This window comes from Caballeronia sp. GAWG1-1 (assembly GCF_023631465.1).
GTDB lineage: Bacteria > Pseudomonadota > Gammaproteobacteria > Burkholderiales > Burkholderiaceae > Caballeronia.
Map to the genome: position 1 here is coordinate 1 of NZ_JALQDB010000017.1, position 44871 is coordinate 44871.

The window sequence follows — 44871 nt, forward strand, 5'->3', positions numbered from 1 at the left end:
CCCCCCCCCCCCCCCCCCCCCCCCCCCCCCCCCCCCCCCCCCCCCCCCCCCCCCCCCCCCCCCCCCCCCCCCCCGCCAGTTGCCGCAGATGCACGTGTTGCCTTGCCAGACGCTCGGCGGGACTCACGAGGCGGCGCGCGAGCCAGTCGAGTTCCTGGGCGCGACGCTCCATCGTCCGGCCAAAACTTCGTGCGAGCGCCGCGTGACGCTGATCCAGTTCCTGCAGCAACACCACGCGCTGCGGACTGACGAGTTCGGCAGCGGCGGTCGGCGTCGGCGCGCGCATGTCGGCGGCGAAATCGGCGATCGTGAAGTCGGTCTCATGGCCGACGCCGCTCACCACCGGCACGCTGCTCGCCGCGATCGCGCGCGCGAGCACTTCCTCGTTGAACGCCCATAAATCTTCGATGGACCCGCCGCCCCGGCACACGATCAGCACATCGACTTCGCGCCGCGCGCTCGCCGCTTCGACCATCGTCGCGAGCTTCGCGCCGACGCCCGTTCCTTGCACCGGCGCGGGATAAACGACGACCGGCACATGTGGCGCGCGGCGCGCGAGTGTCGTCAACACGTCGCGCAACGCCGCCGCCTGCAGCGACGTCACGATGCCTATGCCACGCGGATGCGTCGGCAGCGCGCGCTTGCGTTCCGCCGCGAACAAGCCTTCGCTTTCGAGCTGCGCCTTCAGCCGCAGAAATGCCTCGAAAAGCCGCCCCTGCCCCGTGCGCCGCACCGCTTCCACGTTGAGTTGCAGTTCGCCGCGCGGCTCGTACATGGTGACGAGCGCGCGCACCTCGATCTTGTCGCCTTCGCGCGGCGTGAATTCGGCGTATTGCGCGCGGCCGCGAAACATCACGCAGCGCATCTGCGCGCCCGCATCCTTGATCGAGAAGTACCAGTGTCCGCTCGCGGCGCGCGTGAAGTTCGAGACTTCGCCCGATACCCACACGAGCGGAAACGACCGTTCGAGCATCGTGTTGATCGCACGATTGAGCACGGAAACGGGGATGACGGCATCGCTGCCTTGCGGCATCAAAGAATCGGGAGTCATGGGCGAGAAAGCGAGAGATCGGGCCGGAAGAACCATCTGACTGATGGACAAGATCCGCCGGATAAGGTACGCCAGTGTAGCAAGTGTCCACACAGAAAGACTTACCGCTTGCTGATCGCAAGCACCCCGGCGAGCCTTTGAATACGTTGCAACTCGTTGATTTAACTCGCTTATATTTGTCTTATGTCCGCATTATCCGAAGCAACTCTTTCCTGACGCGGAATCGCTGCTCTTCGGCCGCGAGTTTTTCACAGAGTTATCCACAGGCGCGCGCCCTCGGCCGTTTGGCTAACCGGCTGGCGTCGAGGCCGTCCGCGCGATAGAGTCCGGGGTTCGAGCACCGGCCTGACCCTGCGTAGAAACATCGCCGGCCATGCATTCCGTTCAACGCTGACCGTATAGAAGGAGTTGCCGTTGCGCGCCAAGCTTCACCCGTTGACCGGCTCAAACGCCATCGTCGCGAAGGCGGACCATGTCTGACTTCAAACCGCCCATCGAAAACTTTTTCGCACGCGAATGGCGCAAGCGCGGTCCCGTTGCGTGGGCGCTCACGCCCTTCGCCTGCATCTTCGGCGCGATTGCCGCGACGCGCCGAGCGTTCTTTGAACTCGGCTGGATCAAGCGCGTCGATGTCGGCGTGCCGGTGGTCGTCGTCGGCAACGTGACGGTCGGTGGCACGGGCAAGACGCCGACGGTCATCGCGCTCGTCGAGGCTCTGCGCGCGGCAGGGCATCAGCCGGGCGTCGTTTCGCGCGGATACGGCGCGAAGATCGCGAAGCCGACGAGCGTCGCGCCGACCTCGGCCGCCGCGCAAGTCGGCGACGAGCCGCTGTTGATCGCGCGCCGCACTCACGCGCCGGTCTTCGTGTGCCCGGATCGCGTGGCGGCGGCGCGTGCGCTGGTCGAGGCGCATCCCGAAGTCGATGTCATCGTGTCCGACGACGGCCTGCAGCACTATCGGCTCGCGCGCGTGTTCGAGCTCGTCGTATTCGACGACCGCCTCGGCGGCAACGGCTTCCTGCTGCCCGCCGGCCCGTTGCGCGAACCGATGTCGCGCCATCGCGACGCGACGCTCATCAACAGTCCCTACGACCGCACCTTGCCGCCGTGGCCCAACACCTTTGCGCTCGAACTCGAATCGGGCGATGCCTGGCTGCTCGACGATCCATCGGTGCGCCGTCCGCTCGCGCAGTTCGCAGGCGAGAAAGTGGTCGCCGCCGCGGGCATCGGTTCGCCCGAGCGCTTCTTCGCGACCTTGCGCGCCGCCGGCATCACGCCTGGCACGCGCGCGTTCCCCGATCACTATTCGTATCGCGAGAATCCTTTCGAGGACGTGAAAGCCGACGCCATCCTAATCACCGAGAAGGATGCAGTAAAATTTGGGGCCTGGCGTGATGCGCGCATCTGGGTCGTTCCCGTGCAAGCCGTGCTCAGGCCTCGCCTCATCGCTCTAGTTGTGGAGAAACTCCGTGGACGCACGTCTGCTTGAAATCCTCGTCTGCCCGATCTGCAAGGGTCCGCTCACCTATGACCGCGCGGCGCAGGAACTCGTCTGCAGCGCGGACAAACTTGCTTATCCCATTCGCGACGGCATTCCCGTGATGCTCGTCGACGAAGCGCGTCAAACGGTGGAAGGCACGCCGGTCGAGCCGTTGAAGCCGGTTGGCGGCGCGTAAGGTCCGATCATGTCCGTGCCGTTCATCGCCGTCGTTCCGGCGCGTCTTGCTTCCACGCGGCTGCCGAACAAACCGCTCGCCGATATCGGCGGCAAGCCGATGGTCGTGCGCGTCGCCGAACGCGCGCGCGAGTCCGGCGCGAGCCAGGTGATCGTCGCAACCGACTCCGACCGCGTGGTCGAGGCTTCGCGCGATCACGGCATCGAAGTGATGCTCACGCGCTCGGATCACCCCACCGGCACCGACCGTCTCGCCGAAGTAGCGACGCGTCTGAACTGGCCCGACGACGCCATCGTCGTGAACGTTCAGGGCGACGAGCCGCTCATCGACCCGCAACTCGTGCGCGATGTCGCCGCGCATCTCGCGGCGCATCCCGAATGCGCAATCGCCACGGCCGCGCATCCCATTCACGATGCCGCCGACGTGTTCAATCCGAATGTCGTGAAAGTCGTGCTCGATGCGAAGAGCGTCGCGCTCTACTTCTCGCGCGCGCCCATTCCCTGGACGCGCGACGCGTGGCAATCGCACTGGCCGGACGTCGCCGCGCTTTCGGCGCTGCCTTCGGTGCCCGAAAACGTGCTGCGGCATATTGGCCTGTACGCGTATCGCGCGAAGTTTCTGCGCGAGTTTCCAAACCTCGCGCAAGCGCCCATCGAAGCCGCCGAGGCGCTCGAACAACTGCGCGCGTTGTGGCATGGCGAGCGCATCGCGGTGCGCGTCACGCATGAAACACCTGCACCGGGCGTCGATACACCCGCCGATCTCGCGCGCGTCCAGGCGCTCTTTTCCAGCGCCGGCTGAAAGCTCGCACAACCCGTGTATACCCCCGCCAAACGCTTGCGCGGCGGGAATCACAGCGATTTCTATCGCCGTTATTACGGCCGCGTTCGTAATGAGCCGTGGCATAATCAAGCGATTGCGCGAGCCTTCCGGTCAGCGCCACGCTCAACGTTGCGCCGCTGTCCGCGGGTGCCGCGCCGACTTTCGAATCGGCTGCGCGCTCTGTCGTCGACGCCGCGCGAGCCTGGCCACCGGATGCAGATTCAGACTCGCCGCGCGGTTTCTAGACGATTCGGAGATATCACCATGCGTTTGATCCTGTTGGGCGCACCCGGCGCGGGCAAGGGCACCCAGGCAAACTTCATCAAGGAAAAGTTCGGCATTCCGCAGATCTCGACCGGCGACATGTTGCGCGCGGCCGTGAAGGCGGGCTCGCCACTCGGCGTCGAGGCCAAGGGCTATATGGACGCGGGCGAGCTCGTGCCGGACACGCTCATCATCAATCTCGTGAAGGAGCGGCTGCTCGCGGACGACTGCAAGAACGGCTATCTGTTCGACGGTTTCCCGCGCACCATTCCGCAAGCGGAAGCCATGAAGAACGCGGCTGTCGTAATCGACTACGTGCTGGAAATCGACGTGCCGTTCGACGAGATCATCACGCGTATGAGCGGGCGTCGCGTCCACGCGGCGTCGGGCCGCACGTATCACGTCAAGTTCAATCCGCCGAAGAACGACATGACGGACGACGTCACCGGCGAGCCGCTGATCCAGCGCGACGACGACAAGGAAGAAACCGTGAAGAAGCGGCTCGACGTGTATGAAGCGCAGACCAAGCCGCTCATCGCGTACTACAACGACTGGGCGAAGCGCGGTGAAACGAACGGGCTGAAGGCGCCGGAATATCGCAAGATTTCCGGGCTCGGCGCGGTCGATGAAATCCGCACGCGCGTGTTCGATGCTTTGAAGTAACTTGCCCGCGTCACGGAAAACCCGCTCTTCGCCGAGCGGGTTTTTTTACGCCTTCAGACTTGCTCGCCAAGCTAAAATGGCGAGCCATAAAATCGAACGGCCTCACGAGGGCCGCGAATGCAGCACTTCCTCATATCAAGGAGAAGAGACATGGAGATACAAGGCAACGTTTTTCTGATCACCGGCGGCGCGTCCGGCCTGGGTGAGGCCACCGCGCGGCTCGTCGCCGGGCTAGGCGGAACGGTCGTCATCGCGGACATGAACGAAGCGGCGGGCGCCGCGCTGGCGAAGGAGTTGTCCGGCGAGTTCGTCAAATGCGATGTCAGTCAGGAGGGCGACGGCCACCGCGCCATCGAAGCCGCCACTCAACGCGGCACTCTGCGTGGACTAGTGAATTGCGCGGGCATCGCGCCGGCATCGAAGACGGTGGGCCGCGACGGGCCGCATCCGCTCGATCTGTTCAGCAAGGTCATCGCGGTTAATCTCATCGGCACGTTCAACATGATTCGGCTCGCGGCCGAGGTCATGTCGAAGAACGCGCCCAACGAAACGGGCGAACGCGGGGTGATCGTGAATACGGCGTCGGTCGCGGCGTTCGACGGGCAAATGGGCCAAGCGGCCTATGCGGCGTCCAAGAGCGGCGTGGCCGGCATGACGTTGCCCATCGCACGCGATTTGTCGAGAAACGGTATCCGCGTGATGACCATCGCGCCTGGTCTCTTCGAAACGCCGATGCTGCTCGGCATGCCGCAAGACGTACAGGACGCGCTCGGCGCCATGGTTCCGTTCCCGCCGCGTCTTGGCAAGCCGAACGAATACGCGCTGCTCGTCAAACAGATTTTCGATAACCCGATGCTCAACGGTGAAGTCATCCGTCTCGACGGCGCAATTCGCATGCAGCCGAAGTAAGCAAAAAAACGGCGGATCGCTCCGCCGTTCTTAGTCGCCGTCGTGCTGCGTGCGCTGCCTCAGTTCATGCAGCTCGGTTTCGACAACGGTTGCATCTTCCGCATCGGGACGATCTTCCAGATAACGCTGCAGATCTTCGAGCGCCGGACGCAGATAATCGAGCCGCGCGTAGGCAAAACCACGGTCGCGCACTTCCTCGATACTTCCCGGTAACACGATGACGAGCCGCTGCTGCACGGCGAGCAAGCGCTGCCAGCGCTCCGTCTGCAAGTAGATGCTTTTCAGATTGCGCAGCATGCGCGCGACGATCTCGCGGCGCGTCGCCGGCTGCAACAACACGCGCAACGCGCTGCCAATGGATTCGCCCACGCGCTGCACATACGGCTCCAGCATTTCGACCATCTGCGCTTCGGAAAGCGTCTGGCCGGTGGTCGGATCGAGCATGAGATCGTGATCGGGCGTCGAGACACGCAGCAGGAAATGCCCGGGAAACGACACGCCGCGCACGGGCAGACCGAGCTGATCGGCCATTTCCAGATAGATCACCGCAAGCGAAATCGGAATGCCGCGACGCCGGCGCAACACCACGTTCAGATGGCTGTTGTCCGGGTCGTAGTAATCGTTGAGGTTGCTCGAGAAACCCAGTTCGCGGAAGAAGTAACGATTGAGCGCCTCGACCTTTTGCTTCATGTCCGCGTCGTCGGGCATGCGGCGACGCGCCCGCACGACGAGTTCGTCGATCTCCGCGAGCACCGCTTGCATGTCGAGATCGGGATACGCGTCCTGCGCAAGCGACAAAGCCGCTTCCGTGAGCGGAAGACTCTCGTCGTCCGCCACGAGCGAAGTAAAGTAGTCGAGGATACGCGTTGTCGTCATCAAAGCGTTCGTCTCTTGAAATAGGCGTATTTGAAGCCCATCGCCGCCAGAATACCGAAATATAACGCGGCGAACACGACAAGGCTCGCACCCAGCAACGCGATCCGCGTGAACGGCGTTGCGCGCATGGCGATCCAGTCGAAGTTGCCAGCGACCCAGTGCATGGTTCCAGCCAGCACGAGGCATGCCCCGATCATCTGCACGAAGAATAGCAGCCAGCCCGGCGACGGCTTATAGATCTGCCGGCGCCGCAAGCCGATGAACAACAGCAGTGCGTTCGCGAGTGCGCCGAGGCCGATAGAGAGCGTAAGACCCGCGTGCGAGAAGATCGGCACGAAGATGTAGTTGCTCACCTGCGTCATGATGAGCACGCCAATGGCGATCTTCACCGGCGTCTTGATGTCCTGCTTCGCGTAGAAACCCGGCGCCAGGATCTTGATGAGGATCAGCCCGATCAGCCCAATGCCATATGCCGACAGCGCGCGGCCGACCATCACGACGGAATGGCTGTCGAACTTGCCGTAGTGAAAGAGCGTCGCGGTGAGCGGTTCGGCGAAGAAGAACAACGCGACCGCGCTCGGCGCCGCGAGCAGAAAGGTGATGCGCAAACCCCAGTCGAGCAGCGCGGAATACTCGTCGTTGTTGGCATCGACGTGGGCTTTCGAGAGACTCGGCAGCAAGATCGTGCCGAGCGCCGCGCCGAGGAGCGCGGTGGGAAACTCCATCAGCCGGTCGGCGTAGTTGATCCATGACACCGCGCCCTGCCCGATATTCGACGCGATATTCGTGTTGATGATGAGGCTCAGTTGTCCGACCGACACCGCGAACGTGGCGGGCACCATCTTCAGCAGCACGCGCTTCACGCCCGGATGCCGCAGCGCCTGCAAGAAGTTGAGCCCGATGCGCGGCGCCATGTCGATCTTCCGCAGACCCGGAAACTGCACGAGGAACTGCAACGCGCCACCCGCGATCACCGCGTAGGCCAGCGCGTACACCGGCACTTTCAGATGCGGCGCGACGAACACCGCCGCGAAAATGAACGACACGTTCAGGAGCACCGGCGCGAACGCGGGCAACGAGAACTGCTTGTACGTATTGAGCACGCCCGAGGCGAGCGTCGTCAGCGAGATAAAGATGATGTACGGGAACATGATCCGCGTCATCTCAACGGCAAGGACGTACGCCTGACCATCGTGCTTCAGGCCGGACGCGACCGCGAAGACGACCCAGCTCGCGCCGGCCATGCCGACGAGCGACAGCACGACGAGGCCCCATGTGAGCACGGTGGACATGGCATCGACGAGCGCCTTGGTCGGATCGTGACCTTGACTGTTCTTGAACTCGGCGAGGATAGGAACGAACGCCTGCGCGAACGCGCCTTCCGCGGACAGACGCCGCAGCAGGTTCGGTATGCGGAACGCGACATAGAACGCGTCGGTGTAGAGACTGGCGCCGAAGGCACGGGCGATCAGCGTTTCGCGGATCAGGCCGGTCACGCGCGACAAAAGCGTGAAGCCGCTGACCGTCAGGAGGGCTCGGAATAGATTCATGGGGCGCTTATTATACGGGGCGTGCGCGATGCGCTTCGGATCGCGGCGGCCGCATCGGCGTTCGCGCACGTCACTTTGACCCATTGCATCGAATTTGCGGCGCAATGGCGTCAGAGCGAGGCTTTTCTTGTCACATCTCGTATTTGCTTGCTATAATCGCGGGTTTCGAAGCTCGGCTTTCGCGCACTGCTACAATCCACGCAGTCGTGACGCACTTACAGTTCGCACAGTTCGACGCTTCATGTCATTTCTTGCCTAACAGGCAAGGGAGGCAAGGGAGACACGTGGAAATGGCATAGAGTCGACAGCAAGATTCACGCTGTCAGGCCAAGTTTCAAGGCTCCCGGGCAATCGTTCCCGGGAATTCCGATCATAGGCAGTGCGTTAAGAATCGCCCTCTCGTACTCATTTCGGGCGCTCCTGGCAAGACGCCGGAGTCATCGAGACAAGGGTAACGCGCTCCAGACAAGTAACAGCAGAAACAGGATAAGGAACCGTCATGGCAAATACCGCACAAGCTCGCAAGCGCGCCCGTCAGGGTGCCAAAGCCAACTCGCACAACTCGGCGCTGCGCTCGAAGTTCCGCACGGCCATCAAGGCAGTTCGCAAGGCGATCGACGCCGGCGACCAAGCCAAGGCAGCCGAATTGTTCAAGTCGTCGGTCAAGACGATCGACATCATCGCGGACAAGAAGATCGTCCACAAGAACAAGGCTGCTCGTCATAAGAGCCGCCTGGCCGCAGCCATCAAGGGCTTGCAGGCCCCCGCTGCCCAGTAATTCCGGCTTGCTTCCGGAAAACGCGCGCATGCAATGCATTGCCGCAGTTGACTGGAAGCAGCTTCCTGTTTCCGCTGCGCAGTAAAGAAAAAGCCCGCGAACGCGGGCTTTTTTTCGTCGGTCCACAAGCGCTGATTAACGCTTCTGCTGCGTCTGCGTGCCGTGATGCGGCGGCAGCTCGCATGCCTCGGTCACGACCAGATCGTTGTCCTTCGCGAAGTTCAGCACGAAGTCGAAAGCCATTGGCTCGATGTCGCGCAGGCGCGAGTCGAGAATGACGACTTTGATGTCCCCGATGATGGTCGGCCGCACATAGATGGAATATTGCAGGCGCGCGTTCGGCCCTTTCTTCCCCGGCCCAAAAGCCGACATCACTCCGCACAGGCGCTCGGACCAGTCGCTTGGCCGAAACGTGCGCCCGCTCTTGGTGATGCCTTGTATGAAGTACTCGGTAGGGGATGATTCAGCCATGTAGCATTACCTTTTGACAGCCGGTGATGCACACCGGCGAACGCGCCGACCGGACGCGGAAACCACGAGCCCTGCATTGGCAGGCACTAGCGGCTCTGAACGCGGCAGTCACAGAAAATTCCCGACTTGGCCACGCCCGCACCCTGAAGACGGACTCGACTGCACTGTTGAATCCAGACACGCAAGGGGTAACACGAGCGGCTCTTGCGAGCCTTCGTACACATACGCGTGAAACGGTGCTGAATGTTGCAGAGCGGTTGAAACGAGCGAGCGCAATTATACAGCAGCGACCCTTCTTCCGCAGCGCACCAATGCTTGCAAGCGCCCTGCAAGGCCGTCCAGAAGCCTTCTGGAGAAAGCGATCGGCTCCTCGGTAGCCTCGTCAAACATCGCAAAATCCTTTATGCTCGAACGCGATACCACTCCCGACGGCGGCGCCGTCCGGTCTTTTCGATGCCGCTTCGCGCATCGGCGGGCACCGGGTCGAAGCCGCCGCTTGCGTTTCATGACCGCCAAAAAAATTCGCCACTATCTTCAGTTCAAGGATTTTTCACTCGACGACTACGAGTACGTGCTCGAACGCGCGCGCATTCTGAAGCGCAAATTCAAGAACTACGAGACTTATCATCCGCTGCACGACCGCACGCTCGCGATGATCTTCGAGAAGAATTCGACGCGCACTCGCCTTTCCTTCGAGGCGGGCATCTTCCAGCTAGGCGGCCACGCGGTGTTCCTCAATACGCGCGACACGCAGCTCGGGCGCGGCGAACCGGTCGAGGACGCGGCGCAGGTCATCTCGCGCATGGTGGACATCATCATGATCCGCACGTTCGGGCAGGAGATCATCGAGCGCTTTGCAGAAAATTCGCGCGTGCCGGTCATCAACGGGCTGACCAACGAGTATCACCCGTGTCAGGTGCTCGCGGACATTTTCACGTACTACGAACAACGCGGGCCGATTCACGGCAAGACGGTCGCGTGGGTCGGCGACGCGAACAACATGCTCTACACGTGGATAGAAGCCGCGCAGATTCTGGGCTTCAAATTGCGCCTCTCGACGCCGCCCGGCTACACGCTCGATCACGCGCTGGTTTCTGAAGACAGCAAGCCGTTCTACGAAGCATTCGAAGACCCGAACGAAGCGTGCGCGGGCGCCGATCTCGTCACCACCGATGTCTGGACCAGCATGGGCTTCGAGGCGGAAAACGAAGCGCGCAAGGCGGCCTTCGCGGACTGGTGCGTCGATAGCGAGATGATGTCGCGCGCCAACCCGGATGCGCTCTTCATGCACTGCTTGCCGGCGCATCGCGGTGAGGAAGTGAGCGCCGAAGTGATCGACGGCCCGCAAAGCGTCGTGTGGGACGAAGCGGAAAACCGTCTGCATGTGCAGAAAGCGTTGATGGAGTTTTTGCTGCTGGGCAAGCTCAATCACTGAGTTGCTGTCGGGAAGGGCGGGGTTCGAATCGAAGTGCCGCCCTTCTTCGCGGCGTTGTCAGGGTCTGGTCACGCGCGCGTGGCTGATTTCATCGCGGTCAACGCGACCGCATGCCGCCAACGTCGGCCCTCGACGCACGAACCCGCGCTCATCGGTTTCACAAGCAAACCGGCTCCATCTCCAGTTCGACGTCGAAGCGCGCGAGCACGTCGCGCTTGATCGCTTCGGCGAGTTCGAGCACTTGCGCGCCGGTCGCATCGCCACGATTCACGAGCACGAGCGCCTGCCGGTCATGCACCGCCGCGCCACCGACGCCACGCCCCTTCCACCCGCACTGGTCGATCAGCCAACCCGCGGCCAGCTTCACCGCTCCGTCCGGCTGACGATACGACACGACGCCGGGTTCGCGCACGCGCAATGCATCGAACGCTTCCGCGCTCATCACCGGATTTTTGAAGAAGCTGCCCGCGTTGCCGAGCACCGTCCAGTCCGGCAATTTGGCGCGGCGCACGGCGACGACGGCATCAAAGATGGCTCGTGCATCGTGGCTGGATGCGCCTTCCAGCGCCCTCGCGACATCCGCGTAGTCTGCGCGCGGCTGCCACGCTTTCGGCAGCCGGAACACCACCGACGTGATCAGAAAGCGCCCGCGCCCTGCCCGCTTGAAGAAACTGTCGCGATAGCCGAACGCGCATTCATTCCGGTCGAAACGGGCGTGCGCGCCAGTCGCGAGTTCCACCGCGTGCAGCCGTTCGAAGCGCTCGCCCATTTCCAGGCCATACGCGCCGATGTTCTGGATAGGCGCCGCGCCGACCGTTCCAGGAATAAGCGCGAGGTTTTCGAGGCCCGGCATGCCTTGCGCAAGCGTCCACGCGACGAACTCGTGCCAGCTCTCGCCCGCGCCCGCTTCGACGAGCCAGGCGTCGTCGTCTTCGTGGATCACGCGCTTGCCACGAATGCCGACGATCAGCGCGACGCCATCGAATTCGCGCGTCAGCACGACATTGCTGCCGCCGCCGAGCACGAACTGCTGCATGTTGGCGATGCGCGCATCGGCGGCGAGCGAGATCGCGGCATCGACGCTATCGACGTGCATGGCGTGACGCGCTCGCACGTCGAAGCCGAACGTGTTGTGCGCTCGCAGCGAATAGTCGTCGAGCAACGGTGGCGGCGTGAAGGAAGCGTGGGACATGACAGGGAAAAACCGCGTGGCGAACCGGGAGAATCGGCGCAACCTTGGGGAACCGCAGGCGCGTCGGTAGAATGACGTCAGGTCTGTGATTATAGCGATTGCGCGAGCCGCGCCCGCTGCGCGCTCGCCTCATTGAAGGGGAAAACAAGATGCCATCGTTTGACGTCGTCAGCGAAGCAAACATGATCGAAGTGAAGAACGCGATCGAACAATCGAACAAGGAAATCTCGACGCGTTTCGACTTCAAGGGTTCGGATTCACGCGTCGAACAGAAGGAGCGCGACCTCACGCTCTACGCCGACGACGATTTCAAGCTCGGCCAGGTCAAGGACGTGCTGGTCGGCAAGCTGGCCAAGCGCGGCGTCGACGTGCGTTTTCTCGACTACGGCAAGCAGGAAAAGATCGGCGGCGACAAACTCAAGCAGGTCGTGACCATCAAGAAAGGCGTGTCGGGCGATCTGGCGAAGAAGGTCGTGAAAATCGTGAAGGACAGCAAGATCAAGGTGCAGGCGAGCATTCAGGGCGACGCGGTGCGCATACAAGGCACGAAGCGCGACGACCTGCAAAGCACCATCGCGCTGCTCAAGAAGGAAGTCACGGACACGCCGCTCGACTTCAACAACTTCCGCGACTGAGGTTTTCACCTTTAGCAAGCGGGCCAACAGCGCACTGCAGGACTTTCCCGCAGCGCCATGCAGCGCACGCAAAAACGCCGTTCCGCATGCCTGTGGAACGGCGTTTTGTTTGGTAGGCCGAGCGTTGCGCCGGTCCGCGCTCAGTCCGCCTCGCTCGCCGCCTGCGCCGCTTTCTTCTTGTCGCCGATACGGCTCTCCTGCCCCGCCAGCAACTTCGAAATATTGGCCCGATGCCGCCAGACGAGCAGCGCGCTCATCGCCAGCACGGCGAGCGAGATGCGGCTCGGCCCGAATAGGAACACCTGAAAAAACGGTGCGAAGACCGCCGCGACGAGCGCCGCGAGCGACGAATAGCGAAAGAAAAACGCGATGATCAGCCAGGTCAGCAAGGTAGCCGCCCCGAGCGCCGGATGAATGGCGAGCAGCACGCCGGCCGCCGTCGCGACGCCCTTGCCGCCCTGAAACTTGAAGAAGATCGGGTACAGATGCCCGAGAAAAACCGCGATGGCCGACAGCGCGATCGCGCTCGCGAGCCCGGCCGGATCGAGCCCCCAGCCCGCGCCGAAGTGCACGACGACCCACACGGGCAGCCAGCCTTTGAACGCATCGCCGATCAGCGTGAGGATGGCCGCTTTCTTGTTGCCGGTGCGCAGCACGTTGGTCGCGCCGGGATTGCCCGAGCCGTACGAACGGGGATCGGCGAGTCCCATCGACTTGCTGACGACGACGGCGAATGAAATCGAGCCGATCAGATAGGACACGACGGCGACGATCAGAGGAATCATGTTGGCTCTTTCTTTGACGTGGCGAATGCGGTCAGCATTCTAATCGACGCTCGCGCACTGCACGGGCTTCGCGTTGAGCAAGCCGGTGAGCACCGCCGGATCGAGACTGACGAGATAGCCGCGCCGGCCGCCGTTCAGATAGATGATGTCGAGTTCGAGAATGCTCGATTCGACAAACACGGGCATTGCCTTCTTCGTGCCGAACGGCGACGTGCCGCCCACGAGATAGCCCGAATGCCGGTTCGCCACTTCGGGCTTGCATGGCTCGATGCGCTTCGCGCCCGTCTGCCGCGCGAGGTTCTTGGTCGACACCGTGCGGTCGCCATGCATGAGCACGATGAGCGGCTTCGCGTTCTCGTCTTCCATCACGAGTGTCTTGACGACGCGATGCTCGTCCACGCCGAGTTGCCGCGCGGACTCCTCCGTGCCGCCGTGCTCGACATAATCGTAGGGATGCTCGCCGAACTCGACCTTGTTACGGCGCAGAAACTGCGTCGCCGGGGTTTCGGAGACATGTTTGGTTTTCGACATGGAGGCATTGTAGCGGCGCGGCTTCATGCTCACCATCGGCTGAACGGCCAATGCAGCGGCACGATCGTTCTGGCGAACAAGTCAACCGCGCGGATGATGCTCCCGATGCAGCTTTTGCAAGCGCTCGCGCGCGACGTGCGTATAGATCTGCGTGGTCGAGATATCGGAGTGACCTAGCAGAAGCTGCACGACGCGCAAATCCGCGCCGTGATTGAGCAGATGCGTCGCGAACGCGTGACGCAGCGTGTGCGGCGAAAGCGGCGCCTGCACGCCGCCGTTCAGCGCATGACGCTTGATGATGTTCCAGAACTGCTGCCGCGTCATGCCCTCGCCGCGCGAGGTGACGAAGAGCGCATCCGCGGCGCGCGCGCCTAGCAACGCGGGACGCGATTCACGCAGATAACGCATCAGCCACTCATGCGCTTGTTCGCCGAAGGGCACGAGGCGTTCCTTAGAGCCCTTGCCCATCACGCGCACCACGCCTTCGTTCAGGCCGACGGCCACCGTCTTCAAGGTGACGAGTTCGGTGACGCGCAGGCCGCTCGCATACATCAGTTCGAGCATGGTGCGGTCGCGCAGACCGAGCGGCGTTTCGATGTCCGGCGCGCCGAGCAGCGCTTCGACTTGCGCTTCGTTGAGCGTCGATGGAAAGCGCGGCGGCTGCTTCGCCGAGCGCAGCTTCAAGGTTGGATCGATCGTCGCGCGATGCTCGCGCAACGCCCAGCCGTAATATCGGCGGAACACGGACAGACGCCGGTTCGCGGAGGTCGCCTTGTCGCCACGGCGCGCAGCCATGTAGCCGTTCAGGTCGCTTTCACTCGCCGTGTCGATGGACCCGCCGCGCGTCTTCGCGAGCCATTCGGCGAAGAGCTTCAGGTCGCGGCGATACGCTTCGAGCGAATTCTTGGCGAGCCCGTGTTCGAGCCAGAGCGCGTCGCAAAAGAGATCGATCGAGTCCGAACTCGCGATCAGTTCCGGCGTCGGCAGTTCCTCGGCGATTGCGCTCATGCGATCGATACACCCTCATGCGCCAGCAACCAGCGCTTCACGTCACGAAAAAAGCCATCACCGGGCGTATGCGCGAAGCCGCCTATCCCGCTCGATGAAACCACCCGGTGGCACGGTATCACGATCGGCAGCGGATTGGAGCCGCACGCTTGCCCGACCGCGCGCGGCACGCTGCCGACTTCGCGCGCGAGTTGGCCGTAGGTCCACACTTGTCCCGCCGCGATGCCAGAAATGCCCTTCCACACGCGCTCTTGAAACGCCGTGCCGCCGGTGCCGATCGGCAGATCGAAACGCATGGCGGGTTGCTCGAAATATTGGCGAATCTGTGCGATGGCTTGTTGCACGAGCGGCTTGTCCGACTCGATGCTTTCGACCTCGCCCGGAAGATAGACGATCTCGCGCACGGCGCGCTCGTCGGCGCGAATGCCGACTTTGCCGAAGGGCGCGTCGATCACTGCATCGAAATGCTTCATGCCGGCCTCGCTATTTCGTCTGGCGCCGCGCGCTGCGCGAGCGCCCATTGCACATGCTCGCGAACCAGCGCGGAAGGATCGTGCATGCGCGCCTGCAACGCTTGCACGATACGCTCGCGCTCCACGCTTTCGAGCGACGCGCGCAGTGCATTGCCCATCGCCACCGCGATATTGCGTAGCCATCGCTCGTGTCCGATACGCCGGATCGCGCTGCCCTGCATGCGCGTGTCGAAGTCCTCGGCGCTCCACGCAAACAACTCGACGAGCGTGGAACGATCGAGCCCATGCCGCACATCGAAGTCCACGACCGGCGTGGCCTGCGCGAACTTGTTCCAAGGACACACGAGCTGACAATCGTCGCACCCGTACACGCGGTTGCCGATCAAAGGCCGCATCTCCTCGGGAATACTGCCTTGAAGTTCTATCGTCAGATACGAGATGCAGCGCCGCGCATCCACGCGATACGGCGCCACGATCGCGCCAGTCGGACATGCGCCGATACAGCGCGTGCACTGCCCGCAATGCGCGCCGTCCGTCTCGGGATGCGGGTCGACGGGCAATGCAATATCGACGTAAATCTCGCCGATGAAAAAGAGTGAACCGGCATCGCGATCGAGCAGCAACGTATGCTTGCCACGCCAGCCGACGCTTGCTTTTTGCGCCAGCGCGACTTCGAGAACCGGCGCGGAGTCCGTGAACGCGCGATGCCCGAACGGCCCGATGGCAGCTTCGATGCGCTCGGCCAGTTGCTGCAGCCGGTTGCGCATGACCTTGTGATAATCGCGGCCGCGTGCGTAGATCGAGACCATCGCCTGCGATGGATCGCTCAAGCGCGACCATTCGACGGCGCGCCAGTCGTTCTTCTGACCATCGGCTGTCGCGACACTTTCAGCGCCCTTGTGCTCAAGCGTCGCGCCAGGCAGATAAGCCATGCGCGCCGTGATGACCCGTCGCGTGCCGGCCACAAGCTCGGCGGGCCTTGCGCGTTTCATCCCATGTTTGGCCATATAATCCATCTCGCCGTGATAGCCTGCTTCAAGCCAACTGGCGAGGCCTTCCTCGGCATCCGTCAGGTCGGTATCGCCGATACCAACCGCACCGAATCCCAACTCGCGCCCCCACGTCTTGATGCGTAGCGCGAGTTCCGCCAGCGCGGCCTCATCGCCTAGTTCGACGTGATGCAAGGCGCGCGACTCATCGGCGGCGTCGCTGGACGCGGTCGTGATTTCAACGGAATGTTCCGGCAATCGGTTCATCACGACATTTTACGAGCAATGCCCGAAAGCCCTGTACGAACGACGCCTGATTTTCCTTCCGCGCTCCTCGAACGCCGCTTCGATCTGCGCGACGAAGCGGCAACGCTCGCCTTCGGGGAACGCTTCGCACGCGCCATCGACGAGACGCGCAAGCAAACCTCGGCCGAACGTTTTTCGGGCTTGCAGGTCCAGTTGATCGGTGACTTGGGCGCGGGCAAGACCACGCTCGTGCGCGCGACCTTGCGCGCGCTCGGTCATGCGGGCCGCGTGAAGAGTCCGACTTACACGCTCGTCGAGCCCTATTCGCTCGACACGCCAAGCGGGCCGCTCGATGTCTATCACTTCGATCTCTACCGCTTCGCCGATCCCGCCGAATGGGCCGATGCAGGCTTTCGCGAGTATTTCGATCGCGGCGCGGTGTGCCTCATCGAATGGCCGCAGCAAGCAGGCGGACTGCTCGGCGTGCCGGACCTCGTGTTCGAACTTGCCTTGCCCGACGAGAGCCGTGAAGTCGAAGAAGGCCGCGTGCTGAATGCGCGGGCGTTTAGCGAAACAGGAAAGACATGTCTCGAAAGATGCTGATCAAGCCGTTTCATTCGATCGAATCAGGTGCGAGCGCGCCGCACAACTGGCGGCGGCGTCAGGTGCTGCGCGCGGGCGCATCGACGCTTGCGCTTGCGCTCGTCGCACCGAAGCTCGCGCACGCGAGTTCCGTGCTCGGCGTGCGCGTTTGGCCCGCGCGCGATTACACGCGCGTGACCATCGAATCCGACCAGCCGCTCACGAACAGCAATCAGACGCTGCAAGGCCCGGACAGACTCGTCGTGGATCTGAACGGCATCGATCTGGATCAGTCGCTGCGCGATCTCGTCTCGAAGATCACGCCGAACGATCCGCAGATTCAATCGGTGCGCGTCGGTCAGTACCAGCCGCATGTCGTGCGCATGGTGTTCGACCTCAAGGGTTCGGTGAAGCCGCAGGTCTTCACGCTAGGGCCAATTGGCAGCTACAAGTATCGGCTCGTGTTCGATCTTTATCCGGCCGTCGCGCCCGATCCGCTAATGGAACTGCTCGCGCAGTCCGAGCACAAGCAGGAGGCCTTCGACCGCGCCAATCCGAATCCTTCCGCGCCGCCGCCCGCCACGCTTTCGGGGCCGGCCACGCCGCAGAAATCGCTCTCGCAGGATGCGACCGACGAGTTTTTCCAGAAGTACGCTCAGGGCGATGCCCCGGACAACGCCGCGTCGGTGGCGCCGAAGCCCGCGCCTGTGCCTGCGCCATCCGTGCCGAAGCCGTCGCGCGTCGTGCCGCCCGTGATCGCGAAGAAGGATGACGACGACAGCGACCAATACACGTTCTCGCAGCCCAAGCAGGATCGCTCGGGGACGACGCGCCTTCTGACTGTGGCCATCGATCCGGGTCACGGTGGCGAAGATCCCGGCGCCATCGGCGGCGCGGGGACGTATGAGAAGCACATTGCGCTCGATATCGCGAAGAAGCTGCGCGCGAAGATCGACGCGCAACCCAACATGCGCGCCATGATGACGCGTGATGCCGATTTCTTCGTGCCACTCAATGTGCGTGTGCAGAAGGCGCAGCGTGTCGGCGCCGATCTATTCGTGTCGATTCATGCGGACGCGTTTACCGAGTCTTCGGCGCGTGGTTCTTCCGTTTTCGCGTTGTCGGAACATGGTGCGTCGAGCGCGGCGGCGCGGTGGATGGCCGCCAAGGAAAATTCGTCGGATCAGGTCGGTGGCATCAACGTGAAATCGCAAGACGCTAGCGTGAATCGCGCGCTTTTCGACATGTCCACTACGGCGCAGATTCGCGATTCCATGCGGTATGGGAGTTTCGTGCTGAATGAAATCGGGGGCATTAACAAACTGCACAAGGGGTCGGTCGAGCAGGCAGGGTTTGCCGTGCTCAAGGCACCGGATATTCCTTCGATTCTCGTCGAAACCGCGTTTATCAGTAACCCGGATGAGGAGACTCGCCTCAACGATGATGCCTATCGGGACAAGATGGCTAGCGCCATTATGAAAGGCATCAGGCGGTATTTTGCTGCTAATCCGCCTTTGGCTAAGAGTCGCATGACTTGAAGACGTTGGTTTGCGGGTCTTTTGCGGTTCTTTTGCGGTTCTCGGGCAGTCTCGTTCAGTAGCCGCCTCCCCGGCAGTGGGGTCCCTTTCTTTGCTGCTGCAAAGAAAGGAACCAAAGAAAGCAGCTTTGGAACCGGCTTCTGAAGCACAACTGGTTCCCCGTTGTTTCTCACAAACCCTTTGGGCACTTCCCATTGCTCGCGCTCGTGGTAATCAATTACTAGGCACGCGGCTTTTTTTAGCTGCGCTGGGACCTCTTTTGCGGTCTGATGTTTTTTCGCGCTTCTGATGAGTCGAGCCGTTGCCTTGCGTTTCTGTTCAGTAGCCGCCTCCCCGGCGGTGGGGTTCCTTTCTTTGCTGCTGCAAAGAAAGGAACCAAAGAAAGCAGCTTTGGAACCGGCTTCTGAAGCACAACTGGTTCCCCGCTGTTTCTCACAAACCCTTTGGGCACTTCCCATTTCTCGCGCTCGTGGTAATCAATTACTAGGCATGTGGATTTTTTTTTGACTGCGCTGGGACCTTTTTTGCGGTCTGATATTTTTTCGCGCTTCTGATGAGTTGAGCCGTTGCCTTGCGTTTCCGTTCAGTAGCCGCCTCCCCGGCGGTGGGGTCCCTTTCTTTGCTGCTGCAAAGAAAGGAACCAAAGAAAGCAGCTTTCGAACCGGCTTCTGAAGCACAACTGGTTCCCCGCTATTTACCACAAACCCTTTGTGCACTCCCCCTCCACTCACGCTCTCGGTAAAACTCACAAGACCAAGGCTTTTTTCGGAGTCGCTGTTCGAGTTTCTTCTCTGGCACTTCCAAGGAAGTCGGCCGTTGTATTGCTTTTTTCTTTAGCCGCCTTCACTTTAAGGGTTCATTTTTCGCGGTTTTTTTTATCGCGGGACGGGGAATAGTCTCTGTTTCAAGCGTGCGCCGAATACATTGACCGCCAATCCCGCCATTACCAGCGCCGCACCCGCTACTTCCGCCGGTGTCAGCGCCTCGCCCAGAAACACCGCCGCCGATGCAATACCTATCACCGGCACCAATAACGAGAACGGTGCGACCTGCGCCGCCGGATAGCGCGCAAGCAATTTGCCCCACAAGCTGTAGCCAATGATGGTCGCGATGAACGAGAGGTAAACGATCGCGAAAATCGATATCGACGGGATCGCCGCAAGGCTCGCTTCAATGCGCGCCGGGCCCTCGAAAATCAACGACAACGCAAGAAACGGCAGCGGCGGTATCAGGCTCGCCCACACTACCAGCGACAGCAAGTCGACTTTGCCCATGCGCTTCGTGACGACATTGCCAAGTGCCCACATCGACGCCGCGCCAAGCGTGAACAAGAACCCTGTGAGGGTCATCGCGTGGCCGCCCTGCATGCCGATCAGCGCTAGCCCGGCCGCCGCGATCAAGAGTCCAGCTATGTTCATCGCGCGTATGCGCTCGCCAAGCATGAAGGCGGCGAAGATCAAGGTGAAGAATGCCTGCGCCTGCAAGACGAGCGAAGCAAGTCCCGCCGGCATGCCGACCGACATGCCATAGAACAACAACGCAAACTGGCCGAACGAAATGGAAAGGCCATAAGCGAAAAGCCAGCGCAGCGGAATTCGCGGGCGCTTGACGAAGAAGACCGGCACCGCGGCCAGCGCGAATCGCAAGGCGCCCAGCAAGAACGGCGGCACGCCGTGCAAACCCAGTTTGATGACGACGAAATTCACGCCCCACGCGAGAATCACCACCGACGCAATCAACAAATCCCTTGGCGACATCGCCGCTCCTTCGTGCACTTCGATTGAAAGTCACACGAGTTTAGCGGGGCGCACTCTGCGGTGGCTTGTGAAAAACTGCGCTCACAACGCCCCGCCGTCTTGGCGCATGCAGACAAAAAAACGCCCGCGCCTCCCAAGGGAAGCGCGAGCGCTTCACAGCAATCCGGACCGCTTACTTGCTTTGGCCGGATTCCGCTGCCGCATTGTTGCCGGTTTCGACGTCAGGCGTCTTCTTGCCTGCCGACGGATGCGCGCTGTGCTTGCGCATCTTGTGCTTGGTCGTGCCCGACGACGACGTGCCATCGGTCGACGCGCCAGTATCGGTCTGGCCCATGGCCGCCGACGAGTTGCCCGACGAGGTCTGGGCCATTGCGCCGGTTGCAGCCGTGGCGCTCAAAAGACCCGCAGTGATGGCGATCAACAGTTTATTCTTGCTCATGGTTTCCTCTCCTATCAATTGACGTTTGCGCAAATTCTGCACGCATGCTGCAAAAAGCGCGGTCCCTTCGTAAAAAACACGTGAAGCACGCGTAACTCCGCACGAAGTCGATGAAGCGTTTTCCACATCCCCGATGAGAGCGCATCGCCGCAGCGGCCGGTAGAATCGGCGGTTCAAGGCGCGCAACCGGCGCGTCAGCTCCCGGAACCGCCAATGTCCACGTCGATCCGCGTCCTGCTCAAACCACATCAACACGATGTCGGCGGCCTCACGGTGAGGCGCGTGCTCCCCGCACTGGCGGCACGCACTGTCGGACCCTTCATCTTCTTCGACCACATCGGTCCCGCAACCCTCGTGCCCGGACAGGGACTGGATGTACGGCCGCATCCGCATATCGGGCTCGCAACCGTTACCTATCTCTTCGAAGGCGCGATCATGCATCGCGACAGCGTCGACTCCGTGCAGAAGATCGTGCCCGGCGACGTCAACTGGATGACCGCCGGGCGCGGCATCGTCCATTCGGAACGTACGCCCGACGAGGAACGCGAGCGAGGCCAGACGATGCATGGCATCCAGACCTGGGTCGCGCTGCCGGTGGCAAGCGAGGAAGTCGAGCCTTCGTTCGAGCATCATGCGGCGTCCGCCTTGCCGCAAATCGAGCGCGACGGCGTGACTTTGCGCGTAATCGCGGGCACCGCGTTCGGCGCCCAAGCGCCCACGCGCACGTTCTCGCCAACGCTTTACGTCGCCGCCGATTTCGCTCGCGGCAGCGCGCTCACGCTCGATATCGAACACGAGGAACGCGGCGTGTATCTCGTCGAAGGCGATCTGTCCATCGACGGCCAAGCGCTGCCCGAACAGCAAATGGCCGTGCTCGAACCGGGCGCGCCGGTGCGTTTCGAGAGCACGAACGGCGCGCGCGTGATGATTCTCGGTGGCGCGCCGCTCGACGGGGCACGCATCATCGAATGGAATTTCGTCGCCAGTTCGCGCGACAAGATCGAGGCCGCGAAACAGGCATGGAGCGAGCAGCGCATGGGGCACGTTCCCGGCGAGACGGAGTTCATTCCACTACCGCCCGCGCGTCGCGAGAATCGCGCGCCCGAGGCATGAGACGTGCATCGGCGTGAATCAACGCCGTGGCCGTTGAGAGTTATGCAAGCGTCCCCATCTAATTTCAAGACACATTGCAGGCATTAGGAGAGAACGCATGGAAACGACCCTCGCTACGTTTGAAAACGACGTCATCAACGCGTCGATGCTCGCGCCCGTTCTCGTCGATTTCTGGGCTCCGTGGTGCGGACCGTGCAAGACCCTCGGTCCGATGTTGGAACGGCTCGAAGCCGAAGCCGCCGGCAACTGGAAGCTCGTCAAGGTGAATGTCGACGAGAATCAAGAACTCGCGCAGCACTTCCAGGTGCGCAGCATTCCGCACGTGATCGCGTTCGCGGAAGGCCGGCCAGTGGACCAGTTCATCGGCGTGTTGCCGGAGGGCCAATTGCGCGAGTTTCTCGACCGGCTGGTGCCTGCTGGCGCCGAGGCCGAGCGCCGCGCCGCGCACGACGCGTGGGCGAGCGGTAACCGCAAGGACGCGATCGATCGCATCAAGGCCACGATCGCGCTCGATCCGAGTTACGAAGATGCGCGCCTCGATTTGATCGAATGGCTGATCGCGGAACGGCGGATCGACGAAGCGAAGGAAGAAGACAAGCTGCTTTCGCCTAAGACGACGCAGGGCATCGACGCGCGCTATAACGCGCTCAAGACCGAACTCGACGCCGCCGATGCAGCCGCCGGACTGCCGCCCGCCGACGATCTCATCGCGGCGGTGCACGCGAAACCGGACGATCTCGAAGCGCGCTTTGCGCTTGCGAACCGTTTGATTGCCGGCCGCGATTATGGTGGTGCGCTGGAACATCTGCTCGAAATCGTCGTGCGCGATCGCGCGTTCATGGACGACGTCGGCCGCAAGACGATGCTATCGGTGTTCGAACTCGCGGCGAATCAGCCGGATGTCGTGGCGTACTGGCGGCGCAGGCTGAGTGCCGCGATGAATTGAGCATGCATGATCGGCTCGTGGATGCAGAAACGGCCAGCTCGTGGAAGCTGGCCGTTTTTTTGTTGGCTGCGGTTGGCCGCGTGACGTCAAACAGCGCATGTTCGCCGTGCGGCCACGTCGACTCGCGTGCATGCAAGCAACTGGCGGATTTGCCGCTACGCCCGCTCGTCATATTCGTGCGAAAACCGATCTGCCATCGACGCAAGCCACCACCATTCATGCTTCTGTGACTCTATGGCACGCCGTTGTTACGTCCTCGTAAGAACCTGCCGCCCTAAGCCGCCTTCTTCGCCAACGCCCGAAGCACGAACGCCGCCGCCGCGAACCCAAAGCTCGCCGTCACACACACGCTGGACCCGAAACCCGCGCAATTCAGCCCGACCGGGCCCGCGTATCCCGCGCCGGTTTCCAGATGCTCCGCGCCCTCGCTGATATCGCAAGCGGCCGCTTCCGGGTAAATGAGCGGCTCGTCCGAATATACCGCGCTGACCTTAAAACGCGCCTTCGGTCCGCGCGGAAAGCCGTGCATTTTGCGCAATTGGCCGCGCACTTTCGAAAGCAGCGGGTCCTGAATGGTCAGCGCCAGGTCGTCGATGCGAATACGCGTCGGATCGAGCTGCCCGCCCGCGCCGCCCACCGTGATCAGCGGCTGCTTGTTCGCGACACACCACGCAATGAGCGCGGTTTTCGTGCGCACGCTGTCGATGGCATCGACGATGAAGTCGAAACCGCCGCCGAGCATCGCATCGAAATTACCCGGCTCCGCGAAGTCCTCGATCTGCCGCACGTCGCAGGCGGGATCGATCAAACGGATGCGCTCGGCCATCGCCGTGACCTTGGCCTTGCCGTAGTTGCCGTCGAGCGCGTGGATCTGCCGGTTGGTGTTGCTTTCGGCGACGTTGTCGAGATCGATCAACGTGAGCTTGCCGATTGCGCTGCGCGCCAGCGCTTCAGCCACCCACGATCCCACGCCGCCTATGCCGATCACCGCGACATGCGCGCCTTCGAACGCCGCGAGCGCAGGCGCGCCATACAGACGCGCGATGCCGCCGAAGCGTCGGTCGCGGTCGGCGATCTCGTCGGCGGAAGGTGACTCGTTGGGAGCGATGGTGGCAGTCATAGGTGGAAGCAGAAACCGAAAAAGCGCGGGAGGGCTTCGCGGAGCATGGGCAAAAACAAGCCAAACGCCGCTGCGGCCCGTCAGGCATAGCTTACAAGCGCCTGTCTAATTGACAAAGTTGGTAGACCATTCATGCAGAAAGCGCGCGAATTGCGTATTCTGCCTTATCGAAACCCAAGGGGTGATAGCCGGACCGGATTCACCACGGCAAGGGCAAGAAAGAACCACCTTGGCTATACTGACGCCGACTGTAGCGTTTGCATAAAAATGACCACCCTCGCAGACCTTCGCAAAAATTATTCTCGCGGCTCACTCGACGCCGCCGACGTCGCGCCGGACCCGGTGCGCCAGTTCGACACCTGGTTCGCCCAGGCGCTCGACGCGAAACTGCCCGAACCCAACGCCATGACCTTGGCCACCGTCGACGAGAACGGCCGGCCCTCCGCGCGCATCGTGCTGATCAAGGGGTTCGACGAACGTGGCTTCGTTTTTTTTACCAATTACGATAGCCGCAAAGGCCGCGAAATCGCCGCCAATCCCGCGGCAAGTCTGCTGTTCCACTGGATCGAGCTCGAACGTCAGGTGCGTGTCGAAGGCGTGATCGTCAAGACGAGCGCCGAGGAAAGCGATGCCTATTTTCAGTCCCGGCCGCTCGGATCGCGCATTGGCGCGTGGGCGTCGGAACAGAGTCAGCCGCTCGAAAGCCGCGAGGCGCTCGAAGCGCGCGAGCGCGAAATGACCGAAAAATTCGGCGACGCACCGCCGCGCCCGCCACATTGGGGCGGCTACCGGCTCGTGCCGGACACGATCGAATTCTGGCAAGGACGTCCGTCGCGGCTGCATGACCGCATCGTCTACGAGCGCGAGCGCGCGGACGGCCCGTGGGATATCAAGAGGCTCGCACCCTAAGACGGGTCCGGTAGCAGGCAGTACGTCGTCATAAAACGCAGCACCACGGCAACGAACATGAAGGCGCGTCGATGCACGGGCATCCAGAACCGGCACGGCGGGCCTTCCCCTTGATTTTCTTTAGCGCGGAGAAGCAAGCATGTTCTGGGAGAAGAAGCTGACGCAATGGGTCGAGGAAGTGCGGGCCAGGGCCAACCTGCCTGCGCGCCTCGTGCTTTGGGATGGACAGCAGCACGACTTCGGGCAGTTCGCCGCGCCGCAAGTCACGTTGCATGTAAAGAGCGCGACGGCGCTGCCTTATCTGCTGGAACCGAGTCTCGACAATCTCGGTGAAGCGTACGTTAAAGGCAAGATCGATATCGAGGGCAAGCTCTCGGACATCATCAACGTCGGTTATTCGCTCGCGAAGAACACCGTCACGAGCGCGGGCAAGCTGGCTCGCGTGCGGCGCTACTTCAATCATTCGAAGGCGTCGGACAAGAAGGCCATTCAGTACCACTACGATGTGTCGAACGAGTTCTATCAGCTCTGGCTCGACAAGAACATGGTGTACTCGTGCGCGTACTTCGAAAACGGCGACGAAGATTTGGCCACCGCGCAGATCAAGAAGATTGATCACATCCTGACCAAGATTCAGGTTCAGCCGGGCCATCGTTTGCTCGACATTGGCTGCGGCTGGGGCGCGCTCGTGATCCGCGCCGCGCAGAAGTTCGGCGCGAAGTGCGTGGGCGTGACGCTCTCGGAAAACCAGTTCAAGCTCGCGACGCAACGCGTGAAAGATGCGGGCCTCGAAGATCAGATCGAAATCCGTCTGCAAGATTATCGCGACGTGCCGGGGCAATTCGACCGCATCACGAGCGTGGGCATGTTCGAGCACGTCGGACGCAAGAATCTGCCGGGCTACTTTGCAAAGATTCGCGATCTGCTGGTCGATGACGGCGTCGCGATGAATCACGGCATCACGTCATCCGACGCCGACAGCGGCGAGACCGCGCTCGGCGGCGGCGAGTTTATCGACCGCTACGTGTTTCCGGATGGCGAGTTGCCGCATATCGGTCTCGCGCTCGAAAGCATGCAGCGCGGCGGGCTGGAAGCGATCGACATCGAAAGCTTGCGCCGGCATTACGCACGCACGCTCGACATCTGGGCAGAGAGCTTCGAGGCAAATGCCGAGCAAGCCAAGAAGCTCGTCGATGACGAGAAATTCCGCATCTGGCGCGTGTATCTCGCGGGTTGCGCGTACGCGTTCGAGAACGACGACGTGTCGATCTATCAAGTGGTGTGCCGCAAGGCGGGCCGCAGCGCGACGACCTTGCCGTGGTCGCGGAAATACATTTACGAGAAGGCGCTCTGAAGCAGGGATCGAAGTTTTCGGAAGAGGACGCTGCGCGTGACGGCGACGCGCAGGGCTCCCTGCTCGACGACACGGCGCCGAGTGAGATTGCGCCAGCCGGTGAGCCAGAGTGCCTGCCGGCGTCGGCGGAAAACGGGCAAGCCACAGAACCCGACCTGTTCGAAGAACCCGCGCCGCGCAAGCCCGCGAGCCAGCCGAAGGCACGCGGCGTCCTGCCCGCGCCATTGAACGCCGATCTCGACGCGCTCGCGAAACAACTGCCCGAAGCCATTCATCTCGGCACATCGACGTGGTCGTTTCCGGGCTGGCGCGGAATTGTCTACGGCGACGCGTATTCGAACACGAAGCTCTCGCGCGACGGCCTCACCGCCTACAGCGCGCATCCGTTGTTGCGCTGCGTGTCCATCGACCGCTCGTTCTACGCACCGCTTTCGCTCGCCGACTACGCGCGGTATGCGAGCCAGGTGCCGGAGCACTTTCGCTTCATCGTGAAGGCGCCTGCCGCCGTCACCGACGCCTTTATCCGCGGCCAGCGCGGCGCGCCCGATGCGGAGAACCCCGCGTTTCTGAACGCGCGGATTGCCATCGACGAATTCGTGACGCCGTGCATCGGCGGGCTTGGGACGAAAGCCGGCGCGCTCGTGTTCCAGTTCTCGCCGCTGCCGGATGCGATGATCGTCGAGCCATCGCGCTTCATCGACCGGTTGGCGGCGTTTCTCGGCGCGCTTCCGCCGCTCGAAGGCGAGACGCGTTACGCCGTCGAATTGCGCGACGCCGTCATGCTGACACCGCGCTTCATACGCGCGCTGCGGGACGCGAACGTGCGCTATTGCATCGGCGTGCATGCGCGCATGCCGGACGTGCGTCGCCAGGCGAAGGCGCTCGCGTTGCTGGACGAAGAAACGCTAGGGCCGCTAGTCGTACGCTGGAGTCTGCACAGCGGCTTTCGCTACGAACAGGCGAAGGCGAAGTACGAGCCGTTCGACCAGATAGTCGATGAAGACCGCGACACGCGCGAGGCGCTGGCCGAACTGGCCGCGCGATATGCGATCGCGGGCCAGCCGGTGGTCATCGCGGCGAACAACAAGGCAGAGGGCTCCGCGCCGCTTACGTGCTTCGAGCTTGCGCGTGGGATTGCGCGGGAATGCGAGCGCGTACAACGCGGCTAGCGGTAAAGCTATAACGTGCGACGGCTGAAATCGACCGGGCTCCCCGGCGTACTGGCTGAACGCTCTGTCCACCGCTATCGAGCCGCACTTCAGGCACCGCTCGCATGCCGTCACGTCTTTGCTTCAAGCGCGACTTGAGCGCCAGGATGCCTCGCCTTATGGCATGGACTGAACGCGGCGACTTCTCGGCTCCGACACGGTATGCAGACCGCCCTCAAGCGCGGCCTCCACATCGCCCCGCCCTTCACTTCTTCAACCGATGCGCAAACTTCTTGCGGAACTTCGCGACCTTCGGGCCGACGACCGCCGCGCAATACCCCTGGTTCGGATGCTGCTCGAAGTAGTTCTGGTGATACGCTTCGGCCGGATAGTAGTCGTTGTCGAGCGCGGTGACCTGCGTGACGATCTTGCCGCCGAAGACATCCTCGCGCTGCAGTTCATCGATCACTTCGAGCGCGACCTTTCGTTGCTCGTCCGAATGCGTGAACACCGCCGAGCGATACTGCGTGCCCACGTCATTACCCTGGCGATTGAGCTGCGTCGGATCGTGCGTCGCGAAGAAAATCTCAAGCACTTCGCGGTAGCTGATGATCGCCGGATCGAACACGACCTTCACCACTTCCGCGTGCCCGGTTTCGCCGTCGCAGACCTGTTCGTACGACGGATCGACCACCTTGCCGCCCGCATAGCCGGATTCGACCGACACCACGCCTTCGACCGCCAGAAACACCGCTTCCGTGCACCAGAAGCAACCGCCGCCGAGCGTCGCGGTTTCGGTTCTCGCCTGCTCATTCTGCTGGGTCATGCGCAACTCCTCGTCAAGTGCATGCGGCCATGCCGCGGATCATCCATATGGATGCGCCTCGCCGCTTCTTCAACATTCCACGGTTTCTTCGATGTTTCCGATGCGCGAAGGGCTTGCTCCGAGCTTACCGGCTTTTACAAAGCGGCGTTGGCCACACTGCCGGCGCTGGCTTATGGCGGTTCCGGACGGCTGATTCCGCTAGAATCGAGCCAATCTCCAGCTTTTAGACAACACGAGAACAGGTCCTTCCGATTCGAATGCAACACGTATCCGGTTCGGCAAGACGAGATTCCACCAACTGATGACAAGCCCTTTCGCCCCGAGGAAATGCGCGTCCGGATCGGCATAAAACAAGACACTTCTAACCGATGACAAGTCCTCTCGCTCCAAGCGAAACTCGTCAGGTCGGCGAAAAAACAAGACGACTTTGCCCGATGACAAGCGCTAAAACCCCGAACTTCGATCCGAAAGAATTCCGCGCCGCGCTCGGCCAGTTTGCGACGGGTGTGACCGTCATCACCACGCGCACCGAATCCGGGCAGTTGATCGGCATCACGGCCAGTTCGTTTAATTCGGTATCGCTCGACCCGCCGCTCGTGCTGTGGAGCCTCGCCACCAAGTCGGCTTCGATGCCGGTGTTTCGCGCCAATAGTCACTACGTGGTGAACGTGCTCGCGGCATCGCAACTGGAGCTTTGCCGGCGCTTCGCCACGGTCAAGGGCGACCGCTTCGCGGGCGTCTCGCACGCGGCGGGCGACACCGGCATGCCAGTGCTCGACGGCGCGATTGCCTGGTTCGAATGCCACAATCGCAGCCGCTACGACGAAGGCGACCACGTGATCTTTGTCGGCGAAGTGGAGCGCTGTGGCGTGCGCGCGAAAGACGACAGCGCGCCTCCGCTGGTGTTTCACGCCGGCGGATTCCACACGTTGGGATCGATCGAATAAGCGCCTCGACGCTTGAGTATCAACGCCTGAGGCTCAAGGCGGGCTGCTTGGCCGCGCCGGTTGTTCGATCAGCGCGACGGGCACGCCTGCATCGTCCTTCATGGTTTGCAAGACGATATTCGAGCGAATGTCGATAACGCCCGGCGCCTTGTACAGCTTGCTCAGAATGAAATCCGAGTAGTGCTTGAGGTTGTGCGCGAGCACTCGCAACACGTAATGCGTGTCGCCCGTGACGACGAACGCGCCTACCACTTCCGGCCATTCGCGCACGGCCGCCGCGAACTTCTCGTGCCAGTTTTCCTGGTCGTTGCGCATGGAGACGTGCACGAAGGCTTCGAGCTCGATGCCCAGCCGCTCACGGTCCAGACACGCGCGATAGCTCGCAATCACGCCCTCTTCTTCGAGCAGGCGCATGCGGCGCAAACACGCCGAAGGCGAGAGCGCGATGCGCTCCGCAAGGTCCAGGTTACTGATCCGTCCATCTTCCTGCAGTACCGCCAGAATTCGGCAATCTGTTGCATCGAGCGTGAATCCGGTCATTTTTTAGTCCCCTAGCCCGTTTCATCGAATTATGTTCTAGCCACAACGTTTTTGGGTAGTTTTTTTGCAATCACATTTCGAGATAGCACGGCTATGATTTGACGCATCCCAGCGCTTTCTGTTAGCCGACATGACGCTTCTCGATATTTCTCCGCCGATTTCCACCGACACGCCGGTCTGGCCGGGCGATACGCCCGTTGGTATCGAACGCGTCTGGCGCATGGAAGCGGGCTCGCCCGTGAACGTGGCGCGTCTCACGCTTTCGCCGCACACCGGCGCTCATGCCGATGCCCCGCTGCATTACGACGAACACGGCGCGGCTATTGGCGAGGTGCCGCTCGACACGTATCTCGGCGCTTGCCGGGTCGTGCATTGCATTGGCGCGGCGCCGCTCGTTTTGCCAGAACATATCGCCGATTTTCTCGACGATGACAACGCCCCGCCGCGCATCCTCCTGCGTGCCTACGCGAGTGCGCCGCTCGATACTTGGGACAGCGCATTTTGTGCCGTCGCGCCCGCGACCATCGATCTATTGGCGGCGCGTGGCGTGAAGCTCATCGGTATAGACACGCCATCGCTCGATCCGCAGGAATCGAAGACGATGGACGCGCATCGCCGGATTCGCGCGCACGGCATGGCGATTCTCGAAGGCCTCGTGCTCGATGCCGTCGCGCCCGGCGACTACGAACTCATCGCGCTGCCGCTCAAATTTTCGACGCTCGATGCGAGCCCGGTGCGCGCCGTCCTGCGCCCGCTTTCCTGATCGCCCGATCTTCCCTGAACAATTGGACTTTTCGATGAAAAACCGTGACGACGCCGCCGCACTCGACCGCGACGACCCGCTGAATGCCCTGCGCGATCGATTCGTGCTTGCGAACGATGTGATCTATCTGGATGGCAACTCGCTCGGCGTGCCGCCCAAAGCGGCTGCCGCGCGCGCGGCCGGCGTGATCGCCGAAGAATGGGGCAAAGGGCTGATCCGCAGTTGGAACACCGCCGGCTGGTATGCGCTGCCGCGACGGCTCGGCAACAAGCTGGCTCCGCTCATCGGCGCGGGCGAGGATGAAGTCGTCGTGAACGACACGATCTCGGCCAATCTCTTCAAGATCCTTTCCGCGGCACTCAAGCTCGCGAACGAGCGCGATCCGAAACGTCGCGTGATCGTCTCCGAACGTTCGAACTTTCCGAGCGACCTGTATATCGCGCAGGGTTTGATCGAGCAGCTCGATCGCGGCTATGAACTGCGTCTCGTCGATGACGCGTCCGAACTGCCTGCCGCCATCGACGAACACACCGCCATCGCGATGATCACGCACGTGAACTATCGCACCGGCTACATGCACGACATGGCCGCGCTCACCGAGACGATTCATCGCGCGGGCGCAATCGCGGTCTGGGACCTGGCGCATTCGGCAGGCGCGGTGCCGGTCGATCTGAACGGCGTCGGCGCGGACTATGCCGTCGGCTGCACGTATAAGTATCTGAACGGCGGACCGGGTTCGCCTGCGTTCGTGTGGGTGCCCAAGCGCCATCAGAACACATTCTCGCAGCCGCTCTCGGGCTGGTGGGGGCACAAGAAACCGTTCGCGATGGACCCGGTGTATCGCCCGGACGATGGTATCGGTCGATATCTGTGCGGCACGCAGCCTATCGTCTCGATGTCGCTCGTCGAGTGCGGGCTCGATGTATTCCTGCAAACGGATATGCAGACCTTGCGGCGCAAGTCGCTTGCGCTTGGCGATCTGTTCATCGAGCTGGTGGAAGCGCGTTGCGGCGAGTTTCCGCTGACGCTCGCGACGCCGCGCGAACATGCGCGACGCGGCTCGCAAGTGAGCTTCGAGCATCCGAACGGCTATGAGGTGATGCAGGCGCTGATCGCGCGTGGCGTGATCGGCGATTATCGCGAGCCGCGTATTTTGCGCTTCGGCTTCACGCCGCTTTACACGCGTTTCGTCGATGTCTGGGACGCGGTTGAAACCTTGCGCAATGTGCTCGCAACCGAAAGCTGGCGTGCGCCGGAGTTTGGCGAACGCGCTTCGGTGACTTGAGAGGTGACGGCCATGAATGAGGTTAAAGGCGGCGGATGTCCGTACGGCCACGGTGCAGCCGATGCCGAACGGGCGGTGCAACCGGCAGAATCAGGTTGGCACGAAGCCAAGCTCGATTTCTCCGATTCGATGAGCTACGGCGACTATCTCGGCCTCGATTCGATTCTGACCGCGCAGCATCCGCGCTCGCCGGATCACAACGAGATGCTGTTCATCGTGCAGCACCAGACGAGCGAACTCTGGATGAAGCTCGCGCTCTACGAACTGCACGCCGCCCTCCAAGCGGTTCATACCGACGCCCTGCCATCCGCCTTCAAGATGCTCGCGCGCGTGTCGCGCATCTTCGAGCAACTGGTGCAGGCGTGGAACGTCCTCGCGACCATGACGCCTTCCGAATACACCGCGATGCGGCCGTATCTCGGTGCGTCATCCGGGTTTCAGTCGCATCAGTATCGGCAGATCGAGTTCATGCTCGGCAACAAGAATGAGCAGATGCTGAAGCCGCATGCGCATCGGCCGGAGATTCTCGCGCAGGTGCGACAGACGCTCGAAGCGCCTTCGTTCTACGACGAAGTGATCCGACTGCTCGCGCGACGTGGCTTCCAGATCGCGCCCGAAAGGCTGCAGCGCGACTGGACCCAGCCTACGACGCACGACGCGTCGGTCGAAGCGGCGTGGCTCGCGGTGTATCGCGATCCGTCACGCTACTGGGAGCTCTATGAGATGGCGGAGGAACTCGTCGATTTGGAAGACGCCTTCCGGCAATGGCGCTTCCGGCATGTGACGACGGTGGAGCGCATCATCGGCTTCAAGCAGGGAACGGGCGGCACGGCGGGCGCTTCGTATTTGCGCAAGATGCTGGACGTGGTGCTGTTTCCGGAGCTTTGGCATGTGCGCACGATGCTTTGAGATTGCGTGCGGTCGATGAACTCAAGCTGCGGCGACTGCGCAATTGCGCGCGACCCTCGCCGCCCGGCGACGCTTTAAGCAAGCCTTCTTCACGATGCCGCGAGTAGCCCAATCGAGCGGTCCGTCAGGCGAGCCGTCCCGCCAACGCCCTTAGTTTCGGCGCAATCGACTCGCGGAAATAACCCTCATCCATCGACGACGCCGGCCCGCTGCTGCTCAACACCAGCCAGCGCCCATTGCGCACGTCGCGAAACGGCGCGGCAATCGCGTTGACGTCGTCGTGCCATTCACGGAATGAATAGCAGCAGCCGTCGCGCGCGAAATCTTCGATCGCGCGCTGCGCCGAAGCCACTCGTTCGGCGCCTTCCCGTTCCCGCAATTCTTCCAGCAAGGCCGCGCGCTCATCGGCGTCGAGCACGGCGAGATAGGCGCGTCCCATGGAACTCGTGAGCATCGACAGACGCGATCCGGGCGCGAGGCCGAGCGTGAGCGCGGTTTCGCTACGAATGGTTTCCAGATAGATCATGTCGAGGCCATCGCGACAGCCGAGCGATACCGCCGCGCCGATCTCACGCGCCAGCGCGCGCATATGTGGCCGGGCGAGTTCCAGTGTGTCCGCGCCCGCCAAAAGCGAGAAGCCGAGCGAGAGCACGCCCGTGTCGAGCGCGTACTTGCCGGCGGCATCGTCGAAACGCAGGTAACCGAGCGTGGTCAGCGTGTAGGCCAGACGATTGACCGTCGCCTTGGGCAATCCCGTGCGCGCGACGAAATCGCGATTGCCGAGAAGCGTCTCGCCAGGGCGAAATGCGCGCAACATATCGAGACCGCGTGCGAGGGCGACGACGAACTTGCGATCGTCGGACGTGTTGGGCGGCAGGTGGGAGCGGCGGTCGGACTCGAGGTTTGAAGCGCGGTCGGACGCGTGTCCGGGATTACGCTCATCCACACGCCCGAATTCGTGGATGGATTCACGGCCGGACTCGCGGCTCGATTCGCGGTCTGAAGCGCGGACAGATTCGCGGCTAGAAGCGCCTTTGGAGTCGCCGGCTAATGCGTCTTCGGTTCTGCCATAAGGTGCACGTTCGGCTTTCCGGCGAGATCCGCCGTCGGTTTCACGCCCAGAACCACGTTTGAAAGCAGCAGACATCGGGTGCTAAACTCGAAACTAATTTGCAAAACATTGTTCCGCTAAGCGGAACGCAAGTCAAGCGCCGAAGCGAGGCGCTTTTCAATCGACACTGCATGGGAGGAGACGCACATGGCCGACGCCGCTCGCTTTAACTGGGAAGACCCACTTTTGCTGGATCAGCAACTCAACGAAGAAGAACGCATGGTCCGCGACGCCGCGCGCGCCTACGCGCAAGACAAGCTGCTGCCGCGCGTGACGCAGGCGTTTCGCGAGGAAACGACCGATCCATCGATCTTCCGCGAAATGGGCGAGCTCGGTCTGCTCGGCCCGACCATCCCCGAACAATACGGCGGACCGGGCCTCAATTACGTGAGCTACGGCCTGATCGCGCGCGAAGTGGAACGCGTGGATTCCGGCTATCGCTCGATGATGTCGGTGCAATCGTCGCTCGTAATGGTGCCGATTTACGCTTTCGGCAGCGACGCGCAAAAGGAAAAGTATCTGCCGAAGCTCGCGCGCGGCGAGTGGATCGGCTGCTTCGGGCTCACCGAGCCGAACGCCGGTTCCGATCCCGCCAGCATGACGACGCGCGCGAAGAAAGTGCAGAACGGCTATTCGCTTTCGGGCTCGAAGATGTGGATCTCGAACTCGCCTATCGCGGATGTGTTCGTCGTCTGGGCGAAGCTGGAGGAAAACGGACGCGATGAGATTCGCGGCTTCATCCTCGAAAAGGGCTGGAAAGGACTGTCCGCGCCAGCCATTCACGGCAAGGTTGGATTGCGCGCGTCGATCACCGGCGAGATCGTGATGGACGAAGTGTTCGTGCCGGAAGAAAACCTGTTTCCGGAAGTTCGCGGTCTCAAAGGGCCGTTCACCTGTCTGAACTCGGCGCGCTACGGCATCTCGTGGGGCGCGCTCGGCGCCGCCGAAGCCTGCTGGCATATGGCGCGGCAATACACGCTGGATCGCAAGCAGTTCGGTCGTCCGCTTGCGGCAAACCAGTTGATCCAAAAGAAACTTGCCGATATGCAGACGGAAATCACGCTAGGTCTGCAAGGCGTGCTGCGACTCGGGCGCATGAAGGACGAAGGCACGGCAGCGGTCGAGATCACCTCGATCATGAAGCGCAATTCGTGCGGCAAGGCGCTCGACATCGCCCGGCTCGCGCGCGACATGCTGGGCGGCAACGGCATTTCGGACGAATTCGGCGTGGCGCGTCACCTCGTCAATCTCGAAGTGGTGAATACCTACGAAGGCACCCACGATATCCACGCGCTTATTCTCGGACGCGCGCAAACCGGGATTCAGGCTTTTTTCTGAAAGGCGTATGGTGCGACTCGGACTGATCGATCCTCTTTGTAACTTTCGATCAGTTTGCTGAAACTTTTACGGGTCAGATCGGCTCCCACCGTTAGTGATGTCGAGAGTTTGACAAGGCTGCGGCGATTTCCTTTGATTAGCATCGAGTGGAATGAAACCTGCAAGGAGTCTGTGTTGCAGGTTCCAGCCTGCTCGTCAGCAATCGCATCTCTGGCTGCGAATCAGGTAGCCTCACCGATTGGAGCCTTTAATGTCAGAAATCAATAAGGAGCGATTCATGTCGGACATCAAAACCGTTCTCGCTGACGCCGAAGATCTTCTCAAGCAAGCCGCCAGCGCCACGGGCGAACGCGCTTCCGAACTGCGCGAGAGCGCGCTCGCTCGACTGAAACAAGCGAAGGAGAAAGCCGCCGATGCACAAGTCGTCGTGATCGAACGAGGCAGAAAAGCCGCACGCGCCACGGACGATTACGTCCACGAACACCCGTGGGCATCCATTGGTATTGCGGCAGGCCTCGGCACGGTGATCGGGCTTCTCATCAACCGCAAATAAGCAGCACTTCCCCACGCTCCTCGACAATGGCCCGGTGATTGCTACGTTCGTAACAGTCACGGTCCATCATCAAGAAAGGACCGAGCCGCCAACGCCCGCTCGGGGCGCACGGATCGACTCTCGCGCCGGAACGCCGCTTCGTGCGGCGACCGGGACAATATCAAAGCGGCACCCAACGCGCTTCTCGCACCCAAGCCATGACGACCGAACGGCCACCGCAGCAATCGTCCCCCGGACCGTTGCGACGAATCATCAGTTCTGCCTTCGCCATCTTCGAGACGCGCCTTGAACTCATCGGTATCGAGCTTCAGGAAGAGAAGGAGCGGCTTATCGGCGTACTGTTTCTTGGTCTCGCCGCCATGATGCTGGCAATGATGGCGCTGATCTCCCTCACCGTGCTCATCGCCATATTCTTCTGGGACACGTATCGCTGGCAGGCGCTTGGCGGCATCACGCTCGTTTATGCGCTGATTGCAATCGCCTGCGGACTACGTGCGCGCAGTACGCTGCTCGACGCGCCGAACATGTTTGACGACACGCTCGCCGAATTCCGCAAGGACCGCGACACGTTCCACTGAACTCACACGGGCAGTCCGACCATGAGCAAAAAAGACGATACCTTCAAGCCGCCCAAGCGTGACAACGCCAAGGCGCTGCGCACGCCGCACATGCGAGCGCTGCGCAAGGAACTGCTGATTGCGCGCGCCGATGTCGAACGCATGGAGCTTCAACAGGCCACGCACGATCTGCGCACGTCGATCACGCACTTCAGTTTCCTGCGTTTTCTGATGCCTGGCGGCGGCACCCGGCGCACGCCGAAGCGCGGTGCATCGGGTGGCGGCATCGGCGGCATTCTGGCATCGGTCAGCTCGATGCTTGGCGGCAAGGGCAGCAATCTCGGCCTGCTCTTCAAGCAGTATCCGATCATCGGCTCGGTGGCGTCGCTCGTGCTGACCAAGCCTGTGCGGACCGCCGTGGTGCGTGGTGCCAAGCCCGCGCTGAAGTGGGGCGGTCTTGGTTTGGTCGCCTGGGAAGGCTGGCGCATCTGGCAACAGATGAAAGCCCCGCATGCCGAAGCCACTACCGAAGCCGTCGACCCGACGGTCTTCTGAACGCTTAATTTTTCCCTCCCCAGCAAGCGGTGGACTGCGCGGTATCCAGTGCAGTCGCCGCTGATCCCGTCGTGCGGTTCGACCGCACGCCCGTCGCGTCGACGATGAATACGCCGCAAGAATCGTCCTGCATCGGACCATATGCGACTGGCGTCGCCTCGATGCTGTATCCGCCATTCGTCGCCGATTCCGGCAGCACCGCAAGCCGATAAACCGGCGCACCGCTCGACGGCGCCTGATCCATGCCGGCGGAAAGCGTCACTGCATCCGTCGCCGACTGCGCGAGCCGCGTACATTCGATGTATTGCACGGCGCGCATCGACGCCGCCGCCGCATCCAGCCGATGCGCCTTCGCCACGTGCTGCCGATACGCAGGCACCGCGAACGTCGCGATAATCGCCACGATGCAGAGCGCGATGATCAATTCCAGCAGCGTAAAGCCCTTGTCCTTCATGGTTCGTCCTCAAAACGGCTTCGCTACGACGCGCCGCCAATGTCGGGTCGCGCCATCGATTCTTGATTGCAGCCACGCCTCGGTCTCAGGCGATGCGCCGAAGCCACGCGCCGTCACGAGATACGACGTCACCGCCACCGCCTGGTCCGTATGCGACCAAGTTTCGATCAGACATTGCGGCGCGCGGCGCGCATACGGCCAGTCGCCAAACAGCTCGATGGCGACGGCCGACGCTCCTTCGAACGACGCCTTGCTGCGCCAGCCCACGGGCTCCTGCGCGCCCGAACTCGTCACGCCGGGCGCATCGGCAATCATGCGAACGCAGCGGACCAACGCGCTGTCGGCCGCATGAAACGCCTGCATCCGCTCGCGCGCCGACACGGCCGTGCGGGTCGCGACGAGCGAGGCTTGCAGCCAGGCGCTGGCGGTCACGAGCATCATCGCGGCGAGCAAGAGGACGATAGGCAGCACCGTGCCGCGCGAACGCGCGCGCCGCCTCACGACGCGCCTCGCGCGTTGCGTATGCCAACCGTGCGCCAGAAGGCCATGCGCGTGCGTCCGTCATCGCTGACGGCTGGTGCGCCATCGCAATCGACATAGTTCGCCCGACGTTTCGCCTGAATCGCCGCGCCACGCACGAGCACGCAAACCTCGGCGGCGTAGACATCCGGCCAGCGTTCGCGCGCGATGGCCGACGCGTCGAGCGCGGCCGGCGCACCCGCGATCCAGTAGACGACACGCATCCGTTCGACACCCTCGACCAGCGGTTGCGCCTGACGACCCCCGCCCTCGCAATAAAGCTCCGGCTCGCCGCTCGACGTGCTGGGCTTCGCGTAATAGCGGTTGAAGACGAACGCATCCGAAACCGTCTGGCCGATGCAGTCGGTCGGCGTGCCGCTCGTCGATGGCCACGTCGAAACCGTGTCGGCCGCGTAGCGGACCTGCAGACCGTCCGAGTGACTCGCGAGCGACTCGCACGACGCCGACGTCTCCGCGCCAGTCACACGCCCCTGCGAACAGCCGAAGAGCGGCGCGTCGGTCACGCCCGCGGTCGAAAAGCCGGCCATCTGCACTTGTTGAGCGACGAGATCGAGCGCGCCGACGCCGGCATCGTGAATGTGCGCGGCATCGGCGGCACGTTCGAAGCCCGCACGCTGAGCGCGATAAACCGACAGCGACGCGGCCAGGATCAACAGCCCGAGCGCAAGCGCAATCGAAAGTTCGAGCAGCGTGTGGCCGCGTGAATGAATGAGCCGCGTGTTCATCGTGCAAAGGCCATCGCGATGCATGACGTGTGCGGTCGCGCCTGCGGTTCGGGACAAGGCTCCGCGCCTTCCGCGACATGCCAGCTGACGGTTGCGACCTGCACGCCGTTGCCGCGATCCGAGATGGCGATGTCTCCATCGGGCAGCAATACAGCCGCCCTCGCCCGCCACCTCGACAACATGGCCGAGCTATCCGCGCTGCCACGCGTTGCCTCGCCGATGGAGTCGGCAATCAGTGCCGCGCGTTCGCTCAATAGCGCCGTTCGTTCGGCTTTTGCCAGCCCGCTTTGCATGGCGACGAGTCCGAGCGCCGTGACCGCCGCGATCGACAGGGCGATCATCACCTCGATCAGCGAATCGCCGCGCGGGCGAACGGAACGAGTGCGCCCGCCGCGCCTGATGCTCGGCATGACCGATCGCGCGTTCATGCCGATGCTCCGCAAGCGCCTTGAGTCATGCGCGCACGCCCGCCCGCAGCCAATCGAATGCAGCGCCGCGACGACGCATTCGCGTTGGCATCCGCGCTGCGCGGGCCGAAATCGAAGCTACGGAAGCCGCCGATCACTTGGCCCATCGGCGGCGTGAACGAAAGATCCGTCGATGCGCCCGCAATGGCGACCGATGTCATCGCCGGCTGCAAGCGCAAGAGCGTCAGCGCGCCGTCTTTATCGACGAAGAGGCCCCAGCCGCACGACCAGTCCGCGATACCCGCGTCGCAAGCCTTGCCCGCCGCGAGGCAATGCCGGCTCGCATCGACGCGGCATAGCGTGACGCGCGCGCCGCGTTTGAGCGATTCGGCCCGCGCGAGCGAAAGCGTCGAGAAAAGCGAGCGCGCGCGGGCATCGATCTGATCGCGTGCCTGCCAGGAGAGAAACGAAGGCGTGGCGAAAGTCGCGAGGATCGCCATCACGGCAAGCACCACGCAAAGTTCGACGAGTGTGAAACCGGAATTCGAGAAGCGGCTCATCTGCATGCCTTATCGACGAGTTGAACGAATGCTCAATCTAGCGATAAGGAACGCGCGCCGCCATTAGCCGAATGGACGAGTGTTCACGCGCGTTCGCACGGGGCACACTGCCCGAGGGCAAAAGATCGACTGGGGGAAAGATGCTCGGTACAGACGCGCAATCAGCGCTTGCGGGAAGTGGTCTTCTTGGGCGCGGCGCGGCGGAATTCCTCGAGCACGTCCTCGAACTCGGACACGTCTTCGAAACGCTTGTAGACCGACGCGAACCGTACATAAGCGATGGTGTCGAGCTGCCGCAACTCGTTCATCACGAGTTCGCCGAGACGTTCGCTCTGCACTTCGCGCTCGCCGCTGCCAAGCAATTGATATTCGATGCGCGCGACGGCTGCCTCGATGGCGTCCGCCGCAACCGGCCGCTTGCGCAGCGCCAGCTTCATGCTCGCGACGATCTTGCGGCGATCGAACTCGGTGCGGCTGCCGTCTTTCTTCACGACCGACGGCAGCGCCAGTTCGACGCGCTCATACGTGGTGAAACGCTTGTCGCAGGATGGACAGCGTCGCCGCCGCCGGATGGCTGCGCCGTCCTCCGACACGCGAGAATCCACGACCTGGGTGTCTTCGTGTCGGCAGAAGGGGCAGCGCATCGGGGCTTGGTTCCTGGCTCGGTTCGAATATCAGCGATAGACCGGGAAACGCTTGGTCAGCTCGGTCACTTGAGCGCGCACGCGCTCGAGGTTCGCCTGGTCTTCCGGTGCGTCGAGCACGTCCGCAATCAAATTGCCAACCTGCTCCGCTTCCTTCACGCCGAAACCGCGCGTGGTCATGGCGGGCGAACCGAGACGCACGCCGCTCGTGACGAACGGCTTCTCCGGATCGTTCGGAATGGCGTTCTTGTTGACTGTGATGTGCGCGGCGCCGAGCGCGGCTTCGGCCGCCTTGCCGGTGATCTTCTTCGCGCGCAGATCGACCAGCATGACGTGGCTTTCCGTGCGGCCCGAGACGATACGCAGACCGCGCTTGACGAGCGTTTCGGCCAGCACGCGCGCGTTATCGACCACTTGCTGCTGATACGTCTTGAACTCCGGCGTCAGCGCTTCCTTGAACGCGACGGCCTTCGCCGCGATCACGTGCATGAGCGGACCGCCCTGAATGCCCGGGAAAATGGCCGAGTTGATCTGTTTCTCGAATTCGGCCTTCATGAGGATCACGCCGCCGCGCGGCCCGCGCAGGCTCTTGTGCGTGGTCGTGGTCACGAAGTCCGCGTGCGGAACGGGATTCGGATAGACGCCTGCCGCGACGAGACCCGCGTAATGCGCCATGTCGACCATGAAGTAAGCGCCGACACTCTTCGCGATCTGCGACAGGCGCTCGAAATCGATACGCAGCGCGAACGCCGACGCGCCCGCGACGATCAGCTTCGGCTTGTGCTCCTTGGCGAGCGCTTCGGTCTTTTCGTAGTCGATGTCTTCGGCTTCGTTCAGGCCGTAGCTCACGACGTTGAACCACTTGCCCGACATGTTGACGGGCGAACCGTGCGTCAGGTGGCCGCCTTCGGCGAGGCTCATGCCCATGATCGTGTCGCCCGGCTTCAGCACGGCGAAGAACACGCCCTGGTTGGCCTGCGAACCGGAGTTCGGCTGCACGTTCGCGGCTTCGGCGCCGAACAGTTGCTTGACGCGGTCAATTGCCAGTTGCTCGACGATATCCACGTATTCGCAACCGCCGTAGTAGCGCTTGCCGGGATAGCCTTCGGCGTATTTGTTGGTGAGTTGCGAGCCTTGCGCGGCCATGACGGCCGGGCTCGTGTAGTTTTCCGAGGCGATCAACTCGATGTGATCTTCCTGACGGCGATTTTCCTGCTCGATCGCTTTGAGCAGTTCGGGATCGACCTTGGCGAGGGTACTTTCGGCTCTGTCAAACATACGTTTTCCGTGAGATCAAAACAGGTTGACCGGATCGCGCGTGACGATGCGTTCGAAGCACGAACGCAAAACGCAAGGAAGACGCAGGACGCCAGACGGGTCCACACGCGACGGATGAGGGAAGAATCCGGGTTCGCGGAACGGACAGCCACCGGCAACGCAGCGACGGCGCGCGGATCTCAGCTGCCCAGGCGAACGGCAAAACGACACTCCGCGCTTCCTAGTGGGTCGTTCCACCTTGAATCCGAAGATTCTATCGCCAGTCACGCGGGGTTTGAGCGTTGTAGTGTAATGGTGCGGCCGGGTTTAGGCAACTTGGCGAGCATCTGCGAAACGCTTAAAACGCACGATCGTTCGGGTTTGCAGTTGCTTGCCGCATCACATCATTGGAAGTACTCTGTGCGCCGTTGCCGGTCGTGTGTCCGCGCGCGCTCCGGCACAGCCCAACCCCCCACTTTCCGGAGCCCGCTCATGATCGTATTCGTCACCGGCGCCTCTGCCGGCTTCGGCGCAGCCATTGCCCGCACTTTCGTCAAGGGCGGCCATCGCGTCGTCGCGGCCGCGCGCCGTAAAGACCGGCTCGCCGCGCTATCGAAGGAACTCGGCGACTCGCTCTTGCCAGTCGAACTCGACGTCCGCGACAGCAACGCCATCAAGAGCGCCATCGCCTCGCTGCCCGAATCGTTCGCCCAGATCGACGTGCTGGTCAACAACGCGGGCCTCGCGCTCGGCCTCGAACCGGCACAACGCGCGAGTCTCGACGACTGGAAGAACATGATCGACACCAACTGCATGGGACTCGTCGATGTCACGCATGCCGTCCTCCCCGGCATGGTGGCGCGCAATCGCGGTCACGTGTTCAACCTCGGTTCGGTCGCGGCGTCGTACCCGTATCCGGGCGGCAACGTGTACGGCGCGACCAAGGCGTTCGTGCGGCAATTCAGCCTGAACCTGCGCGCCGACCTTGCCGGAACCGCGTTGCGCGTGACGGATATCGAGCCGGGCCTGTGCGGCGGCACCGAGTTCTCCAACGTGCGCTTCAAGGGCGACGACGACAAGGCCAGCGCCGTCTACAAGGACGTGCAGCCGCTCACCGCCGAGGATATCGCCGACGCCATCTACTGGATTGCGACGCGCCCCGCGCACGTGAATATCAACGCGATCGAACTCATGCCCGTGGCCCAAACCTTCGGACCGTTGCAAATACACCGCGGCTCGTAAGAGGAATCGACTGTATTTGGTGGCCCAACTTCCGCTTCCGGTAAAATGCCGCGGATGTTTATTTGTCAAAAAGCGAGCCGGAGCGGGTCCAAAAGCCTCCGCGCGAGCGGGGCGGCGCAAAGGTGAGTGATTCGTTGAATTTCGAATGGCCGATTCGGGTGTACTACGAGGACACCGACGCAGGCGGCATCGTCTTCTACGCGAACTACCTGAAGTTCTTCGAGCGTGCGCGCACCGAATGGCTGCGCGCGTGCGGTATCGACCAGCAGCGGCTGGCCGAATCGGCCGGCATCGTGTTCGTCGTGAGAAGAACATCCGTCGATTATTCGGCTCCCGCGCGCCTGGACGACTCCATTCGCATCGTGAGCCGTATCGCGCGGCTCGGGCGCGCATCGGTGGATTTTCATCAGGAAGCGTGGCGTGACGCGGTTCTTCTTGCAAGCGGCGATATTCGCGTCGCTTCGGTGGATCGCGCAACGATTCGCCCCGCCGGTATTCCCGAACGAGTTCTCGAAGGATTGAGGCGCGGTCCTCATGCCGGGCAGGTCGTGCTTGCCGCGGACGAGCATCGCGCGCACCCGGTCTGAACGCTTCACGAGCAAGAGCCGGCCACGAGGCGGCTTTCGTTTTATTGATGTCGCGGTCACGAAAGCCTGACGCGCCTTTGACCGGAAGCCCCTTTTCCGGACGTAAATAGCAGCTAATAGCAGGTGGAAGCAGCGGACTTTTATGAACAACACACAAGACTTGTCGATCGTATCTCTCGTCATTCATGCGAGCCTGCTCGCGCAGGCCGTCATGGCCCTGCTGCTTCTGCTCTCGCTGCTGTCGTGGACTTTCATCTTCCGCAAGTGGTTCGCCATTCGGCGCGCGCGCGCGCAAACCGAGCGTTTCGAACGCGATTTCTGGTCCGGCGGCGACCTGCAGGCGCTGTATCAAAGCGCGGCGAACAACCGTCACACCATCGGCGCGCTCGAGCGTATCTTCGAATCGGGCATGCGCGAGTTCTTGAAGGGCAAGGAGCGCCGCATCACCGATCCGGGCGCGATTCTCGACGGTTCGCGCCGCGCCATGCGGGCTGCCTTTCAGCGTGAAATGGACGTGCTCGAAGCGAATCTCGCGTTTCTTGCATCGGTCGGCTCGGTCAGTCCGTATATCGGTTTGTTCGGCACGGTCTGGGGCATCATGAATTCGTTCCGCGGCCTCGCAAACGTACAGCAGGCGACGCTCGCCAACGTGGCGCCCGGCATCGCCGAAGCGCTCGTCGCGACCGCGATCGGCCTCTTCGCCGCGATTCCCGCCGTGGTCGCTTACAACCGCTACGCTCACGATATCGACCGCCTGGCGATCCGCTTCGAGACCTTCATCGAAGAGTTCTCGAACATCTTGCAGCGTCAGGCGCACTAAGGAGTCACGATGGCAGGCTCGTCCCGTTCCAGCATGCGCGGCAGTTCGCGCCGCGCCATGGCCGACATCAATGTCGTGCCGTATATCGACGTGATGCTCGTGTTGCTCGTCATCTTCATGGTGACGGCGCCGCTCGTGTCGCCTTCGATCATCAACTTGCCGACCGTCGGCAACGCGCAGCCACAGGAACAGCAGCCGCCGCTCGTCATCAACATCAAGGCCGACGGCAGCATGAACGTGCGCTACAAGGAAGAAGGCGGCGCGACGCAAGAGCAGAGAATGACCAAGGACGACCTGAACACGTTCGTGCTGAATCGTCAGGAGTCGCATCCGGATCAACCCGTCGTCATCGCGGCGGACAAGACCGTGAAGTATGAAGTCGTCATGAACGTGATGTCCGATATGAAGGCGCGCGGCGTGAAGCGCGTCGGATTGCTCGTCAAATCGCAATGACCCTTTTGCAGAACCGGCAGACGCGCGGCTCATCAGCGCGACCCATCCGCCCGCCGCGCGAACGCGGTACGGGCCGCGCTTTCGCGCTCGCCGCCGTCATGCACTTGCTGCTTGGCTGGCTGCTATATCACGGCATCAACTGGCAGAACAACACCCCCGCCGGAGCCGAGGCGGAACTGTGGACCGAGATTCCCGACACGCCTGCTCCCACGCCGCGCGTCGCGCCCCCGCCGCCCGTGGCCGTGAAGCCGCAGCCTGCGCCGCCGCCCGCGAAGGACGAGGACGCCGACATCGCGCTGCAGGAAAAGAAGCGTAAGCAGGAAGCCGCCGCACGCGATGCACAATTGGCCGAGCAGCGCCGCCAGCAGGAATTGGCGCAGCAGGAAGCCGAAGCGAAGCGCCAGCAGCAAGTCGCCGCTCAGGCCGCCGCGGGGGCCGCCCCGCAGAACGCCATGCCGGACAAGCAGAACGAGATGGAACAGGAACGTCACGCGGTCCTGCCAAAGCAACAGCAGGGGTAGCAGGAACAGGACAAGGG

Annotated in this window: 50 protein-coding genes, 1 pseudogene and 1 riboswitch; of the genes and pseudogenes, 28 read left to right on the top strand and 23 right to left on the bottom strand. The window is 62.4% G+C overall.

The window, feature by feature from the left end; translation table 11 throughout:
- The coding region (gene xseA, locus NCT03_RS11280) for an exodeoxyribonuclease VII large subunit (RefSeq protein ID WP_250492679.1) at positions 1-1051 on the bottom strand (1051 nt) is incomplete at its 3' end.
- A gap of 472 nt (positions 1052-1523) precedes the next feature.
- On the opposite strand from xseA, the gene lpxK reads away from it, so the two are divergent.
- The 5 genes from lpxK to NCT03_RS11305 all read left to right on the top strand — a co-directional run bounded on the left by lpxK (position 1524) and on the right by NCT03_RS11305 (position 5385).
- Entirely contained in the window at positions 1524-2540 is a 1017-nt protein-coding gene (lpxK, locus tag NCT03_RS11285) for a tetraacyldisaccharide 4'-kinase (protein WP_244826148.1), read from the top strand.
- Positions 2521-2727: a Trm112 family protein gene (locus NCT03_RS11290; RefSeq protein WP_244826149.1), complete on the top strand. Its 207-nt coding sequence runs from the start codon at positions 2521-2523 to the stop codon at positions 2725-2727. Before lpxK ends, NCT03_RS11290 begins: the two co-directional genes overlap by 20 nt.
- A 9-nt stretch (positions 2728-2736) precedes the next feature.
- Positions 2737-3528, top strand: coding sequence for a 3-deoxy-manno-octulosonate cytidylyltransferase (kdsB, locus tag NCT03_RS11295; protein ID WP_250492680.1), 792 nt, complete (start codon positions 2737-2739; stop codon positions 3526-3528).
- Between the two features lie 285 nt (positions 3529-3813).
- A complete protein-coding gene (adk, locus tag NCT03_RS11300; protein WP_244826151.1) occupies positions 3814-4476 on the top strand; it encodes an adenylate kinase in 663 nt (220 codons plus the stop codon).
- Between the two features lie 150 nt (positions 4477-4626).
- Positions 4627-5385 (top strand): 3-hydroxyacyl-CoA dehydrogenase, encoded by a 759-nt coding sequence (locus NCT03_RS11305; protein ID WP_244826152.1) that lies wholly within the window; start codon positions 4627-4629, stop codon positions 5383-5385.
- Positions 5386-5415: 30 nt separating this feature from the next.
- On the opposite strand, the gene NCT03_RS11310 is transcribed toward NCT03_RS11305, so the two are convergent.
- Positions 5416-6261: a SirB1 family protein gene (locus NCT03_RS11310; protein ID WP_244826153.1), complete on the bottom strand. Its 846-nt coding sequence runs from the start codon at positions 6259-6261 to the stop codon at positions 5416-5418.
- Positions 6261-7811: a murein biosynthesis integral membrane protein MurJ gene (murJ, locus tag NCT03_RS11315; RefSeq protein WP_309844240.1), complete on the bottom strand. Its 1551-nt coding sequence runs from the start codon at positions 7809-7811 to the stop codon at positions 6261-6263. Before murJ ends, NCT03_RS11310 begins: the two co-directional genes overlap by 1 nt.
- 499 nt (positions 7812-8310) lie before the next feature.
- Between murJ and rpsT the strand changes: the two genes are divergently transcribed.
- A complete protein-coding gene (rpsT, locus tag NCT03_RS11320) occupies positions 8311-8589 on the top strand; it encodes a 30S ribosomal protein S20 (RefSeq protein ID WP_244826155.1) in 279 nt (92 codons plus the stop codon).
- 135 nt (positions 8590-8724) lie between these two features.
- Here the strand turns inward: rpsT and NCT03_RS11325 are convergent, their stop codons facing one another.
- Positions 8725-9060 carry a DUF3579 domain-containing protein gene (locus NCT03_RS11325; RefSeq protein WP_244826156.1) on the bottom strand — a complete coding sequence of 112 codons (336 nt, stop codon included), beginning with the start codon at positions 9058-9060 and terminating at the stop codon, positions 8725-8727.
- Between the two features lie 505 nt (positions 9061-9565).
- Here NCT03_RS11325 and argF point away from each other — a divergent pair.
- Positions 9566-10495 carry an ornithine carbamoyltransferase gene (argF, locus tag NCT03_RS11330; protein ID WP_250465558.1) on the top strand — a complete coding sequence of 310 codons (930 nt, stop codon included), beginning with the start codon at positions 9566-9568 and terminating at the stop codon, positions 10493-10495.
- A 157-nt stretch (positions 10496-10652) separates the two neighbouring features.
- Here argF and murB read toward each other — a convergent pair whose 3' ends face one another.
- Positions 10653-11687, bottom strand: coding sequence for a UDP-N-acetylmuramate dehydrogenase (gene murB, locus NCT03_RS11335; RefSeq protein ID WP_250492681.1), 1035 nt, complete (start codon positions 11685-11687; stop codon positions 10653-10655).
- A gap of 149 nt (positions 11688-11836) precedes the next feature.
- Between murB and NCT03_RS11340 the strand changes: the two genes are divergently transcribed.
- Positions 11837-12322 (top strand): YajQ family cyclic di-GMP-binding protein, encoded by a 486-nt coding sequence (locus NCT03_RS11340; RefSeq protein ID WP_244826159.1) that lies wholly within the window; start codon positions 11837-11839, stop codon positions 12320-12322.
- 140 nt (positions 12323-12462) lie between these two features.
- Here the strand turns inward: NCT03_RS11340 and plsY are convergent, their stop codons facing one another.
- The 5 genes from plsY to queG all read right to left on the bottom strand — a co-directional run bounded on the left by plsY (position 12463) and on the right by queG (position 16375).
- Complete coding sequence (gene plsY / locus NCT03_RS11345; RefSeq protein WP_250492682.1) at positions 12463-13107, bottom strand: glycerol-3-phosphate 1-O-acyltransferase PlsY; 645 nt, start codon at positions 13105-13107, stop codon at positions 12463-12465.
- Between the two features lie 39 nt (positions 13108-13146).
- The gene (gene ybaK / locus NCT03_RS11350) at positions 13147-13638 is read right to left on the bottom strand and encodes a Cys-tRNA(Pro) deacylase (RefSeq protein WP_244826161.1); all 492 of its coding nucleotides are present in this window, start codon (positions 13636-13638) and stop codon (positions 13147-13149) included.
- Positions 13639-13719: 81 nt separating this feature from the next.
- Complete coding sequence (gene xerD, locus NCT03_RS11355; protein ID WP_250465563.1) at positions 13720-14646, bottom strand: site-specific tyrosine recombinase XerD; 927 nt, start codon at positions 14644-14646, stop codon at positions 13720-13722.
- A complete protein-coding gene (locus NCT03_RS11360) occupies positions 14643-15119 on the bottom strand; it encodes a methylated-DNA--[protein]-cysteine S-methyltransferase (RefSeq protein WP_250492683.1) in 477 nt (158 codons plus the stop codon). Before NCT03_RS11360 ends, xerD begins: the two co-directional genes overlap by 4 nt.
- A complete protein-coding gene (queG, locus tag NCT03_RS11365; protein WP_250492684.1) occupies positions 15116-16375 on the bottom strand; it encodes a tRNA epoxyqueuosine(34) reductase QueG in 1260 nt (419 codons plus the stop codon). The genes NCT03_RS11360 and queG overlap by 4 nt, the downstream gene beginning before the upstream one ends.
- Before the next feature lie 18 nt (positions 16376-16393).
- Here queG and tsaE point away from each other — a divergent pair, with 18 nt between their 5' ends.
- Together tsaE and NCT03_RS11375 are read left to right on the top strand one after the other, a co-directional pair.
- A complete protein-coding gene (tsaE, locus tag NCT03_RS11370; RefSeq protein ID WP_250492685.1) occupies positions 16394-16957 on the top strand; it encodes a tRNA (adenosine(37)-N6)-threonylcarbamoyltransferase complex ATPase subunit type 1 TsaE in 564 nt (187 codons plus the stop codon).
- A complete protein-coding gene (locus NCT03_RS11375) occupies positions 16939-18474 on the top strand; it encodes an N-acetylmuramoyl-L-alanine amidase (RefSeq protein ID WP_250492686.1) in 1536 nt (511 codons plus the stop codon). Before tsaE ends, NCT03_RS11375 begins: the two co-directional genes overlap by 19 nt.
- An 875-nt stretch (positions 18475-19349) precedes the next feature.
- Here the strand turns inward: NCT03_RS11375 and NCT03_RS11380 are convergent.
- Positions 19350-20231: an EamA family transporter gene (locus NCT03_RS11380; RefSeq protein ID WP_250492687.1), complete on the bottom strand. Its 882-nt coding sequence runs from the start codon at positions 20229-20231 to the stop codon at positions 19350-19352.
- Positions 20232-20403: 172 nt separating this feature from the next.
- Positions 20404-20670 (bottom strand): hypothetical protein, encoded by a 267-nt coding sequence (locus NCT03_RS11385; RefSeq protein ID WP_244826168.1) that lies wholly within the window; start codon positions 20668-20670, stop codon positions 20404-20406.
- 213 nt (positions 20671-20883) lie between these two features.
- Here NCT03_RS11385 and NCT03_RS11390 point away from each other — a divergent pair, with 213 nt between their 5' ends.
- Together NCT03_RS11390 and trxA are read left to right on the top strand one after the other, a co-directional pair.
- On the top strand, positions 20884-21783 hold the full coding sequence (locus NCT03_RS11390; protein ID WP_250492688.1) for a pirin family protein: 900 nt from the start codon (positions 20884-20886) through the stop codon (positions 21781-21783).
- A gap of 97 nt (positions 21784-21880) precedes the next feature.
- Positions 21881-22729, top strand: a complete 849-nt coding sequence (gene trxA / locus NCT03_RS11395; protein WP_250465574.1) for a thioredoxin — start codon at positions 21881-21883, stop codon at positions 22727-22729.
- A 274-nt stretch (positions 22730-23003) separates the two neighbouring features.
- Here the strand turns inward: trxA and NCT03_RS11400 are convergent, their stop codons facing one another.
- Positions 23004-23849: a tRNA threonylcarbamoyladenosine dehydratase gene (locus NCT03_RS11400; protein ID WP_250492689.1), complete on the bottom strand. Its 846-nt coding sequence runs from the start codon at positions 23847-23849 to the stop codon at positions 23004-23006.
- Positions 23850-24116: 267 nt separating this feature from the next.
- On the opposite strand from NCT03_RS11400, the gene pdxH reads away from it, so the two are divergent.
- The 3 genes from pdxH (at position 24117) to NCT03_RS11415 (ending at position 27281) form a co-directional block, all read left to right on the top strand.
- Positions 24117-24758: a pyridoxamine 5'-phosphate oxidase gene (pdxH, locus tag NCT03_RS11405; RefSeq protein ID WP_250492690.1), complete on the top strand. Its 642-nt coding sequence runs from the start codon at positions 24117-24119 to the stop codon at positions 24756-24758.
- A 139-nt stretch (positions 24759-24897) separates the two neighbouring features.
- Positions 24898-26112, top strand: a complete 1215-nt coding sequence (locus NCT03_RS11410) for a class I SAM-dependent methyltransferase (protein ID WP_244826172.1) — start codon at positions 24898-24900, stop codon at positions 26110-26112.
- Positions 26113-26267: 155 nt separating this feature from the next.
- A complete protein-coding gene (locus NCT03_RS11415) occupies positions 26268-27281 on the top strand; it encodes a DUF72 domain-containing protein (protein ID WP_350030143.1) in 1014 nt (337 codons plus the stop codon).
- Positions 27282-27525: 244 nt separating this feature from the next.
- Here NCT03_RS11415 and msrA read toward each other — a convergent pair whose 3' ends face one another.
- Positions 27526-28086, bottom strand: a complete 561-nt coding sequence (msrA, locus tag NCT03_RS11420; protein ID WP_244826174.1) for a peptide-methionine (S)-S-oxide reductase MsrA — start codon at positions 28084-28086, stop codon at positions 27526-27528.
- A 434-nt stretch (positions 28087-28520) separates the two neighbouring features.
- Between msrA and NCT03_RS11425 the strand changes: the two genes are divergently transcribed.
- Complete coding sequence (locus tag NCT03_RS11425; protein ID WP_250465581.1) at positions 28521-29033, top strand: flavin reductase family protein; 513 nt, start codon at positions 28521-28523, stop codon at positions 29031-29033.
- Positions 29034-29066: 33 nt separating this feature from the next.
- Here NCT03_RS11425 and NCT03_RS11430 read toward each other — a convergent pair whose 3' ends face one another.
- Entirely contained in the window at positions 29067-29573 is a 507-nt protein-coding gene (locus NCT03_RS11430; RefSeq protein WP_244826176.1) for an Lrp/AsnC family transcriptional regulator, read from the bottom strand.
- A 130-nt stretch (positions 29574-29703) separates the two neighbouring features.
- Between NCT03_RS11430 and kynB the strand changes: the two genes are divergently transcribed.
- The 3 genes from kynB to kynA are packed head-to-tail and all read left to right on the top strand — an operon-like array spanning position 29704 to position 32530.
- A complete protein-coding gene (gene kynB, locus NCT03_RS11435; protein WP_250492692.1) occupies positions 29704-30336 on the top strand; it encodes an arylformamidase in 633 nt (210 codons plus the stop codon).
- Between the two features lie 34 nt (positions 30337-30370).
- Complete coding sequence (gene kynU, locus NCT03_RS11440; RefSeq protein WP_250492693.1) at positions 30371-31621, top strand: kynureninase; 1251 nt, start codon at positions 30371-30373, stop codon at positions 31619-31621.
- A gap of 12 nt (positions 31622-31633) precedes the next feature.
- Complete coding sequence (kynA, locus tag NCT03_RS11445; RefSeq protein WP_250492694.1) at positions 31634-32530, top strand: tryptophan 2,3-dioxygenase; 897 nt, start codon at positions 31634-31636, stop codon at positions 32528-32530.
- Positions 32531-32654: 124 nt separating this feature from the next.
- On the opposite strand, the gene NCT03_RS11450 is transcribed toward kynA, so the two are convergent.
- Entirely contained in the window at positions 32655-33407 is a 753-nt protein-coding gene (locus tag NCT03_RS11450; protein WP_250492701.1) for an IclR family transcriptional regulator, read from the bottom strand.
- A 381-nt stretch (positions 33408-33788) separates the two neighbouring features.
- Here NCT03_RS11450 and NCT03_RS11455 point away from each other — a divergent pair, with 381 nt between their 5' ends.
- From NCT03_RS11455 to NCT03_RS11470, 4 genes are all read left to right on the top strand, one after another.
- The gene (locus tag NCT03_RS11455) at positions 33789-34979 is read left to right on the top strand and encodes an acyl-CoA dehydrogenase (protein ID WP_250492695.1); all 1191 of its coding nucleotides are present in this window, start codon (positions 33789-33791) and stop codon (positions 34977-34979) included.
- A 250-nt stretch (positions 34980-35229) separates the two neighbouring features.
- Positions 35230-35532 (top strand): ElaB/YgaM/YqjD family protein, encoded by a 303-nt coding sequence (locus NCT03_RS11460; protein ID WP_244826181.1) that lies wholly within the window; start codon positions 35230-35232, stop codon positions 35530-35532.
- 197 nt (positions 35533-35729) lie between these two features.
- Positions 35730-36110 (top strand): phage holin family protein, encoded by a 381-nt coding sequence (locus tag NCT03_RS11465; protein ID WP_244826182.1) that lies wholly within the window; start codon positions 35730-35732, stop codon positions 36108-36110.
- 21 nt (positions 36111-36131) lie between these two features.
- Positions 36132-36644 carry a DUF3318 domain-containing protein gene (locus NCT03_RS11470; RefSeq protein WP_250492696.1) on the top strand — a complete coding sequence of 171 codons (513 nt, stop codon included), beginning with the start codon at positions 36132-36134 and terminating at the stop codon, positions 36642-36644.
- Positions 36645-36648: 4 nt separating this feature from the next.
- Here NCT03_RS11470 and NCT03_RS11475 read toward each other — a convergent pair whose 3' ends face one another.
- The 7 genes from NCT03_RS11475 to glyA form a co-directional block, all read right to left on the bottom strand.
- Positions 36649-37098, bottom strand: a complete 450-nt coding sequence (locus NCT03_RS11475) for a type IV pilin protein (RefSeq protein ID WP_250492697.1) — start codon at positions 37096-37098, stop codon at positions 36649-36651.
- Positions 37099-37107: 9 nt separating this feature from the next.
- Positions 37108-37599 (bottom strand): pilus assembly PilX family protein, encoded by a 492-nt coding sequence (locus NCT03_RS11480; RefSeq protein ID WP_250492698.1) that lies wholly within the window; start codon positions 37597-37599, stop codon positions 37108-37110.
- Positions 37596-38363, bottom strand: coding sequence for a PilW family protein (locus NCT03_RS11485; protein WP_250492702.1), 768 nt, complete (start codon positions 38361-38363; stop codon positions 37596-37598). The genes NCT03_RS11480 and NCT03_RS11485 overlap by 4 nt, the downstream gene beginning before the upstream one ends.
- Positions 38360-38791: a type IV pilus modification PilV family protein gene (locus NCT03_RS11490; protein ID WP_250492699.1), complete on the bottom strand. Its 432-nt coding sequence runs from the start codon at positions 38789-38791 to the stop codon at positions 38360-38362. The genes NCT03_RS11485 and NCT03_RS11490 overlap by 4 nt, the downstream gene beginning before the upstream one ends.
- Complete coding sequence (locus NCT03_RS11495) at positions 38788-39336, bottom strand: GspH/FimT family pseudopilin (protein ID WP_244826187.1); 549 nt, start codon at positions 39334-39336, stop codon at positions 38788-38790. The genes NCT03_RS11490 and NCT03_RS11495 overlap by 4 nt, the downstream gene beginning before the upstream one ends.
- Positions 39337-39491: 155 nt before the next feature.
- Complete coding sequence (gene nrdR, locus NCT03_RS11500; RefSeq protein WP_250465595.1) at positions 39492-39974, bottom strand: transcriptional regulator NrdR; 483 nt, start codon at positions 39972-39974, stop codon at positions 39492-39494.
- Positions 39975-40004: 30 nt separating this feature from the next.
- Entirely contained in the window at positions 40005-41252 is a 1248-nt protein-coding gene (gene glyA / locus NCT03_RS11505; protein ID WP_250465596.1) for a serine hydroxymethyltransferase, read from the bottom strand.
- Between the two features lie 178 nt (positions 41253-41430).
- Positions 41431-41529, bottom strand: a riboswitch (ZMP/ZTP riboswitch).
- Positions 41530-41723: 194 nt separating this feature from the next.
- On the opposite strand from glyA, the gene NCT03_RS11510 reads away from it, so the two are divergent.
- The 5 genes and pseudogenes from NCT03_RS11510 to NCT03_RS11530 all read left to right on the top strand — a co-directional run.
- Positions 41724-42473 (top strand): SDR family NAD(P)-dependent oxidoreductase, encoded by a 750-nt coding sequence (locus tag NCT03_RS11510; protein WP_250492700.1) that lies wholly within the window; start codon positions 41724-41726, stop codon positions 42471-42473.
- Between the two features lie 134 nt (positions 42474-42607).
- Positions 42608-43060, top strand: coding sequence for a tol-pal system-associated acyl-CoA thioesterase (gene ybgC, locus NCT03_RS11515; RefSeq protein ID WP_244826191.1), 453 nt, complete (start codon positions 42608-42610; stop codon positions 43058-43060).
- Between the two features lie 142 nt (positions 43061-43202).
- Positions 43203-43880, top strand: a complete 678-nt coding sequence (gene tolQ / locus NCT03_RS11520; protein ID WP_016346195.1) for a protein TolQ — start codon at positions 43203-43205, stop codon at positions 43878-43880.
- A 9-nt stretch (positions 43881-43889) separates the two neighbouring features.
- Positions 43890-44333: a protein TolR gene (gene tolR / locus NCT03_RS11525; RefSeq protein ID WP_244826192.1), complete on the top strand. Its 444-nt coding sequence runs from the start codon at positions 43890-43892 to the stop codon at positions 44331-44333.
- Positions 44330-44848: pseudogene (locus NCT03_RS11530) on the top strand (cell envelope integrity protein TolA); the annotation flags it as partial. The gene tolR and the pseudogene NCT03_RS11530, both read left to right, overlap by 4 nt.
- Positions 44849-44871: the final 23 nt, after the last annotated feature.

What these genes read in the sequence shown, in the direction of transcription:
- NCT03_RS11340 (WP_244826159.1), top strand. Translation starts at nt 11,837, where the DNA reads ATGCCATCGTTTGACGTCGTCAGCGAAGCAAACATGATCGAAGTGAAG.
- NCT03_RS11475 (WP_250492697.1), bottom strand. Translation starts at nt 37,098, where the DNA reads ATGAAGGACAAGGGCTTTACGCTGCTGGAATTGATCATCGCGCTCTGC.
- tolR (WP_244826192.1), top strand. Translation starts at nt 43,890, where the DNA reads ATGGCAGGCTCGTCCCGTTCCAGCATGCGCGGCAGTTCGCGCCGCGCC.
- rpsT (WP_244826155.1), top strand. Translation starts at nt 8,311, where the DNA reads ATGGCAAATACCGCACAAGCTCGCAAGCGCGCCCGTCAGGGTGCCAAA.
- plsY (WP_250492682.1), bottom strand. Translation starts at nt 13,107, where the DNA reads ATGATTCCTCTGATCGTCGCCGTCGTGTCCTATCTGATCGGCTCGATT.
- NCT03_RS11325 (WP_244826156.1), bottom strand. Translation starts at nt 9,060, where the DNA reads ATGGCTGAATCATCCCCTACCGAGTACTTCATACAAGGCATCACCAAG.
- lpxK (WP_244826148.1), top strand. Translation starts at nt 1,524, where the DNA reads ATGTCTGACTTCAAACCGCCCATCGAAAACTTTTTCGCACGCGAATGG.
- tolQ (WP_016346195.1), top strand. Translation starts at nt 43,203, where the DNA reads ATGAACAACACACAAGACTTGTCGATCGTATCTCTCGTCATTCATGCG.
- queG (WP_250492684.1), bottom strand. Translation starts at nt 16,375, where the DNA reads ATGAACCGATTGCCGGAACATTCCGTTGAAATCACGACCGCGTCCAGC.
- NCT03_RS11465 (WP_244826182.1), top strand. Translation starts at nt 35,730, where the DNA reads ATGACGACCGAACGGCCACCGCAGCAATCGTCCCCCGGACCGTTGCGA.
- nrdR (WP_250465595.1), bottom strand. Translation starts at nt 39,974, where the DNA reads ATGCGCTGCCCCTTCTGCCGACACGAAGACACCCAGGTCGTGGATTCT.
- NCT03_RS11385 (WP_244826168.1), bottom strand. Translation starts at nt 20,670, where the DNA reads ATGAGCAAGAATAAACTGTTGATCGCCATCACTGCGGGTCTTTTGAGC.
- ybaK (WP_244826161.1), bottom strand. Translation starts at nt 13,638, where the DNA reads ATGTCGAAAACCAAACATGTCTCCGAAACCCCGGCGACGCAGTTTCTG.
- NCT03_RS11375 (WP_250492686.1), top strand. Translation starts at nt 16,939, where the DNA reads ATGTCTCGAAAGATGCTGATCAAGCCGTTTCATTCGATCGAATCAGGT.
- NCT03_RS11510 (WP_250492700.1), top strand. Translation starts at nt 41,724, where the DNA reads ATGATCGTATTCGTCACCGGCGCCTCTGCCGGCTTCGGCGCAGCCATT.
- glyA (WP_250465596.1), bottom strand. Translation starts at nt 41,252, where the DNA reads ATGTTTGACAGAGCCGAAAGTACCCTCGCCAAGGTCGATCCCGAACTG.
- murB (WP_250492681.1), bottom strand. Translation starts at nt 11,687, where the DNA reads ATGTCCCACGCTTCCTTCACGCCGCCACCGTTGCTCGACGACTATTCG.
- tsaE (WP_250492685.1), top strand. Translation starts at nt 16,394, where the DNA reads ATGCCCGAAAGCCCTGTACGAACGACGCCTGATTTTCCTTCCGCGCTC.
- kdsB (WP_250492680.1), top strand. Translation starts at nt 2,737, where the DNA reads ATGTCCGTGCCGTTCATCGCCGTCGTTCCGGCGCGTCTTGCTTCCACG.
- NCT03_RS11390 (WP_250492688.1), top strand. Translation starts at nt 20,884, where the DNA reads ATGTCCACGTCGATCCGCGTCCTGCTCAAACCACATCAACACGATGTC.
- xerD (WP_250465563.1), bottom strand. Translation starts at nt 14,646, where the DNA reads ATGAGCGCAATCGCCGAGGAACTGCCGACGCCGGAACTGATCGCGAGT.
- NCT03_RS11360 (WP_250492683.1), bottom strand. Translation starts at nt 15,119, where the DNA reads ATGAAGCATTTCGATGCAGTGATCGACGCGCCCTTCGGCAAAGTCGGC.
- NCT03_RS11490 (WP_250492699.1), bottom strand. Translation starts at nt 38,791, where the DNA reads ATGAACGCGCGATCGGTCATGCCGAGCATCAGGCGCGGCGGGCGCACT.
- NCT03_RS11425 (WP_250465581.1), top strand. Translation starts at nt 28,521, where the DNA reads ATGACAAGCGCTAAAACCCCGAACTTCGATCCGAAAGAATTCCGCGCC.
- pdxH (WP_250492690.1), top strand. Translation starts at nt 24,117, where the DNA reads ATGACCACCCTCGCAGACCTTCGCAAAAATTATTCTCGCGGCTCACTC.
- NCT03_RS11495 (WP_244826187.1), bottom strand. Translation starts at nt 39,336, where the DNA reads ATGCAGATGAGCCGCTTCTCGAATTCCGGTTTCACACTCGTCGAACTT.
- NCT03_RS11460 (WP_244826181.1), top strand. Translation starts at nt 35,230, where the DNA reads ATGTCAGAAATCAATAAGGAGCGATTCATGTCGGACATCAAAACCGTT.
- NCT03_RS11400 (WP_250492689.1), bottom strand. Translation starts at nt 23,849, where the DNA reads ATGACTGCCACCATCGCTCCCAACGAGTCACCTTCCGCCGACGAGATC.
- NCT03_RS11410 (WP_244826172.1), top strand. Translation starts at nt 24,898, where the DNA reads ATGTTCTGGGAGAAGAAGCTGACGCAATGGGTCGAGGAAGTGCGGGCC.
- NCT03_RS11310 (WP_244826153.1), bottom strand. Translation starts at nt 6,261, where the DNA reads ATGACGACAACGCGTATCCTCGACTACTTTACTTCGCTCGTGGCGGAC.
- kynA (WP_250492694.1), top strand. Translation starts at nt 31,634, where the DNA reads ATGAATGAGGTTAAAGGCGGCGGATGTCCGTACGGCCACGGTGCAGCC.
- kynU (WP_250492693.1), top strand. Translation starts at nt 30,371, where the DNA reads ATGAAAAACCGTGACGACGCCGCCGCACTCGACCGCGACGACCCGCTG.
- msrA (WP_244826174.1), bottom strand. Translation starts at nt 28,086, where the DNA reads ATGACCCAGCAGAATGAGCAGGCGAGAACCGAAACCGCGACGCTCGGC.
- adk (WP_244826151.1), top strand. Translation starts at nt 3,814, where the DNA reads ATGCGTTTGATCCTGTTGGGCGCACCCGGCGCGGGCAAGGGCACCCAG.
- NCT03_RS11430 (WP_244826176.1), bottom strand. Translation starts at nt 29,573, where the DNA reads ATGACCGGATTCACGCTCGATGCAACAGATTGCCGAATTCTGGCGGTA.
- NCT03_RS11380 (WP_250492687.1), bottom strand. Translation starts at nt 20,231, where the DNA reads ATGTCGCCAAGGGATTTGTTGATTGCGTCGGTGGTGATTCTCGCGTGG.
- NCT03_RS11305 (WP_244826152.1), top strand. Translation starts at nt 4,627, where the DNA reads ATGGAGATACAAGGCAACGTTTTTCTGATCACCGGCGGCGCGTCCGGC.
- kynB (WP_250492692.1), top strand. Translation starts at nt 29,704, where the DNA reads ATGACGCTTCTCGATATTTCTCCGCCGATTTCCACCGACACGCCGGTC.
- NCT03_RS11470 (WP_250492696.1), top strand. Translation starts at nt 36,132, where the DNA reads ATGAGCAAAAAAGACGATACCTTCAAGCCGCCCAAGCGTGACAACGCC.
- NCT03_RS11455 (WP_250492695.1), top strand. Translation starts at nt 33,789, where the DNA reads ATGGCCGACGCCGCTCGCTTTAACTGGGAAGACCCACTTTTGCTGGAT.
- trxA (WP_250465574.1), top strand. Translation starts at nt 21,881, where the DNA reads ATGGAAACGACCCTCGCTACGTTTGAAAACGACGTCATCAACGCGTCG.
- argF (WP_250465558.1), top strand. Translation starts at nt 9,566, where the DNA reads ATGACCGCCAAAAAAATTCGCCACTATCTTCAGTTCAAGGATTTTTCA.
- NCT03_RS11485 (WP_250492702.1), bottom strand. Translation starts at nt 38,363, where the DNA reads ATGAACACGCGGCTCATTCATTCACGCGGCCACACGCTGCTCGAACTT.
- murJ (WP_309844240.1), bottom strand. Translation starts at nt 7,811, where the DNA reads ATGAATCTATTCCGAGCCCTCCTGACGGTCAGCGGCTTCACGCTTTTG.